The organism is Ascidiimonas meishanensis, assembly GCF_037782385.1.
Classification (GTDB): Bacteria; Bacteroidota; Bacteroidia; order Flavobacteriales; family Flavobacteriaceae; genus Ascidiimonas; species Ascidiimonas meishanensis.
Window position 1 is genome coordinate 346030 of sequence record NZ_JBBEXD010000004.1, and the last position, 57671, is coordinate 403700.

At 33.8% G+C, this 57671-nt stretch carries 49 protein-coding genes (1 of these 49 running past the window's edge); 13 read left to right on the forward strand and 36 right to left on the reverse strand.

Annotated elements, in window-relative coordinates; all coding sequences use genetic code 11:
* The 7 genes from WBG07_RS09160 to ruvC form a co-directional block, all read right to left on the reverse strand.
* A protein-coding gene (locus tag WBG07_RS09160) for an NAD(P)/FAD-dependent oxidoreductase (RefSeq protein ID WP_340200562.1) crosses the window boundary here: on the reverse strand, nucleotides 1-981 show its 5' portion. 267 nt of this gene lie to the left of the window's left edge; only the first 981 of its 1248 coding nucleotides appear in the window; the start codon lies at nucleotides 979-981; the stop codon falls past the left edge of the window.
* Between the two features lie 29 nt (nucleotides 982-1010).
* Complete coding sequence (locus WBG07_RS09165; RefSeq protein WP_340200563.1) at nucleotides 1011-2810, reverse strand: MutS-related protein; 1800 nt, start codon at nucleotides 2808-2810, stop codon at nucleotides 1011-1013.
* Complete coding sequence (locus WBG07_RS09170; RefSeq protein ID WP_340200564.1) at nucleotides 2807-3175, reverse strand: MmcQ/YjbR family DNA-binding protein; 369 nt, start codon at nucleotides 3173-3175, stop codon at nucleotides 2807-2809. The genes WBG07_RS09165 and WBG07_RS09170 overlap by 4 nt, the downstream gene beginning before the upstream one ends.
* A gap of 148 nt (nucleotides 3176-3323) precedes the next feature.
* Nucleotides 3324-3950: a DUF4230 domain-containing protein gene (locus tag WBG07_RS09175; RefSeq protein ID WP_340200565.1), complete on the reverse strand. Its 627-nt coding sequence runs from the start codon at nucleotides 3948-3950 to the stop codon at nucleotides 3324-3326.
* A gap of 19 nt (nucleotides 3951-3969) precedes the next feature.
* Nucleotides 3970-4716 (reverse strand): cyclase family protein, encoded by a 747-nt coding sequence (locus WBG07_RS09180; protein WP_340200566.1) that lies wholly within the window; start codon nucleotides 4714-4716, stop codon nucleotides 3970-3972.
* Between the two features lie 18 nt (nucleotides 4717-4734).
* Nucleotides 4735-5874 carry a radical SAM family heme chaperone HemW gene (hemW, locus tag WBG07_RS09185; RefSeq protein ID WP_340200568.1) on the reverse strand — a complete coding sequence of 380 codons (1140 nt, stop codon included), beginning with the start codon at nucleotides 5872-5874 and terminating at the stop codon, nucleotides 4735-4737.
* On the reverse strand, nucleotides 5871-6428 hold the full coding sequence (gene ruvC, locus WBG07_RS09190) for a crossover junction endodeoxyribonuclease RuvC (RefSeq protein ID WP_340200570.1): 558 nt from the start codon (nucleotides 6426-6428) through the stop codon (nucleotides 5871-5873). Before ruvC ends, hemW begins: the two co-directional genes overlap by 4 nt.
* A gap of 79 nt (nucleotides 6429-6507) precedes the next feature.
* Between ruvC and WBG07_RS09195 the strand changes: the two genes are divergently transcribed.
* Together WBG07_RS09195 and WBG07_RS09200 are read left to right on the forward strand one after the other, a co-directional pair.
* Nucleotides 6508-7482 (forward strand): hypothetical protein, encoded by a 975-nt coding sequence (locus tag WBG07_RS09195; protein ID WP_340200572.1) that lies wholly within the window; start codon nucleotides 6508-6510, stop codon nucleotides 7480-7482.
* The gene (locus WBG07_RS09200; protein WP_340200575.1) at nucleotides 7467-8612 is read left to right on the forward strand and encodes a glycosyltransferase family 2 protein; all 1146 of its coding nucleotides are present in this window, start codon (nucleotides 7467-7469) and stop codon (nucleotides 8610-8612) included. The genes WBG07_RS09195 and WBG07_RS09200 overlap by 16 nt, the downstream gene beginning before the upstream one ends.
* A gap of 10 nt (nucleotides 8613-8622) precedes the next feature.
* Here WBG07_RS09200 and WBG07_RS09205 read toward each other — a convergent pair whose 3' ends face one another.
* From WBG07_RS09205 to WBG07_RS09215, 3 genes are all read right to left on the reverse strand, one after another.
* The gene (locus WBG07_RS09205; protein WP_340200577.1) at nucleotides 8623-9084 is read right to left on the reverse strand and encodes an RES family NAD+ phosphorylase; all 462 of its coding nucleotides are present in this window, start codon (nucleotides 9082-9084) and stop codon (nucleotides 8623-8625) included.
* Nucleotides 9081-9494 (reverse strand): type II RES/Xre toxin-antitoxin system antitoxin, encoded by a 414-nt coding sequence (gene parS / locus WBG07_RS09210; RefSeq protein WP_340200579.1) that lies wholly within the window; start codon nucleotides 9492-9494, stop codon nucleotides 9081-9083. Before parS ends, WBG07_RS09205 begins: the two co-directional genes overlap by 4 nt.
* 72 nt (nucleotides 9495-9566) lie before the next feature.
* A complete protein-coding gene (locus tag WBG07_RS09215; RefSeq protein WP_340200581.1) occupies nucleotides 9567-10046 on the reverse strand; it encodes a hypothetical protein in 480 nt (159 codons plus the stop codon).
* A 180-nt stretch (nucleotides 10047-10226) separates the two neighbouring features.
* Between WBG07_RS09215 and WBG07_RS09220 the strand changes: the two genes are divergently transcribed.
* Nucleotides 10227-10739, forward strand: a complete 513-nt coding sequence (locus WBG07_RS09220; protein WP_340200583.1) for a DUF456 domain-containing protein — start codon at nucleotides 10227-10229, stop codon at nucleotides 10737-10739.
* A 61-nt stretch (nucleotides 10740-10800) separates the two neighbouring features.
* Here the strand turns inward: WBG07_RS09220 and moeB are convergent, their stop codons facing one another.
* The 22 genes from moeB to nirB all read right to left on the reverse strand — a co-directional run bounded on the left by moeB (nucleotide 10801) and on the right by nirB (nucleotide 39266).
* Nucleotides 10801-11973 (reverse strand): molybdopterin-synthase adenylyltransferase MoeB, encoded by a 1173-nt coding sequence (gene moeB, locus WBG07_RS09225; RefSeq protein WP_340200586.1) that lies wholly within the window; start codon nucleotides 11971-11973, stop codon nucleotides 10801-10803.
* Nucleotides 11974-11975: 2 nt separating this feature from the next.
* Nucleotides 11976-13118, reverse strand: a complete 1143-nt coding sequence (locus tag WBG07_RS09230; RefSeq protein WP_340200588.1) for a hypothetical protein — start codon at nucleotides 13116-13118, stop codon at nucleotides 11976-11978.
* Between the two features lie 131 nt (nucleotides 13119-13249).
* A complete protein-coding gene (locus tag WBG07_RS09235; RefSeq protein WP_340200590.1) occupies nucleotides 13250-14392 on the reverse strand; it encodes a hypothetical protein in 1143 nt (380 codons plus the stop codon).
* Between the two features lie 238 nt (nucleotides 14393-14630).
* On the reverse strand, nucleotides 14631-15941 hold the full coding sequence (locus WBG07_RS09240) for a hypothetical protein (protein WP_340200592.1): 1311 nt from the start codon (nucleotides 15939-15941) through the stop codon (nucleotides 14631-14633).
* A 66-nt stretch (nucleotides 15942-16007) separates the two neighbouring features.
* Nucleotides 16008-16778, reverse strand: coding sequence for an outer membrane lipoprotein-sorting protein (locus WBG07_RS09245; protein WP_340200595.1), 771 nt, complete (start codon nucleotides 16776-16778; stop codon nucleotides 16008-16010).
* A 62-nt stretch (nucleotides 16779-16840) separates the two neighbouring features.
* Nucleotides 16841-17302 carry a hypothetical protein gene (locus WBG07_RS09250; protein WP_340200596.1) on the reverse strand — a complete coding sequence of 154 codons (462 nt, stop codon included), beginning with the start codon at nucleotides 17300-17302 and terminating at the stop codon, nucleotides 16841-16843.
* Nucleotides 17303-17318: 16 nt separating this feature from the next.
* Nucleotides 17319-17603: a MoaD/ThiS family protein gene (locus tag WBG07_RS09255; protein WP_340200598.1), complete on the reverse strand. Its 285-nt coding sequence runs from the start codon at nucleotides 17601-17603 to the stop codon at nucleotides 17319-17321.
* A 17-nt stretch (nucleotides 17604-17620) separates the two neighbouring features.
* Entirely contained in the window at nucleotides 17621-18871 is a 1251-nt protein-coding gene (locus tag WBG07_RS09260) for an ABC transporter permease (protein ID WP_340200600.1), read from the reverse strand.
* A 2-nt stretch (nucleotides 18872-18873) separates the two neighbouring features.
* A complete protein-coding gene (locus WBG07_RS09265) occupies nucleotides 18874-19605 on the reverse strand; it encodes an ABC transporter ATP-binding protein (RefSeq protein WP_340200602.1) in 732 nt (243 codons plus the stop codon).
* A 383-nt stretch (nucleotides 19606-19988) separates the two neighbouring features.
* Complete coding sequence (locus tag WBG07_RS09270) at nucleotides 19989-20453, reverse strand: acyl-CoA thioesterase (protein ID WP_340200604.1); 465 nt, start codon at nucleotides 20451-20453, stop codon at nucleotides 19989-19991.
* Between the two features lie 20 nt (nucleotides 20454-20473).
* A complete protein-coding gene (locus WBG07_RS09275; RefSeq protein WP_340200606.1) occupies nucleotides 20474-26026 on the reverse strand; it encodes an SDR family NAD(P)-dependent oxidoreductase in 5553 nt (1850 codons plus the stop codon).
* Nucleotides 26027-26277: 251 nt separating this feature from the next.
* On the reverse strand, nucleotides 26278-27279 hold the full coding sequence (locus WBG07_RS09280; protein WP_340200608.1) for a DUF1702 family protein: 1002 nt from the start codon (nucleotides 27277-27279) through the stop codon (nucleotides 26278-26280).
* 24 nt (nucleotides 27280-27303) lie between these two features.
* On the reverse strand, nucleotides 27304-28278 hold the full coding sequence (locus WBG07_RS09285) for a hypothetical protein (RefSeq protein ID WP_340200610.1): 975 nt from the start codon (nucleotides 28276-28278) through the stop codon (nucleotides 27304-27306).
* A 40-nt stretch (nucleotides 28279-28318) separates the two neighbouring features.
* Nucleotides 28319-30199 carry a CRTAC1 family protein gene (locus WBG07_RS09290; protein ID WP_340200612.1) on the reverse strand — a complete coding sequence of 627 codons (1881 nt, stop codon included), beginning with the start codon at nucleotides 30197-30199 and terminating at the stop codon, nucleotides 28319-28321.
* Between the two features lie 138 nt (nucleotides 30200-30337).
* Nucleotides 30338-31261: a TSUP family transporter gene (locus WBG07_RS09295; RefSeq protein WP_340200614.1), complete on the reverse strand. Its 924-nt coding sequence runs from the start codon at nucleotides 31259-31261 to the stop codon at nucleotides 30338-30340.
* Nucleotides 31262-31365: 104 nt separating this feature from the next.
* On the reverse strand, nucleotides 31366-31914 hold the full coding sequence (locus WBG07_RS09300) for a UpxY family transcription antiterminator (RefSeq protein WP_340200616.1): 549 nt from the start codon (nucleotides 31912-31914) through the stop codon (nucleotides 31366-31368).
* Nucleotides 31915-32946: 1032 nt separating this feature from the next.
* Nucleotides 32947-33309, reverse strand: a complete 363-nt coding sequence (locus tag WBG07_RS09305; protein WP_340200618.1) for a DUF7009 family protein — start codon at nucleotides 33307-33309, stop codon at nucleotides 32947-32949.
* The gene (locus tag WBG07_RS09310) at nucleotides 33299-33892 is read right to left on the reverse strand and encodes a precorrin-2 dehydrogenase/sirohydrochlorin ferrochelatase family protein (RefSeq protein WP_340200620.1); all 594 of its coding nucleotides are present in this window, start codon (nucleotides 33890-33892) and stop codon (nucleotides 33299-33301) included. Before WBG07_RS09310 ends, WBG07_RS09305 begins: the two co-directional genes overlap by 11 nt.
* Nucleotides 33882-35717 (reverse strand): PAS domain-containing sensor histidine kinase, encoded by a 1836-nt coding sequence (locus tag WBG07_RS09315; protein WP_340200622.1) that lies wholly within the window; start codon nucleotides 35715-35717, stop codon nucleotides 33882-33884. Before WBG07_RS09315 ends, WBG07_RS09310 begins: the two co-directional genes overlap by 11 nt.
* 28 nt (nucleotides 35718-35745) lie before the next feature.
* Entirely contained in the window at nucleotides 35746-36339 is a 594-nt protein-coding gene (locus WBG07_RS09320) for a DUF4202 domain-containing protein (protein ID WP_340200623.1), read from the reverse strand.
* Nucleotides 36340-36357: 18 nt separating this feature from the next.
* Nucleotides 36358-36738 (reverse strand): nitrite reductase small subunit NirD, encoded by a 381-nt coding sequence (nirD, locus tag WBG07_RS09325; protein WP_340200626.1) that lies wholly within the window; start codon nucleotides 36736-36738, stop codon nucleotides 36358-36360.
* 26 nt (nucleotides 36739-36764) lie between these two features.
* The gene (gene nirB / locus WBG07_RS09330; RefSeq protein WP_340200629.1) at nucleotides 36765-39266 is read right to left on the reverse strand and encodes a nitrite reductase large subunit NirB; all 2502 of its coding nucleotides are present in this window, start codon (nucleotides 39264-39266) and stop codon (nucleotides 36765-36767) included.
* A gap of 124 nt (nucleotides 39267-39390) precedes the next feature.
* Here nirB and cobA point away from each other — a divergent pair, with 124 nt between their 5' ends.
* The 10 genes from cobA to WBG07_RS09380 all read left to right on the forward strand — a co-directional run bounded on the left by cobA (nucleotide 39391) and on the right by WBG07_RS09380 (nucleotide 53102).
* The gene (gene cobA / locus WBG07_RS09335; protein ID WP_340200631.1) at nucleotides 39391-40167 is read left to right on the forward strand and encodes a uroporphyrinogen-III C-methyltransferase; all 777 of its coding nucleotides are present in this window, start codon (nucleotides 39391-39393) and stop codon (nucleotides 40165-40167) included.
* 524 nt (nucleotides 40168-40691) lie between these two features.
* Nucleotides 40692-41405: a Crp/Fnr family transcriptional regulator gene (locus tag WBG07_RS09340; protein ID WP_340200634.1), complete on the forward strand. Its 714-nt coding sequence runs from the start codon at nucleotides 40692-40694 to the stop codon at nucleotides 41403-41405.
* A gap of 243 nt (nucleotides 41406-41648) precedes the next feature.
* Complete coding sequence (locus tag WBG07_RS09345; protein ID WP_340200636.1) at nucleotides 41649-43037, forward strand: CmpA/NrtA family ABC transporter substrate-binding protein; 1389 nt, start codon at nucleotides 41649-41651, stop codon at nucleotides 43035-43037.
* Between the two features lie 11 nt (nucleotides 43038-43048).
* Nucleotides 43049-44152: an ABC transporter permease gene (locus WBG07_RS09350; protein WP_340200638.1), complete on the forward strand. Its 1104-nt coding sequence runs from the start codon at nucleotides 43049-43051 to the stop codon at nucleotides 44150-44152.
* A 12-nt stretch (nucleotides 44153-44164) separates the two neighbouring features.
* Nucleotides 44165-45004 carry an ABC transporter ATP-binding protein gene (locus tag WBG07_RS09355; protein WP_340200639.1) on the forward strand — a complete coding sequence of 280 codons (840 nt, stop codon included), beginning with the start codon at nucleotides 44165-44167 and terminating at the stop codon, nucleotides 45002-45004.
* 17 nt (nucleotides 45005-45021) lie between these two features.
* Nucleotides 45022-45846, forward strand: a complete 825-nt coding sequence (locus WBG07_RS09360; RefSeq protein ID WP_340200641.1) for an ABC transporter ATP-binding protein — start codon at nucleotides 45022-45024, stop codon at nucleotides 45844-45846.
* A gap of 28 nt (nucleotides 45847-45874) precedes the next feature.
* A complete protein-coding gene (locus WBG07_RS09365) occupies nucleotides 45875-47152 on the forward strand; it encodes an alginate export family protein (RefSeq protein ID WP_340200642.1) in 1278 nt (425 codons plus the stop codon).
* A 119-nt stretch (nucleotides 47153-47271) separates the two neighbouring features.
* Nucleotides 47272-47958, forward strand: a complete 687-nt coding sequence (locus WBG07_RS09370; RefSeq protein ID WP_340200644.1) for a response regulator transcription factor — start codon at nucleotides 47272-47274, stop codon at nucleotides 47956-47958.
* Between the two features lie 162 nt (nucleotides 47959-48120).
* Nucleotides 48121-51657 carry a molybdopterin-dependent oxidoreductase gene (locus tag WBG07_RS09375; protein WP_340200645.1) on the forward strand — a complete coding sequence of 1179 codons (3537 nt, stop codon included), beginning with the start codon at nucleotides 48121-48123 and terminating at the stop codon, nucleotides 51655-51657.
* Nucleotides 51658-51665: 8 nt separating this feature from the next.
* Nucleotides 51666-53102 carry a rubredoxin gene (locus tag WBG07_RS09380; RefSeq protein WP_340200647.1) on the forward strand — a complete coding sequence of 479 codons (1437 nt, stop codon included), beginning with the start codon at nucleotides 51666-51668 and terminating at the stop codon, nucleotides 53100-53102.
* 128 nt (nucleotides 53103-53230) lie between these two features.
* Here the strand turns inward: WBG07_RS09380 and WBG07_RS09385 are convergent, their stop codons facing one another.
* The 4 genes from WBG07_RS09385 to rimK are packed head-to-tail and all read right to left on the reverse strand — an operon-like array spanning nucleotide 53231 to nucleotide 57115.
* Entirely contained in the window at nucleotides 53231-54079 is an 849-nt protein-coding gene (locus tag WBG07_RS09385; protein WP_340200649.1) for a mechanosensitive ion channel family protein, read from the reverse strand.
* A 48-nt stretch (nucleotides 54080-54127) separates the two neighbouring features.
* Nucleotides 54128-55234: a magnesium/cobalt transporter CorA gene (corA, locus tag WBG07_RS09390; RefSeq protein ID WP_340200652.1), complete on the reverse strand. Its 1107-nt coding sequence runs from the start codon at nucleotides 55232-55234 to the stop codon at nucleotides 54128-54130.
* A gap of 50 nt (nucleotides 55235-55284) precedes the next feature.
* The gene (locus tag WBG07_RS09395) at nucleotides 55285-56250 is read right to left on the reverse strand and encodes a succinylglutamate desuccinylase/aspartoacylase family protein (protein ID WP_340200654.1); all 966 of its coding nucleotides are present in this window, start codon (nucleotides 56248-56250) and stop codon (nucleotides 55285-55287) included.
* On the reverse strand, nucleotides 56240-57115 hold the full coding sequence (rimK, locus tag WBG07_RS09400; protein ID WP_340200655.1) for a 30S ribosomal protein S6--L-glutamate ligase: 876 nt from the start codon (nucleotides 57113-57115) through the stop codon (nucleotides 56240-56242). The genes WBG07_RS09395 and rimK overlap by 11 nt, the downstream gene beginning before the upstream one ends.
* Nucleotides 57116-57671 lie beyond the last annotated feature (556 nt).

Genomic DNA, 57671 nt, shown 5'->3' on the forward strand with positions numbered 1-57671 from the left:
AATTGCTTTTACTCTTTCTGGTCTTATAATGGTATTACTGCCGGAAAACTCCATGGTTCCAGCAAACCTAGTAAAACCTATCATAGGAGTTACCGCTACTTTTGATTCCATTAATACTGCCGGATAATTAATACCCAAATCTCTTGAGGAATTTATGCTGTATCCTTTACCAGGCTGTACTGGTATTTTCAATTTTAATTTGTTCCCTAAACTCCCCGTCCAAGATCCAGTTGCCATCACCACCTCATCTGACAGATATTCATTTTTATGAGTAACTATTTTGGTAACGACGTTCTTTTTAATTTCTAAATCAATTACTTCTTCCCCAGACACTATTTTCACATTATTATCCTTAAGATAAGTAATCATCTTAGGCATAAACTCATTAGGAGTAGTATGTGCATCACACTTATACAAAAATCCGCCTTGAATTTCATGATTTACTGTAGGTTCTAGTTGAAGTAATTCCGTCTGATTTAGTATCTGAACATTTAAGCCTTCGTTTTTGGCTATTTTAACTACTTCAAACTCTCTATCTGCTTCTTTTTGAGTTTTATAAAGCATCAATAGGCCCTTTTTATCTAATTGAAAAGTGCCGAGATCTTCAGACATTCTTATTTGATCGTATAAGCTTTTACTCAATAAATTAATTTCCTTGATAATTGGTATCGCTTTTTGTACTTTTTCTTTTGTTGTAGATTGATAAAAATGATAAGCCCATTCAAAAAAAGTGAGATCAAGTCTAGGCTTTATATAAAATGGACTTTCCTTCTTTAGCAGAGAGAGTAGTCCCTTTTTTAGCATTCCAGGAGATGCTAACGAAATGAGATGGCTAGGAGTTATATATCCAGCATTTACATAAGATGCTCCTTCATTTAATGCTGATTTATCAATAACTGTTACGTTGTAACCTTCTTTATTTAGATAGTAGGCAGTACACAGCCCTATAATTCCTCCTCCTAAAATGGTTACGGTTTTCATTTCTACAATTTAGTATTGATTCTGCAATCTCACACAATATTCATTTTTTTGAGTAAAAAAGAAGCATTCATATTTTTACAAACTCCCTTTTTCAAGCGATAGTCAAAATAGAGCTCATCATTGTTTATTTCAGCATCAAAATAGTAATTTTTTACTTGCGATAAGTTTTCTTCAAGCTCGCATAAACTAAGGTCATGAGTGGCTACAATACCGGTAATTTGAGCTTGCACCAGTTTTTCAATAAATTTTTTAGATCCGTTTGCCTTATCTGTACTATTGGTTCCTTTTAGAATCTCATCTAAAATGACAAAGTATTTTTCATTCTGAATTGTTTCTACAATAAATTTTAATCGTTTAAGTTCAGAAAAAAAGTAAGACTCATCATCCGTCAAAGAATCACTGGTGCGCATACTTGTAATGAGTTTTACAGGATGATAACTAAACTCTTCTGCACAAACTGGAAGTCCTGCATTTCCCATGACTACGAGTAAAGAAACGGTTCTTAGAAACGTACTTTTCCCAGCCATATTAGCACCCGTAATAATAAGAAACTGTCCTTTTATAAGTTCAAAGTCATTCTTTACACTTCTACTAGAATCCAGTAATGGATGTGATGCTTGAAGTGCTCTCATCTGTATTTTTTCTTCTGAAATCTTAGGAAAACAATACTTTGGGTGATTAAACACAAAATTTGCTAAAGAATTGTGAGCATCAAAAAAACGAATTAGATCAAACCATTTCTCAACCTCACTACTGTAAGATTTAATCCATTCTTCAATACGTCTAGATTGGTATAAATCCCAGAGCAAAAAACCATTTGCCAATACTCCAAAGAGCATGTTATTTCTTTGATCTAATGAATTCAATGACTTACTAAAATCTTTTAATACAATTGAGGTTTTGAATGCTCCTTTCTGGATAGAAGCTAGTTTGTTGTTTAAAATAACAGACTTAAATTCTTTATTCTCTAGTAATTTCATTAATTGATGATACTGATCAAAGGTACTTTTAAGCTTTGTAGTATGTTCAGACAACTTATTAACTCTTTTAAAAAAACGACCTGAAATACCCAGACCTATAAAAAACCAATACAACAGAAATCGTTCATTTATTAAGTCTGATGCCGAAGCTATTATTAAAGCTATCGACCCCAAAGAGAATAGTATAGAAAACATCTTTGAGCGGACTGGTGTAAATGCTTGATAGCTATTTATCCATTGCACTACCAGATTTGAAGAAATCTCAGCCTTAATCATTGAAGCCATTGCTGCAAACTCCTGCCGCCAATTTGATTCTTTTGAAAGCTCATGCAACGCTTCTTGCCTATTTTTAATGTTTTCAATATCATTGGCCATTAGCAATTCTGCAAGTTTCTCTTTTCCCTCAGCTAAGGAGGTACGATTCAGATATTGAAAAAAAGAACCCTTACCAAAAAGGTCTATATCTTTTGAAAATTCATGTGAAGATTTTAGAAACTCTGATCCGTTTGAAAGTTCTTTAAAATCTCTATTTAAAACTTTTAATTCAATTGTATTTATTTCTATAAGCTTCTGTGTTTTTTCGTAGTAGTATTTTAAATCTATATATTTTGATACTAAAAATAAAAAAAGAATACATCCGGGTATTCCTAGATAAAATAACGATCCTACTCCGCTATAAAGCCAATACATAGCCAAGGCGGTTGCAAGAAAAACCAATAAGCGTAATAGGCTCAAATTTCGCAAACTTCTTTTCTGAATAATCAATTTATTCTGAAGCGTTTTTAAACGGGATTTGTAATAATTAATGGGAGCTTCTATACGTTCTCCTGTATCTTGAGTATAATTCATAAATTTTCTAATTCTCGCTTTAGCTTTAAAGACATCCCTTTTACAACCAAATCATATGAATGATCTATCAACTCCAAAATTAAGTGAGAAGGTATTTCCCCAGATTGGAGGCTAAGTGTATTCCAATGCTTTTTACTCATATGGTATCCTCCTGTAATACTTTCAAAAGAAGCTCTTAATTCCATAGCATAGTCTGGATCACACTTAAGATTGATAGAAGCCTCTCCACTTTCCCAATTTTCTAAAGGTAAGAGAGCAAACATTTTACCAAGTACTTTAAAAACCAGCGTATCCTTATCAAAAGGAAAATCTTCAAATACACCCTTTTTAGCCAAACAGTATTCTCTTATTTCGTCAAGATGCATTCGCTCTAATATTTTAGCCTATAAATTTACATTAATTAAAGAAAAAATGAACTTTATACCTATTGACTTTAGCTACCAATATATTGGTTATGGAATTGCTGAAATTACCTGTATTCGGTATTTTCGAATAAAAAGGAAGTAGTCTCCTTTATTCTTCGCTCAAAATTTTTTTGCTTTTTGGATCTATAGTTAATGCAGAATAGTCTAATTTCCAACCAATGGTTCCCACAATATTTTCCATAAGCAAAATAGCTTCTAAGGCTTCTTTTTTTGCTGTATCCATTAAGCTGCTTTCTGGGATTTTATCTAAAATATGCTTTTTCGCTTCTTTATTGAGTGCCGTTAAATCTTCTGATGCAAATCTATTAAATAAACCATCTTTAATATCATAATACTTCAAATCTGGCTCTATAGTTATCACTTCTGGTTGTGGAAAACTGGTTACTATAATGGTTTTCTTTGCCAGATTTGCATGCATCTCTATTTTTTTCATGTCAAAACCAATATGAGTTTTAGCATTAATAATGATTAAAGCTTTCTTTTTACTAATGAAAAGATTCATGAAATGAACTTTGGTATTTTCGTAATGAAAAATCTCTGCAAATTCTCCTTCTACAGTAATTAATTTACAGACTGTTCTTATTTTTTCAAGAAGAATAACAGATTGCTTCTCTGTAAGTTCTTTGTTTTGCCGTTTTCTGAATAGAGAGAATATCCAATACATAAATATGGCTCCCAGCAATAGACCTAAAAAAGCAATTAACAAATCCTCCATGTGTCAAATATACTAATGTTCAAAGTAATTTATACAATATGGGTTTGCTGGGAGTTGCATCATTTTCAAAAGGTGCTATCTGTAAATTTAGCAGGTACTCTCCATCTTTAATACTATTGGCCACATAGATAAATTCAGTTATTGTTGCATGTGCTCTTATTGTATTATAATAATTCCAAAACGCTTTATGCGCTACTAATTTACCTTCGTCCTTTTCTTTATCCACCGAAGGTAAATCTATTAATAAGTGCACTACACCTATTTCCCGCAGAAAGATGGCGGTTTCTTCTAAAAGATAAGGAGGGTTGGTATTTGAATATTTTCGCGAATGCTTTTCTATCGTATTTGGTAAAGTTCTTATAATCAAAGCTTCAGGCGCTTTAGAAAGCAACGCTTTTTCAACCTGTTTTTTCCCTATTACATAATCGTTTTTTAATTTTTCAGGAGCTATTGTAATTACCTCAGCTAAGAAAAAAAAACGAGTTAGTACTTGATTTACAGGATAGACTTCTTTAGTAATATGACCTACACTTTCTGTATGTGTACCGTGAGCATGCGGATTGAAATTGATGGTATTAAAATTAACAGGAGAACCAGCAGCTACACTCCCAATAAAGTTTCCATCTTCTACTGGCACTATGCTTGGAGGATCCAAATACCATGCACCAACGTTTTTTTCTCCCGATCTTAACGGCAAAGAAATATCTAACGGTTTAGAAAAATCTACCTGATAGCTATTGTTTTTTATTTGAAGTGTTCCTTTCAAACTAATGGCGTCTATTTATTATTTTGATTCTAAATTAAGTAAAAAGAGATCACTTGCGATACCATCGCTTAAAAATTTACCTTTTCTAGAGGTTCTTAGAATATCTTCATCCAGATAAAGATAATTATCTAACAGATACTTTTCTGCCTGTTTTAATAAGTATTCAGTATAAATATCTCCAAATTTTTCATTTACGCGTTTCAGTGAGACACCCCATTGCGTTCGCAATCCCGTCATTATATATTCATTATATTGATCTGTCAATGAAAGTTCTTCTCTTTCAGAAGGAAGTATCCCTTGTATCATTTTGTTTACATAGATACTATTATTAGCAACATTCCAGCTTCTTCCAATGCCATCATAACTATGGGCAGAAGGGCCAATACCTAAATATTTTTTTTGCTGCCAATATGCGGTGTTATTTTTACTGAAAAAGCCTTCTTTTCCAAAATTAGAAAGTTCATAATGCTTAAAATTCTGAGCTTCCAATAACGCTACTAACAAATTAAAATGCTTGTTAGCAACCTCATCATCCACAGGCGCAATCAAACCTTTTGAAATAAATTTTTGAAGTGCCGTATTTGGTTCTACCGTAAGTGCATATGCAGAAATATGTGGAACTGAAAAAGAGAGTGCTTTTTGTATATTCTGAAGCCACCTTTCCTCAGTCATTTGTGGAATTCCGTAAATAAGATCTATGGATATATTGGTGAAATATTTGGTTGTTAACTCCAAACAATGAGCCGCTTCTTTTGCATTATGCGCGCGGTTCATTAACTTTAAATCTTCTTCAAAAAAAGATTGAATTCCAATACTTAATCTATTGACCTCACTTTCTGCAATCTCTTTTATTTTGCCTTCAAAAAGATCATCCGGATTTGCTTCTATGGTAATTTCAGGATTTGAGACTACGTTATAATTCTTATGAATAGCCTCTACTATTTCATTAAGCTCATGAACACTCAGCAAGCTTGGCGTACCCCCACCAAAATAGATGGTTTCTACTTGGTCATTTTGTAATTCATTTTTTCGTAAACTTAATTCTGTATGAATTGCTTGTAAAACCTCGTCTTTCTTTTTTAAGGAAGTAGAGAAATGAAAGTCACAGTAATAACAGGCCTGTTTACAAAACGGAATATGAAGGTAAATACCACTCACTTTTTTATACGCTTTTCATTTTGTTTCACAAAAGCTCCCCAACCCGTATAACTTTTTCCAATTTCTGTTTTCCCTGCATTATAAAAATGACAAACGGCGGCAGCAAGTCCATCTGTAGCATCTAAATTTTTAGGAAGGCTTTTTAAAGATAATAGGCTTTTGAGCATATTTGCCACTTGCTCTTTACTGGCATTTCCATTTCCGGTAATGGCCATTTTTATTTTTTTTGGTGAATACTCCGTAATAGGAATTTCTCTGGATAAGCCTGCTGCCATTGCAACTCCTTGTGCTCTTCCTAATTTGAGCATGCTCTGTACATTTTTCCCGAAAAAAGGTGCTTCTATAGCAATTTCATCAGGACAATGGGTGTCAATTAATTGAATAGTGCGCTCAAAAATTAATTTTAACTTTAAATAATGGTCATCATATTTCTGCAGCTGCAATTCGTTCATTTGCAGAAACTCCATCTTTTTGCCTACTATTTTTATCAATCCAAAACCCATGATCGTAGTTCCTGGATCTATTCCTAAAATAATCTTTTCAGCTTTTACCATGTATTTGTATTCTAACAAATTCAAAAGAAGAAAACAAGAAGCAGTTTAAAATTGATAAAAAATATGGTAATTTGCAGGCATGCCTTCGTCTTCATACAAAACTAAGCATTTCTTATTCCAAGCAGCAAAACTTTTACTGGTAATTGCATGTTTGTATTTTTTATATGAACAGATCTCGCGAAGTAAATCCTTATCCTCTTTAAATTTAAAAAAGTTTTTTTTTGAAGAAGTATTTTCTGTAAACCTAATTGTCATTCTAATACTCTTCTCTTTAGCCAATTGGAGTCTTGAATTCTCCAAATGGAAAGCACTAATTACTCCTATTCAACCTATTTCATACCAACAATCAGCACGCCAAAGCCTTAGCGCTTTTGTATTATCTGCTTTTACCCCAAATAAAATTGGTGAATATGGAGTACGACCTTTATTTTTTGAGAAGTCTTACAGAAAGAAAATAGCCATGCTTACAGCAATACATCATTTTACACAAATGTTGGCTACACTTATTTTTGGACTCCTTGGTTTTTTATTTCTTTTTATCAATTTTCCGAAGTTATATCAATATTCACATCCTTTAATTTTGCTGGCAACGCTGTTTATTATTATTGGTGGTTTTGTTTATTTTAATACTAAAAAACAATGGATTTCTATTCCTTACTTTACAAAAGCAATAATGTTTATTTGTAATTTAAACAAGAGAGCATATGCCAAGAATTTTAGTTTTTCCTTGGCACGCTATCTGATTTTTTCGCATCAATTTTTATTTCTACTGTATCAATTTAATCTTTCCATACCTTATACAGAGGGTATGGCTGCCATTGCTACTGTATATTTATTAAGTTCTATTTTACCTGTTATTTCATTTTTTGATATTTTAATAAAGGGGAGTGTAGCCGTATTTGTTTTTGGGTTCTTTGATTCTTCTGATATAATCATCTTAAAAATAATAGGACTTATGTGGATTTTTAACTATTTGATTCCCATAATTATTGGTATTATTACAGTTATTCAACTAAGATATCCTATTCATAAAGAAGCATGGAAAATATCTTAACTATTGCTGCTTTTGTTATCTGCTTCGCTTATGGATTACTAATTATAGGTTTTATAATTGGTAGCTTTAAATTAAGATCTGATGCATTAGAGGCTTCTGAAACACTTCCGGAAATTTGTTTTTCAATAATTGTTCCCTTTAGAAATGAAATAGAAAATATTCCTATTCTAATAAATAGCCTTATTAAGTTAAACTACAAGCATCAATGGTATGAATTGCTTTTTGTAGATGATGCCTCTAAGGATGGCTCAGCAAATCTTATTCATTCTCTTTTAGATAAATATCCTCAACTAGATTATAAGATTTTAAACAATCATCGTAAAACGAGTTCTCCAAAAAAAGATGCCATTACTACTGCTATTACCACTGCAAAGTATGAGTGGATAGTCACAACAGATGCAGATTGTAGAGTACCCTCCAGATGGTTAGAAAGCTATAATAAAAGTATTCAGAAAAATGACCCAGTTTTCATTGCAGGACCAGTTACTTACTGTATAAGAAATAGATTTCTTGAACAATTTGAGTTACTAGATTTTTTAAGTTTAATGGGGAGTACTATGGGAGGATTTGGCATTGGCTATCCATTTCTGTGTAATGGAGCAAATCTTGCCTATAAAAAGAAGGTTTTTTTTGCGCTAAACGGGTTTTTAAACAATGCACATATTGCCGGAGGAGATGATATTTTTACACTTGAAAAAGTAAAAAAGGCTTACCCAGAGAAATTGGTTTTTTTAAAGCATACAGATGCTATTGTAACAACCTTACCACAAGGGAATTTAAGAGAATTGCTGGCTCAACGGATTCGGTGGGCTGCAAAAGCTTCAGCTTATAAGAATAATTTTGCGATTTTAGTTGGAAGCATTGTGTTTGTAATGAATTTATTTTTAATAGTTTTAGTATTTCTATCGGCATCAAAAACTATTAATTTTAATCTGCTAATATGGGTTTATTTGCTTAAGTTCAATCTCGATTTTTTATTGTTATATCAGTCTGCTAAATTCTTCAAACAGGAGAATGAAATGAAAGCTTATTTCCTAAGTAGTGTTCTATATCCTTTTTTTAATGTGCTGGTTGCTTTTCGGTCTTTTTTTGGTGGTTATAGATGGAAAGGAAGGTATTTTAGAAAATAATAATGAAGATTTATGATTCTTTAAGCCTGCTGTCAAAAGTAAAACGTTCTGTTTTTACTACTTTAATTAGAGTAGCGTCTAAATGCAACGGATTGATAATATAATTTGCCTCTGGTCTTACAATTGCAGAAGGCACTTTAAGCACTGCAGCTTTTGAATCTTTACAAAACTTAGTGAAAATTTCTTGGGTATCATTATTATATGGGAAACTATTCCAATTTGCTGGAAGTTTTTTTTCTTCTATAATTTTTATATCATCGGGTATTTCTATATGTGCAATAATCCGATCATTAGGAAGATCTTCTGTAATATCCAGATGCATTACAACTTCTAAATAGGCTAAAGAAATATTTTGAGAAGTGTATACAGCTCTAGTTCCAATTTTATTCCACCTACCTCCTACTTTTTCGGCACCAATACCAGAAAGTAATTCATGTTTTCTTTTAATTCTGTCTATTCTATAAACAATCATGCAAAAATACCGTAATCTATACGCTCTATTTCATTGAGAACTAATTGTACCCCATAGCTGGTATCAAGCAATGAAAAGGGGGTTGTACCGCCAATAGCAATGTTACATTTATTAAGCCATCTGGTAAACTTTTTTTCATCTCCAAAGACTTCAAAACCTTTTGAATACACTTCTGCTATCTCAAAAAGGCGCTCACTTACTTCTTTATCATAATGGTTTTTCTTTGCTAATGTAGAATATGATGCGGGTACAATTTCTGAAATTTTAGTAATAGGAAGTGCTACTCGCAAACTAAATTTTTTAAGATCTGAGCGACTTACACCACTTCTTGAAGCATGAATAATTTTTAATTTAGTTTGTGGAGAGCTACTATTGCCGTCTACAAAATCTGTAAGTGTAAAAGCTTCCATATAGGTAAAATTACATATGTCACTATGTAAAAATACACAATTTAATTGAGTTTACCATAGATGTCTCTACTTTTATTCTACATGAATAACCACTGGCAACCTAAATCGCATCCCTACAGGTACAGTCTGCGTAGTATTTTTGGAAGCTGCATTCTTTAAAGCTGGGAAAATTTTTGGAAGTTTTTTTAGAGATGTGCTAAAATGATCGTGTAGTGTGGGAATTTCTTGTTGTACTAATCTGCTTTGTTCAATATTCAAAATAGATACTATTCCCTCATGATCTACTTTTAATTCTAAAATTACAGTATCATTAATTTCTCTTTTCACCACAATATTCTCTGCTTCAAAAGCTTTCATAATATGATCTGAAAAAGTAATTTCAAAACAATCCTTTTGAGATTCTTTATTAGCCATCTCATCACAGCTTTCAAATAAAGGAAAACGATCTACCCTATTCCAATTAATTGTATCTATTCTTTCGGAGGCTATTTCATCTGCGGATGGAAAATTTCGCTGTAAAAAAGATTCACAACTCTGTAATGAGAGCAGCAAAACAAAAAGAATTAAAACCTTACATCTTTGCATTTATACAAGATACAATAAACGTTATAAATTTAAATAGACAAAGCTTTTATTCTAAGATTTGGAATGTTGGTAAAGATATTAAAACCAAACAGTAAATAAAGCAGGTGTAACAAACTTTGATTAACTTCGTCTGACTTAATAAAAAAAATGGATTTATTTCTCATTGTTTTGGGCTTTTCCTTCGTTTTTCTTGGTTTGCTAGGTAGTTTTTTGCCTGCCCTGCCTGGCCCACCATTAAGTTGGGTAGGCCTTCTTATGATTCATCTCACTTCTATTATCCCTATAAATTGGTGGTTTCTGGGAATTACATTTATTATTGCCTTAATTATTTTTGTATTAGACTATATAATTCCTGCTATGGGAACCAAACGTTTTGGAGGAAGCAAAGCTGGAATGATAGGCACTTCTATAGGGTTAATTGTTGGTTTTTTTACTCCTATTCCTTTTGGTATTCTAATAGGTGCGTTTTTAGGAGCTTTTATTGGAGAACTTATTAATAAGGCAGATACCGGTGTTGCAATAAAAGCTGCTTTTGGATCTTTTCTAGGTTTTATGACTTCCACTTTCATTAAATTCATTGTTTCCACTATTTACTTTGGGCTTTTCTTTTTCAAAATTTGGGAGTATAGAGACCCTGTGCTTTCTTTATTATCATTCTAAATTTTACATAAAAAAAGCCCTTTAAAAAAGGGCTTCAAAAATAGTTAAAGTGTAATTAGAATTATAAGGCACATGCCGCTTCATAATCGATATATTCTGGATAATGCTCTTTACCTGAGCAACCGCAATATGCACAATTTTCTTTTTTATCGATATCAAACATGTCAAACTCCCAATTTAATGCGTCATACTTAAGGAGTTTACCCACTAATAATTCACCAAAACCGGCTAAAATTTTAATTGCTTCTGTTGCACACATGAGACCTACCATTCCTGGTAAAACTCCTAAAACACCTGCTTCTGCACAAGATGGTGCTAATTCAGGTGGTGGTGGTGATGGGTATACACAACGATAACAAGGACTATTTTCTTTTTCAGAATCTGGCCAAAAAGTAGCTACTTGTCCTTCAAAACGAAACACAGAACCATGTACGTTTGGCAGCCCTAATTTTACACACGCATCATTGATTAGATATCTAGTATTAAAATTATCTGTACCATCTAAAATAATATCGTAATCCTGCATGATACGCTCTACATTTTCCTTTGTAAGCATTTCATCGTAGGTATTAACGGTAATCCCTGAATTTAATGCCTCCAATCTTGCTTTTGCAGAGGCTACTTTTGAGGTACCAACACTTGCCTCCGTATGCAAAATTTGTCTTTGCAAGTTTGTGCTATCCACTATATCATTATCAATAATACCAATAGTTCCTACTCCTGCAGCCGCTAAATACCAGGCAACTGGAGAACCTATACCACCAGCACCTACTATTAAAGCACGGCTTTTAAGTAATTTAAGCTGTCCTTTTTCACCTACTTCAGGAATTAAGAGATGTCTTTTATATCTTTCCTGATCTTTCTCTTTTAAAACTTGAGGAGTTTCAAAAGGCAAACCGCTACGTTTCCATTCGTTAAAGCCTCCTTTAACGGAAAACACCTTGCGATATCCCATTTGTTGCAGACAATCTGCTGCAACAAGTGATCTTCTGCCTGATGCACATATAAGTAAAATAGGATCTTCACTGTCGCCTACAAATTGATCTACCTGCATTTCCAACATTCCTTTAGGCAGCAAAATTGCTTCTTTAGGACATCCACTTTTTGTTTCATCTTTTTCTCTGATATCGATAAGACGAACATCTTTTTGCTGTAATTCATAAGCTTGCGTTACAGAAACTTCTTCTACAGACTCCCGTAATTTGTTTAGATAATTGTTTACTTCTACTAACATAATTAATTGTTTAATCCGGTTGGTTTATGACATGAATAGCATTGATATGCTCTTTTAAAATCTTTTGAATTGATAAATGTTTCTAATGCTGGTTTTTGAATGTTTGTTCTTCCTTCTTTAAGTTGTTCACTATATTGTTTTATTTCCATGAGTTTTTCTTTTCTCATTTCAAAGGTGTAAAGATCATCCCAACTTTGAAGAATATCGCTTCGTTCTGTTTCTATAAAATTACTAGCACCTTCAAGTGTCTCTATATATGTATCTAATTCTTCTATTTCCGCAGTTCTAAATTCTTCTGTAGTTTGAATATACCAATCCATCTTTTTCAGATTCAAATCAAATCGATACAAGGGACCAAAAATCTCCGGATACAATCCGCCCAAAGGTGGTAAAGCCCCTGGAACTAACCTTGCATTTACATTCAAGAGTAATTCATTCATTCTAGGGTTCTTAAACGTATTGAGGCTATCTTTATAATTAGTGAGTGCAACCATAGACATTAAAACATTCCAGTCTGGAAGTAAATCAAAATCTACCAGTTGAACTCCTACATAGTCAATCACCTTATTGTGAATTTCAGGATCATTTGCTAAACCTCTATTTTTAAGTCTTCCTTCTACTTGCTTAATTGATATATAAAACCCAAAAGCTTTGTCATTATATCGATTAATCTGATAGGCTAATTCGCTTACTCTAGCCGCCTCTGCCATCATAGCTTCCAATTCTTTTTGCTCAAAATCTGGGGTGGAAGAAGCCAAACCCGAATAATATCCCGTGTCAGGATTTCCCATAATATCTTTAAAAGTAAGATATTGATCGTTGTGTGCGCCTCCAAGCGCTAACATATAAAATGAATAATACATTCCTGCCAGACGCATGTATTCTAAATCACTTTCACTTGTATATTCATCATTTAGGTATCCTTCTTCAAGATTTTGATATGTATTTGCCAGTTGGCTTCTAAATTCTACAATATTTCCAACTACCTCTGGTGATTCAAAATTTAGATTTTCAAAAAATGCTGGCCGAATTTCACTTAAAAAAAACAGCGGTTCTTGATCTTCTGTTTCGTTCTCGCAGTTTATAAATAGAAAAATGCTTAGTATTATAAACCCTATTCGTTTTAAACGGTTTATTGTTTTCATAATCGAAATAATTTAGTATTAATAAATGTATATCACTAAAAATAGAATACTTACAACCATTTAAAAAGCTACTAGAACTTATCTATTTTTAATCCGATTTGTATGAATAGGGGAATCTAAGTTTTAAAAAATTAATTAATTAATCCGGTTGGTTTATGACATGAATAGCATTGATATGCTTTTTTAAATTCGTTGGAATTAATAAATGTTTCTAATGCTGGTTTTTGAATGTTTGTTCTTCCTTCTTTAAGTTGTGCACTATATTGTTTTACTTCCATAAGTTTTTCTTTTCTCATTTCAAAAGTGTAAAGAGCATCCCAGCTTTTAAGGATCTCACTTCTTTCCTTTTCTATGAAATTAGTAGCACCTTCCAGTGTTTCTATATATGTATCTAACTCTAGTATTTGTTCCATTGTAAATTCTTCTGTAGTCTGAATATACCAATCTATTTTTTTTAGATTCAAATCAAATCGATATAATGGACCCAAAATTTCGGGATATAACCCTCCTAAATCTGGCAATAAACCAGGAACCAATCTAGCATTGACGTTGAAAAGAACATCATTCATTCTCGGGTTTTTAAATGTATTGAGACTATCTGCATAATTTGTAAATGTTACCATAGCCATTAAAACATTCCAGTCTGGAAGTAAATCAAAATTTACCAATTGAACTCCCACATAATCAATTGCTTGATCTTGAGTTTCCGCATCATTAGCCATGCCCCTATTTTTCAATCTTCCTTCCACTTGTTTAATAGATACATGAAAACCATAGGCTTTATCATTATACCCGTTAATCTGATAAGCTAATTTGCTCACTCTGACTGCCTCTGCCATCATTGCTTCCAACTCTTTTTGTTCAAAATCAGGAGTAGAAGAAGATAAACCTGAATAATATCCTATTTCAGGATTACCCATGATGTTTTTAAAAGTTAAGTATTCATCGTTATAATTACCTCCTAATGCTAACAGATAAAAAGAATAATACATTCCTGCCAGACGCATGTATTCTAAATCACTTTCACTTTTATATTCCTGATTCAGATATGCTTCCTCAAGACTTTCATATGTAGTTGCTAATTGCGTTCTAAATGTTACAATATTCCCAACTACTTCTGGTGATTCAAAATTTAGATTTTCAAAAAATGCTGGCCGAATTTCACTTAAAAAAAACAGCGGTTCTTGATCTTCTGTTTCCTGCTCACAGTTTATAAATAAAAAAACACTTAGTACTACAAACACAACTTGTTTTAAACGAATTATTGGTTTCATAATCGAAATGATAATTTAAATATTAATAAAGATGTACATAATTAAAAATGGAACATTAGCAGCCATTTAAGAAAGCTACAGGACCTTATCTATATTTTAGTTTGATTTTGAATAGAACGAATTCAATGGTTAACAAACTACCAAAAGAATTTTTAGATTACTTATCCATACTTCTATGGAGATTTAGCTAAATGTTATATTTCACTATAAAGATGTTAGAACATCATTTCCATAAATATTAAAACTTATAAAGTAATCCTACCATAATTTGATGGTCCAGAAATCTATTAAAATCTGAAGCCCGTTTTCCAAAATTCTTGAGAATAACTGAATGTAATTCTAGCTCTGGTGTTACATTCCATTCTATTAAAGAAGAGAATTGACTGCTATTATCATCTAAAGCATAAAAATATCTAAAATTGAAATTTAATTGATCAAACACATCATTTTGCCCTAACTGAGAAAAAATATAATGTCTTCTTATATAAGGCATCCCAGTATTGATTCCACGCCCAAGATTTCGATCAGAAAGTACTCTTGTAACTCCAAAGTTATAATCTACTGATGAAGCAATTACTTCTTGAAAAAGGTCAAATTCTTCATCATCATATCCTTTTCCATTATAGTAATATTCCAATTGCAGTGTAGGCCCAATTTTAAAGGTATAGGATGCACCTGCTAATGCTGTAAAAAACACTTTTTCATTATCTGGCCCATTTACCATATCATATGCGATAAGACCTGTACTATTGCCCGTTACAGGATAAAATCTATTAGGGTTATATTCTACAGATCCATCTATCCAAGCTACCACAGCCTCACTAACATTTTTTTGTCCATAATACCCAAAATGTACACGCTCATCTTCATCCATAGATAAGATTGCACCCAAATTATCTGAGTCTCCATAATACTCTGCAAAGAGCGCATAACGTCTTTTAAACTCAAAAAATGGTTCTTGAAATATAGGCGTTTGTCCCTCATGGAAATTTACCATTGCTGAGAAAGACCAACTATTCTTTGAGTAATTATACTCTACAAAATCCATAGGCCTAATTTCAAATTTAGGATTTAATCTCCCTGGATCTATGAAAAAGGGATTACTGGGATTAATAAACACAGAAGAACCAATATTTTTCAAGTATCTTCCTGCTATCAAATAAGAAGATTGATTGATATACCATCTTAATTTCAATTCTTGAAAAAAGAATTCTGCCTCAAAATCATCTTCGCCTGATTGATTGCTTGTATTATCTACTATATCTAGGTTTACTCTAGGTTTTATCCAGATTCCAAAATTTTTATTGGTGTATTTAAATTCAGGACGAATATAAAATCCTCCGTCATAACGACTTAGTCTTGCAATACGATTTTCCGGATTTAATGTACCAGCTTCTTCAGCAAATTCTGATTGCCTTGCAAAAGCTAGTAAGTCTAAAGACCATCTTACATTGTCTAGAATTTTTGTGAAAGACGAAGGCTGTTTAACTGTATCTTTACTACTTTGGTAAATTTCATCCTTTTCATTCTCTATGAGTTCTGACGTCAATTGCCCAAAGCTATTTTGTACGAAAAGAAAGACGCTAACTGCTAAGGTAAATTTTAAAACTTTCATCTAGTCAAGTAACCTGTCCTTTTGAAATTTAGAATTATTAAAATTCACAAATTGCGCAGGCTCTATATTTAAAACTGTTTTATCTTCTTTGTTTATTTTGTCAACAATGACTATGTTGGATATATAAGAATATTCCTTTTTTTGAAACACCACTTTATTTTTATAAGAAAATGAAGCTTCTTTTATAAGTTTTTCAGATTTACCAAAATATTTTGCATAAATCCCAAAATTTCCATCTTTGGTGATCCAATATTTTATTTTAGGATAACTAACCAAATTTGTTTTCGCTTCTAGTGTCAAAACCCAACACTCTTTTCCCTCATGTGTACCAGAAATTGATTCTATGATAGCATAATCTTTGTAATAATTTGCTGTAGAAACATCTGCATTTGAAGCTGATCCAGTAAGTCTCTGTCTACTAGAAATGGGCACAGGGCTTCTAAGACCTTTTCTCATAAACCACATACTATTATCTCTTACTAGCAATTTTTGACCTACATATTTTCTAGGTTTGAGAAAAGTGATGAGCACGAATTGATTATCGTCATCTGATGTGGCTTCTACCATTAAGGAAATTTCGTTTTTCAAACTACCCTTTTCTATATTTTGAACATTAAGATCCCACATCACTCCAGGCACTTGCCCCCCTCGATAAAAATCTGCTACTTTAAGTACTTCACTCATATCTGGCGGCGGTACCGGTTTCCAGGATACTAATACTGTAATGAAGAAAATTAGGATAAACGATCTTTCTATAAACTTATTTATCATGATCTATTTTTAAAATTTGTTTTTATGATTGCTTTCTTCTTATGTTTTGACAATGCTAATCGTCATAGCAATCCTATATGACGAAGCCATAATCCTGCCAAAGAAGCGATAATCCCAAACGAAAAAGTACCTACAGCTCTATACATATAAAATTTATAATGCCTGAACGCTTCTTCGTGTGTAGCCAATTGCATTTTAGGCCAGGTAAAAAAAGTTCCATACAACGTAAAACCGGTCATAAACAAGAGACTCACGATTTTTATTACAATAAGAACGGTCTTAAATGTATCTGTTGGCGGTGAAATGATTACGAGTCCAATTCCTGAAAACCATAGAATTCCAATACCAGTATATACACTATAGAAAACACGACGTCCTTGTCCAATTATAAATTGAAAGGGAAACGTTCCTTTTTTAACGCTTGCCCTTGCAGCTGGCCAGTCAATAAATGTTCCCATAAAAACGGATCCTACCCAGACTATTGCTGCAATTACATGCATGTTTATTAATACAATTTTGAACATTTAATTTCTTTATTAATTAGCCCCCTGCTCTTGATAATAATAATGAAATTTGATCTCCATCATTAATGGTAGAGTCCAGACCGTTTAGAGATTCAATATTTTTCTTTCCTATAAAAATATTTATGTACGGGCGTACCTCTCCATCACTTTCAAAAAGTCTTTCGCTAACATTACCATAAGTGGCATCTAATTCATTAACAAGATCTGAGAATGAATTACCCTCAAAATTAAGCTGCTTAACATTGTTGATATATTTGGAAAATTGAGTTGGAAATTTCAATGATACGTTGGTTGTTTTCATAATTATAATTGTTTTGTTTAATTAATTTTGAGTAATGAATCTACTACAGGTTGTCTTGAAATGCGTCTAGATACCGTATAAGAAGATACCAGTGCTGCAATAGAAAAAAGTACTGTAACTAATATTATATTAAATGGTTTAAATATTAAAGTTATAGGCACTGGAGCCGAACCTACAGGAGGTATAAACGAAACGTCAAGAGCCTGCAAAAGTCCAGAAATACCCAGTAAAATAGGAACAGCCACTAAGCAACCTAAAAACGCCATTACCAGTCCTTCAATACAGAAAATAAAAATTACCTTCTTACGTAACATTCCTATAGCTCTCATTGTTCCAATCTCTCTTGTTCTTTCTGAAACTGCCATTTGCATGGTATTTAAAAGAGTAAGTAATACTACTACGCTTATAATCGCCATTAACACTCTGAATATTATACCAAACATTTTAGTTACTCTACCATAAAAAAGCGATAATTCTTCCCAGTCTTTAGCTTCAAGATCATGTCCTTTTGCTTTAAGTGAGGCCAGCAATCTTGTTTTTACTTCGTCTAGCTTCTTATCATCTTTTACCGTTACTACTATTCTCTGCGCTCCATCTGTATCATACAATTCTTGTGCCAAGTTAAAATTCGTCAATACAAATTTGTCGTTTGTAGCTGGGTTACCAGTATTGTATACGTCTATAATATCCGTATCTACTGCATTAGCCATTCCGTCTTTTGTAGTTGTTAATAGGGTAAAATATTCTCCTTTTCCCAGCCCTAAATTTTGAGAAAGTTCAGAACCAATAGCTACTTCTGTTGTAACTTTATTCCCTGTGCTTATAGAGATTGCAGTAGTTGGTTTTGTCCTTCCATCTACTGGCGTATTCATTAGTTTCTCATCATCCTCAGGAATAACTCCTTCTGTAATAAAAATAGTAGATGCCTTACCGTTACTAGCAATACCAAATAAACTTAATCGTGGTGTAGCTAATTCAACTTCTGGATCATTCTTTATTACTTCTAGAATTTCATCAAGTTGTTTCTTGTTCCATAAATATTTTTCAGGTTCCATTTTGTTATTCTCAAAATAACCTTCCTGTGCAAAAGTTAAGTGTCCTAATTTTTCAACAATAATGGCCTGTTGCTTAAGTCTTGAAAATATATTAGTAACAACACCTCCTATGACTCCCAAAGCAGTAAACCCTAAACAAATGGTTAATATTGTTACTACTGAACGATTACCGTGCCGTTTAATATTTCTTAATGCCAGTTGTAAATAATTCATGATTAGTTTTGGTTATTTTTTATTAATCCGTCTTCTATGTTGATAACATAGTTTACGCTGTCTATGACTCTTGGATCATGGGTGGAAAAAATAAAGGTGGTGTTCATTTTTTGATTTAATTCTCTCATGAGTTCTATAATACCCATACCCGTTTTAGTATCCAATGCTGCTGTTGGCTCATCTGCGATTACGATTTCAGGACTTGTGACTAATGCTCTTGCAATAGCAACTCGCTGTCTTTGCCCACCACTTAAATTACCAGGTCTATGGTTTAGATGCCCTCCTAATCCAACTTCATTCAAAATTTCTTTAGCTTTTTGAATACTTTCTTTATTCTTAATCTTTCGCTGTACTTGCAACGCAAAAGCTACATTCTCTGCAGCACTCATTACCGGTATCAAATTATAATTTTGAAAAACAATACCTATTTTTTCATTACGAAATTTGGTAATTTTATTGTCCGAGAAGCTGTGAACATTCACACCATCATACTGTATACTCCCCGCAGAAGGTTTATCTATAAGGGTGGCTAGGTTTAAAAAAGTACTTTTACCACTGCCAGAAGGTCCAGCTATTGCAAGAAATTCTCCTGTATTAATTGAAAGACTAATTCCTCTCAATGCCTTTATTTTTTGACTGCCAAGCGTATATGTCTTTTCTACCTTCTTGAACTCTAAAAGAACCTTCTTTGTACTTGCAAGAACTTCTTTTTCTTCTATTTCTGTTTGAATCATAATTAAGTATCTCTAGTTATTAATCAATTTATTCTGCGACTACATTTCAGTATGTAAGATACTGAAATGCTCTTTTTTCTTTGTTAAATAACGAAGAAAATTAGCTTTCTATCATAATTTTTATCTTATCCACATAGTAAACTAGTTTATTTTATTTTTTATGAAATAATTTACATTTATACCTCTAATTTAATAGGAATATCTGTTACGAATCATCGGTATTCTTTTAGAATAGATTCGTTTTTATCCATAAAAAACATTAAACCAGCCTACCAAAAAAAGAAATTTGATTCTTTTAAAGTGATCAGATTCTTTTCAATTTTCAGAAAAGCAATTGCAGTAATAAATCGAAATTTCAATTAAAGGTAATTTGCTATTTATACCTACACCGTGGCTGCAAGTGCTTTATATTCTTCAAGTGCAGCCAGCATTGAATCTGGAAAATGAACTGGCACCATCATGCCATTTTCTTCACGCATTGCCGCAGTGGCCTGATGTCCTTTGCAAACAAGTGTTAAGCTTCCATTTCCCTCGTCTTTGTAATATTGAAAATTCATCATGAGTCTACTTGAACTTTGTGCTTCTAAAGACATTCTCATAACGACCTTATCAAAAGCAAAGAGTTGAGATACGTATTGGGCACTCAAATCCAATGTTATCAATCCGAGTCCATCATTAATAGCATCTACTACATCTGGGCAATACTCGTGAATAAACATTTCCCGGCATTTACCTTGCCAAACTACGTAGTTGGCAAAGTAAATATTTCCTACCAGATTTGTTTCTTCAAAAGTGGTAATAAAACGGTACTCAAAATAAGCGCCTTCCGGCGTTTTGATCATAGGCATAGTAAAAAATATTTTAATTGTTATTTATCCGCTACCGCAGAAAGTTGAGCTATTTCTAAAACATAAGTATCCTTGAGTCCAGAAATATGCAATTGCGAATTGTGATATATTGCTTCGTGCATACTATGGTTTTCCATAGCGCTTGAAGCCTCTCTTTTAAGAATAATAGAAAATCCATTCAAATCAAAAGTACCTAGATGGGTATCTCCAGATGCATTCTCAACAAGATCTTCGCATTGTTTTTTGGTGAACTTAATAGATTTGTCTCCTGTCAAAGTAAATAATTGATATTCTATGTACGGAGCCAATAAATTAAGATCCCATTCACCAGAGAAGGCAGTACCAGAAACTTTAGTAAGCACTAACTCCTTCCAGTATTGTTTGATTTCTCCTTTTTCGTTAAAAATGTATACATTAATAACTGTTTCATTCTCAACTTCTCTAAGTTCAACAGTATGAATGAATAATGGTCCTTCAACTTTTGCCGAATTAATTTTGATACTGCTTGCACTTGTGGGTAGTAAATTAAATCCAGGTCTACACGCTTGATGACAGTGAATAGCAGCATCATTCAAACCAGGATCTCCTAACGATAGTATCGCTGGCAAATAATTACCAAACCATTCATCCTTTAAAGAAGAGTTGGCAGCTGCCAAAGAACTTAAAGCATCTATTTTCTTAAATCCATTTATTCTTCTAAAAGGACCATGATGAAAAAGAAGATCATCGTAGAACTTGGTTCCTACTTCCAAAGACAACGAAGCCTCATCATTCGCAAAAGTAGCATCTATAGTAGCATCTATTGAACTATTAATTAACAGCTCTGCTTCAAAGCAACTTACTTCAAAGTTTGAATCTTCACTTTGAACTATTGCTTTAAATGCTGTATCTGAAGTTCTAGTGACTATAAACCGAACGATATTTGTATCATTCTCAGGTACAAATATTGATTTGTTTATTTGAAGATTTTCAAAATTCACACACTCTCCTTTAATACCTGTTAGCGCTTCCAATAGTTGCGCCATTCCTTCTAGTATCATGACTGTTGGGAATACATACTGACCTTGGAAAACATGATTCTTAAGATAGATATCATCATTTAGATTAATATGAACTTCAGAAATTATTTCAACACCAGGAACATAATTCTTCACTTTGGAAACAAATCTTCCTAGTGGTAATTTTTCCTTTTTATAAATAAGTGTTGGAATGTTTCCAAATCTTCCGGAAACCACTAATCTTTTTTCATTAAAATCTGGATCACTTATGGTTGCTTTTAATATTTCTAATCCATTCTTCACAGGAATAGGCCATACTCCTTGCTGTTTAAGACTATCAATACTATTAAGAGATACGCCCATACCTGTTTCATCCCAAACAGACCATTCTAGCGTGAAGCATTTGCAATGATCATTTTCTGCTCCGGTAGCTTCTATCAATCTTGCCAATTGATCATTTGCCCAGGCATAATCTGCATTACCCTGCATTCCACTTTCTGCAATTATAGAACCATACCCAATCAAGTATTTTAAATCTGTAAGGTTTATAGCATTAAGCACATTTTTTAATCCCCCTACCTTCACACTCTCTGTGCGTTTAAAATCTTCTGAAGTTAATAATTCTAGTCTTTTTGGATTGTTTAAACCAGCTCCATGCATTAACATGGTAATCTTACCAAGATCTTTAATTGTCTTATCTATAGTCTTCTTAACAGCGGTTTCATCACAAACATCTGTACTGTAATATTTAAAGTTTATGTTCTCTATTTCTAAAAGCCTAAGATTTTCAGCTAGCATTTCATCTTTTTCAGGTTTAGATCTACCCAAAATTGCAATGCTTGCTCCAGTAATATTAGAAAGCTCTCTTACAGATTCAAAAGTGATTCCTTTTCCTCCCCCAGTTGCCAATATAACATCCGATTCGGAAAGCGCTTCTTTTAAATTTTTGGATTTAGGGAGGTAGAGCTCATATTCAGACTCAAACCTATTACCCAATGAATCATAAATGATTTCTTTATAACTTGAAATAGATTTGATCTCATTTAGTAAGTGATCAACAGTTGATTCAAGGTTTTCATGTAACTGAAGATATCTCGCGGCTACATCTGGTTGTTCTTGATGGAATGATCTGAACACAGGTCTCAAATCTCCTGTTCCTTTTTCTTCTGAAATTTCAACTAACATAGCAAACCTTCCATTTCTTATAGTGTCAGATTTAAGCCAATCAACAAAAGTGTCTAGAACTTCTGCTGCCTGAGAAGATTTATAAACAAAGACGTTTCCAGAGCCTGCTTTTATTTCATTAGTATTAACTGAATGCTCAAAAGATTTTTCAAGCCCCGTATTTCCAAAAAATTTAATATCTCCTTCACCGTTATCAATAGTAATATTGAGAGGTTTACTTGCAGAGTTTATCCTTTTAAAACCATTTGTCCAATTTGGTAAAGATTCAAAGTCTACTGTATCTTTTGCTTTTTCTGTTGAACCTCCAGACTCTCCATCAAAAATTAAAGCACTAATTTCTTGAATGGTTCCATCTGCATTGGCTTTAATAGACGCCGCAGAAAATACTTTATGACTTTTATTGAATTGTTTGGTTGCAATAGAAATAATCTCTGTAATTGCTAATGAATTAAGGTGCAATTGAGACATAATTCTATCGTCTGCATTAATAGCTTCCAACGGCAACTCTGTCTTTACACTAATCAAATTTTTGAGTTGTTCTGTAACTCCATCTACATTTGAAATTGTTCTTAAATCCTGTTCCTCTTCTACTACGGTTTGATTAGCTTCTTCAACTGTAGGTGCAGCTTCAATAATTGATCTTATGATAGTGCTTTTGTGATCTGTTTTTTCACAAGGATTTTCTAGCACGTCCAACTTCCATTCTTCTACATCTATTTCTCTAAAAAATCTACTACCATTAAGCTCTTCAAAAGCTACATCACTACCCGAGATATAGGCTATGGATAGTACGTTTAAAAAGTCTCTTAATGAATCTGCTCCAAAATTGAGTGATATCACTTCCAAATCGTCATAATCTCTAAGCGATTTTGACAGTGCCTTACCTGGGCCTAATTCAATAAGCACTTTTGCTTTCTTAGTTAATTCATCTATTGCCTGCGTAAATTTTACAGGCTGTTCTATCTGACGATAAAGATGTTCTTTAAAATTTACTTTTTTACTTACTGCATTACCAAAAACTGTTGAGAAAACATTTTTATTTATTGTGTTGTAATCAAACTTATCTAATTGTTTCTTGAACTCTAATGCGGCATTTTTCATTAGAGGCGTATGAAAGGCATGAGAAACTTTTAATTTTACGTTATGAATGTCTTTATCAAAAGCCAATTCTTGTACTGCATTAATCTCGTTTTCTTTACCTCCAACTACAAAGCTATTTTTTCCGTTATAACCAGTTATGTTTACATTATAGTTATAGATTAAATTTTCTACTGTACGAAGATCACAATGCAGTGCTAGCATTGCTCCTCCTGACTCCCCATGAGCAGACATTGCTTCTCCTCTTGACCTCGCCAATTCTCCAGCGGTTTTATCGTCATAAACTCCTGCCCAGCTTAACGCTGCGATTTCACCAAGACTATGTCCAACAGCGCCTACAGCATTAATTCCATAATAATCTAAAAGCTCTACAGATTGTAAAGATCTTTGTACTATAGCAGGTTGTGCAACTGATGTGTCAGCTACTTCACCTTCATAATTAAATTCTTCCGTTTTTGTCTCAAGTATATCTTTACATATATTATCAAAAGCACCTAAATTTTGATATATAGGAGCTCCTTGACCAGGAAATAAAAATCCTATTGGTTTGGTTTCTCCTTCGCTATCAAAAAATATTCCTTTTTCCGTTTCAATAAAACGCTTTTTATCTTCATCTACGACTTCTTTTAGTAGATTTAGATTATCTAACAATTCATCTGGAGTTGATGCAACTATAGAACAATTCCATTTTCCATGTTTAGCATGATGTTGGGAAATTGTGGCTGATAAATCAATGAATTCTGCTCTTGAAATATCTTTCGCCAGTTCTTGTAATCTATCAATCTTTTTAAGGAACATCTCTTTACTAAGAGCACTTATTGGAAAAACTTCGCAATCCCTAACAGATTCTGAATATTTTTTGATTTTCTTGTTGATTTTACAATGCTTCTTAGTGGTAGCAGCTTCTTCTAAAGTAAGATGTACATTAATGCCACCAAACCCCATAGAAGATACTGATGCTCTCATTGCCTCTTCCTTGTTATAAGCTATTGGCTGTTTTGCCAGCTGTAAAATATCGCTATTATTTTCAAGTACATCATGAAGCCCAGAAGGTTTTAAAGAAGCTGGTATAACTCTTGATTTAAGAGAAAGACATACCTTAATCAATCCCGCAACCCCAGCAGCAGCCTTTGTATGCCCTATAAGATGTTTTACGGAACCTAAAATTGCTGGATTTCCTGCCTTGTTATTTTTTTTAAGGGCACCTGCTAAAGCTTTTAATTCTACTTCATCTCCGAGTGCGGTTCCAGTACCATGACCTTCAAACATTGCAATAGAACCAATATCGTAGCCTGCGCGTTGATAAGCTCTCTCAAATGCCATTTGTTGGGTTTCTGGTTTAGGTCTTGTAACTCCCCCGTTTCCATCTGAAGAAATACCCCAACCTCGTATTACACCATATATATTAACACCTCTTTCAATAGCTTCTTCTTCATTCATTAAAACGACTACTCCACATCCTTCTCCAGGCCAAAATCCAGAAGATTTTTTACTGTAGACTTCCATTTCAGTAGCAGCCAAAGCTCCATTTCTCGCAAACCCAATAACCTCAAAGGGATCTATACTTAAATCAATACCCCCAACTAAGGCAACATCTAACTCATTATTAACAATAGAATTACATCCATTTACAAATGCTAATAAAGAAGATGAACATGCGCCATCTACAGTAAAACCGCCTCCGTTAAAATCAAAATAATTACAAATTCTTCCGGCAATAGTATTACTCAAACCACCTGCCAGTGTGTCGGCTGTTGGCTTAGGGAAAGGTTCTTTATAAACTTTCTCGGTACCTGTCAAAATCTTAGTGATTTCATCCCTACTATAATTCATTGCCCCTAACGTAGATTCTAAGACCTTAAAAACATAAGGCCATCTTAATCTCATAATATTAGCCCTTGTGAATTCTCCATTCAGAGAATTTCCTAAGATAACCCCTGTTCTTTCTTTATTAAGGCCTTCGCCGTTTTCAAAACCAGCATCTTTTAATGCGCCATAAGCTACGTCTAAAGCTAACCAATGCGCCATATCTGTTTGCTCAAAAGTTGATTTAGAAACCTTGTATTTTATTCTGTCAAAATTATAGCCTTGTAAGACGGAAGCCTTTTTTGAATAGGTATAATCTATATTAGATTTATCTTCAGAAAAGTAGTAGTCAAGATTCAATCTCTTGTCGGGCATTCTTCTGAACTGTTGACGCAAAGAGAGTATATTTTCCCAGTATTGCTCCGGATTGTTTGCTCCCGGATACCGGCAATCCAAGCCTACGATGGCTATTCCTTTATTAGTCATAATGATTTTTTATTAAGTTGGTTAATGTATCTCCAAAAATTGGAGAATTACAGTGCTTGCTTCTACGTGTAAAAGCTTGAAGTTTAAATACTACTCTTATCCTTTTAGCTTGTCTACATCATTGAAAAAGTAGTTACTACTCAAATAGCTAACCACACAATTTTAGTTTTTAATGAATTGTATTTGAGTGAGTTTATTGAAATAAGATGTCTGCTAGGTTGCCATTACTATACCATTGCTCTGGCCAAGTCTTATCTTACCACCTCTTGAAGATGATGTGAATTTACATTGGCCGTCTCATGATTTTCACGAACCCATTCCCGGATGTTTTCCATGAATACCAGAAGTGAATGTTTTCCGTTTATATATCTTTTCCCATTTAGATTTTCTTTGGTGATGGCAGCAAAAAGATTACACTCTTTAACACTTCTTCCGGTAAGAATTCGTTCTGTAGAATCTGATGCATGTGGATTTCCAGCTATATCTCTTGTATGGCAAGCCAATATAGAGCCTTCTCCTAGCATATGACTTAGGCTACCTGCCAATTGTTGCAACTCTTTAATCTTAAGTTCAGAAACACCACCTGCGTAGGTTGCTGCTAATCCAACCCCAGACCAAATTGCTCCTTGTCTTTCTTTCGGGAAGTTGGATATTGTTTTAGCGATACTAGACGGTACGCCTCCATTATAAAACCAAAGTGCTCTACCTATACCATTATCATAACATTCAATATAGAATGGATCCTTTTTTACACTTTTAGGCATATACATATTTTTTAAGGTCTTTTTAGGTTTAAAATACGCATAATAAAAACCTAAGCCATTTAAAATAAGTAACCCACTAGTAGGGTCTGCTTTTTCTGCAAACTTTTCAAATGGAAGATTGAAAAATACACCGCTAGCGATACCAGCACCTATATAGGACATGTATTCATGATTTTTTCCTTTTCCTTTTATAAATCTCCAGAATCTATCTCTATTAAAAGGAGAGAATACATCTAATGTGTATAACCCCATTCCAATTCCTTCATTAAAAAAACCAACTAATTCTTTCTTGATCGTTTCTGTATTAGTTGTTAAGTCATCAGATAGTCCAGTTTCCAGTGCAGTATTATATCCACTCACTACTGTTTTGGCTACCAATTCAAGTCTTGCTTGTGCTGGTGAATCTTTTTCAAAACCTCTAAGCTTAAAATTTGCTTCAGATAGCGGTAATGCAAAAAGCATTCTTCTAATTATATTTAGCTTGCTCATTATTTTTTATTTTTTAAATTCATTTTAACGTTCTACCAATTCTGGTTGTGTAATTACAGGTTCTTTATAATCTACTACACTCATATCTGGAATCAACTCTGTCTGAAGTATAGGATTTAAAATATCTTCTTCTTGTTTCTTAGAAGTAATGTCTAATATCCAGAAATAAATACCTCTTGCGGTACAAACTGAAGCTAGCGCAAAGAACAATCCAAAAACAACATGCAATGCCATTAAGGCTCCATAAGCAAAGGCTACTGCTAAACCAAAATAAATTTGATTCTTAAACTTCATTGGAGTTGTAGATGGATCACTTACCATATAAAATGTAAATAATAAGAAAGCTACTCCTGTCATAGGGCCTATTGCTGCTATGGTAGCTGTATCCATAAGGTTTGTTCTCACAATTGCCTGAAGAAGAAAACCGCCTAACCAAGCAAATATCAAAGGCATCTTTTTGGTATATTTTGCATTTAGAAAAGATCCTAGAGTAACAAAAATCACTACCAAAATCCAATCACCTATACCGGAAACACTTTCTGTAAACTGATAAGGTGGTGCAGAGCCAACCCAAGGAAAAGCGAGAAATGTTAATGCAATTCCGGTGTTAGAAGGATTCAAAAAATGCTTAGATCTTCCCTTCATATTAACTCTAAATATAGTTTTAGAAAGCAACGCTGCTGCTACTCCAAAAACTACTGGCATCAAATTAACATTTGCAAAAATCAACATGGATACTGCCAGGGAACTAATGTGTGCTGGAAGCAAAAAAGTGAAGAAACCTACTGTGCCCCCCGTCATAAATGCTGGCTTTCTCTTATCTACAAAAGCCTTTACCGATTCAATCGTTAATTCTACACTATAACCTGTAATAAGTGCTATAATAGCATGGGCATAAGATTGCTCAAATCCTAAATAGAAATGACCTGCAATATTTAAAGCGGTGATAGCCGCTGCAAACCTAAGAAGTGCGGGTATCCTTTTATCTGTTTTTTTCATTGTTTGTAAGTTTTAGTATTAATTGGTTTGTTTATTTAATTTATAAAGGAAGTATGATATCATGCCATCCTGGTTTAAGACTTAATTCTTCTTCTTGTAAATCTCCATTTCCATCTCTCCAAGAAAGTGTCACCTTTATATCTTCTAGTTTAGAATGTTTACCCAAACCAAAATGAATATCACTGCTACTTCCTCCTGCGTGTCCATTACCCCCATCTACAAAGGCTATTTGTTTGGTTCCATCTTTAAGTGTTAATTTGGCAAATGCTCCTAGCGCATATCTTCCAGGAATTTTTGAGTCTACCAAAACTTTTGAAGTAGCTTCTTTATCTATTGGGAATCTTATAGAAAGACCTAGAAATGAATTAGGATTTACTCCTGTATTTTTATAAAGCTTAGAATCTTCCCACTGATTGGCCGATACAAAGTCTAGTTTTCCATCGTGGTCAATATCCGAAATTGCAATTCCTCTTGTGATTTGTGCATCGTCTAGTCCCAGATTCGCAGCAAGATCATAATATTTTCCAGTGGAATGTTTTACAAAGAATGGAATATGTGAATCCCCTGAAACGTCATCGCCTGGCACTAATTTTGGCCAAAATTTTACATTTGTTAAAACCTCATCATTTGAAGTGGCTAATTCCTGTAATTCTGGCCATCTATCAACATCACCTTTTACAAAACCTGTTCCTTGAATAGCCTCTTTAACACCGTCATTATTGAAATCAATTAGTTTTGCTTCCCAAGCCCAAGAACTTCTTGAAAGACCTAAGACTTCACTTTTGTTCTCAAATGGTGCGATTCCTTTATTTATAACATCTGTTTCACCAGTATTTACAAAAACAAAGTGACTTTCATGCAATGCCCAATCATCTGCAATATTACTTACATATATATCCATTAAACCGTCTCCATTGATGTCTCCAAAATCAACTCCCATTCCTTTAAAACTATCTAAACCTATTACGTTTGATCTTGTGGTAGTAAAGCCTTTTCTTCCTTTCAATTCCGTAAATTTCAAGTTTCCTGGAGTAGATTGATTCAATAGAAGTTTATCCGGCCCAAAATCGTTAGCCACATAAATTTCTGGTAAAAGATCATTATTAATATCTCCTGCTGCTACTGCAAGTGTCCAATCATAAGGATAAGGCAAGTCATCAGACCAAGTAGTATCTTCTTTAAATACTACTTTTCCATTTTTGAGTCCAGACCAAAGGAAAATTCTATTGCGTCCTCCGTTATCTCCACGAGACATTGAATGTTGCATGATCTGATCTGTGTCTGTAGCATCAGCCTCTAAAAGTTTAGACTCATCTGGAAAATAATTTCCTATCAAAATATCAGGATATCCATCTCCATCAAGGTCTGCAATAGTAGCTGTTGTTGTATTCCATTTTTCACCTTCAATAAGTTCTGCTTCTTCAAAACCATTTTCTTTTTGATAGAAAATAACAGGCGTTCTTCCTAAATAGTACACCAAGAAGTCCATTTTCCCATCGGCATTAAAATCATTTGTTAAAACACCCGTAGCAGCCATAGTTTTGGTGTTAAATGGGAGTTGTGAAACTTCCAGCTCAAAAGGCATAAACCTATTTCCAGTACCTGTTGCCGGAGATACAAAAACCTTATCAAATCTTGGATCCACATGTACAATATCATTGGGTAAGTTATCTCCATCAAAGTCAGTAATTGCAACCGCTGCGCCTACTGAAGATATCCATGTAGATATATCTTTGTATTGTGGATGTACGTCTCTTACTACTTTTGAAGTAAGCCCTTTGGGATAATACAATATACTTCTTTCAAAAGCGAACTCTTTGGCAAGTTCTTCACGTTCAGTCAAACTAATGTCTGATGGAATTGTGAATGCATAGATAATAATTAGAATAAGAATCGATACAATTCTTGGTGCCTGTTTCATGATTAATAGTTTAAAAAAGTTAGTGTTTGTTCTAATATCAATTAGGTTTGATATTTTTTTATCTAGAATACTTGGCTACATAAATTTTTACGAGCCTTTTTATCAAATTTTAATACTTAATTTATAGATAGGAATTGGTCAAGATGTTGTTGCCAATTTAACTTTTGATTTTCTGGTATTTTTAGAGAGTCTCCAAAAGAAAATAAATCCTGTCAAGATTACACATATGCTCATGAGAATTTGAAAACCATTAGGTTTAATAATAAACAAAGCACCTATAAACTGAATTAGAATAATTGAGTATAGTAATGTAGAAATAAATTTTCTGGATACTTTACTAATCAAAAATGCACCTAGAGGAGCAAATATGATGACTACTGGTATAGAAACCATCCAATATTCAAATGCAATTACTTGAAAGTCTTTCATTATAAAAGCATGAAGAAAAAATCCAGCAATAGTATTAATGGTCATTAAAACCACCGAAGTTGGTGTTGCTACTTTTTCGCTTAATCCAAAGAAAAGAGTCAGTAAACAAAATGTGAAAATATCTATTCCGTTTCCAAAGATTGATGTAATCATACCTCCAATTACTCCAAAAAGTATAAGTTTAAAGACATCATTTCCTGTCAAATCACCTATATTTTCAATAACGACCCGATTTTTTACAGAATTGGTTAAAAACAATGCAAAACCAAAACTTAACCAAAGAGAAACAAAGAGCAGTTTAGTAAGACCCGCCTGTAGCAAATCTACAATAAAGTAAGCTCCAACTATTAATCCAATTATTCCACCAATACTAGCATATATTATTGCTTTTACTTCTATTTTAATACGAAGACCTATAATCATAAGACTTGCAGCAGTCATACCAATACTTTGAATAGCGTAAGAAAAATTTCTGGCTACTCCTGGTGAAACATCCATTAAAAGAGTAAATACAGGATATGCAATAGCTCCACCACCTTCTGAACTTGCCCCCGCGATAAAAGAACCAATAACCATCGTTAAGGTAATAGCCCAATGTTTAATAAATAGCCCAAATCCTTGATTTACAATCATATAAAACAACCAAGACAACATTACTATCGAAAAAAAAGACAAAAAAATGCCGGGTAATTTTTTTAAAAATACCATATTACTTACTCAATAAATTAAATGAAATACTAGATTGATAAGCTCTTAGAGCTTGAGACTGGAACTTTAATTGTGTCTAGTTGATCTGGGGGTAATGTAGCTAAAATATTCTGTCCAATAGAATTAAGTCGGACAAGTACTTTACGTTCATTGTTAACTCTAACCACTTCGCATCTGAGTCCTTTTAGAGATCCGTCTGAAACGACGCAGCGGTCTCCTGGAACAAAATATTGATTTGCTGTTTTAATATTATAAATATTATTGCAGTCTGTTAAAAGACGTATTTGGTCAATTTCTTCATTTCTAGCTCTAACATACTCATTATTAAAACTTAAAAATGTGCATACACCAGAATCATTTTGTGCTACGTAGAAATCCTTTTGTGTATTTAAATAAGCAAAAACATAAGATTTGAACAAAGGTTCAAAAACTACCTTCTTTCTATCACTCCACTGATGAACAGATTTTAATAAGGGTAAAAAAGATTGAATCTCTTTTTCTTGGAGCGATTTATCTACCCTCTTCTCCATTCTTGACTTAACATAAAGAACATACCAACCTTTTTTGAAACTTTTCATAGGACAAAATTTAAATTTGAAACAAACTCTTATGACAATCTTACTTGTTATAGGGGAGTCTTTGAAACGTAAAAAGGGGGAATTTCTTACTTAAATATGGCTTCGCTTCCTCGAGTCACATAACTCGAAATCTGATTTATTAAGATGTAATCAATCGCCAAATGTTGAAGCGAAAACCTGATAACGAATTACCTGATAAATTTTCTTAATTCCAAATGATATTTACGGGTGTTTTCCCCTTTTTAAAAAATTCACTGTTTTTACTTTTAGAAGAAAAAGCATTTAAATAACTGTTAATCAGTAATTTAAATACCTTAAAATGAATTTCATAAAATGATGTTAAAATGAGTTTTGTTAACATATTTTTAACATTTAAAATTTGGAAGATATTTTTTTGTTCAAATTTTCGTGAAATATCGGTAAACAACTTATTGTGTATTGTAGAGACTAAGTTCCATAACGTTAAACAAAAAATAGTCAAAATCTTAGATTTCCTAGCATTTTACTAAGCTGTAGTCCAATCTTTCACTACATAACAGAAAAAAGTAATCCTGTAAGAATAAAAATTTGTAAAGAAATAGTTCTAATAATTGTTAATTCCTGTTTTTAAAATCGTAAATTCTTAAAGTATGAAAGATTTTTTGACCAAAATTTTAAAAATTAATTTAAATAAAAAAAGCCCTCCAAATCCCTTAAGGTTCGGGAGGAAAGCTTTTCATTGGTTTAACTACTAAACCTAAGATGAATTTAATTCATCTTACAACACAACTTCTTATTAAGAATGAAACTTTTATAAGTCTCTATTTCAACATCTCATATTTAAATATAACAATACCTTGTATATTTCTTTTGACTTTTTCTATTGCACGAATCCAATAGTAATCTTTAAATCTTATATGATTTAAAATTGCAAACAAATATACTTATATTTTGATAGTAACGATGATTCTTCAGAAAATAAAGAAATTTGGTAAAATACCATCATGACTACCATTTTATATGCCATGTATTCAATACACAACCCTAAATAGATTATAATTTTGGATTTGGATAATTGTCTGATTGATCTTCTATAGTGCTATCTAAACACGTAAAGTCTTTTTCTACTAGTAGTGATAAAGCGTTATTATCATTCCAATCTACTTCATTACTAAATCCTACTCTATTACTAGTAGCCCAAATTGTGCTTTGGGAAGAAGGAAAGTAAATAGTAATTATATCATTTATGAAATCTGCATACAATTCAGAAATACTATCTTTTGCTTTTAGGCGGTAGGTAAAAACTTTGTTACCAAAATAGGTATGTTCTTCATAAATTCCGGTTTTAGCAAAAGTTTCCACTTCTGTTTTTGTAAGTCTAAAGCGAACCGAATTACCTTTAATTCTAATCTTCATGATCATCCTTTTTATTAACTAGCCCTTTTGTAAACTCATTTAACGTTTCTACTTTCTCCTCAAAATCACCTTTAATAGTTTTTCGGTATTCATTTAAATTTTTCACTAGATCATCAATATTTTCTGGTATTACATCCTCAAAAAACTGACGTAGTCTCTTAGCGGTTGTAGGAGACTTACCGTTTGTTGAAATAGCAACTTTTACATTTCCTTTGGTTACAATACCTCCCATATAAAAATCACAAAATGGTGGATTATCTGCTACATTTACTAAAATAGAACGTTTACGGCAATCGTGATATACTTTCTCATTTACCTTAGGCAGATCTGTAGTAGCCACGACAATGTGTTTATTCTTAAGATATTTTCTTCTGTAACGTCCTTTATACATTTTTACGCCATGCCTTTGAGCTAGTTCTATAGTCCCTTCTCTATACATAGGCGAAATCATCTCTACATTGGCATTAGGACTTGATTTTAGCAGAAAGGTAAGCTTTTCCTCTGCAACATTCCCTCCGCCTACAATCAATACCTGAAGATTATTTACCTTTAAAAAAACTGGATATAACTCATTACGCTCCATTTAATACTGCTTTTTTAAGATTATAATTTATAGTCACTCTTGTGCCGTTATTGGGTATGGAATTAATAAATAAACGCCCATTTATGTAACTAATACGTTCTTTCATAAAGAAAAACCCCATTCCTCCATCACTATCATTTTTAGGGCCTCTACTTAATATAGAAGAATCAAATCCTATTCCGTCGTCATCAATAACTACACTTAGTATATCATCTTTATAATTCACTGTGACCAAAATATAATTTGCTTGGGCATATTTAACGGCATTATTAACAGCTTCTTGTGTCACTCTGTAAATATTTGTTTCAGCTAAAGAATTAAATCTAATGCTTTCTTCAGATTTGTTTTCAAATAATATATTTTTTCCCGTTAATTTACTCAGTTCCTGAGTCATTTTTTGTAAAGCAGGGAAAACCCCATGATCTTTTAACTCTGGTGGTGTTAAATTAAAAGTAGCAGTACGAACTCCTTTTATTAAATCAGAAGTAAGTGATTTTAAAAATGCCAATTTTTCTTCAGATTTTTCTTTGTTATCTAAGTTAACAGATTCTATATTAAATTTCAAGGCAGTTAACATCTGGCCAATTCCATCATGAATATCCTTGGCTATTCTTTTTCTCTCTTCTTCTTGTCCTTCAACAATTTGACTTGCCTGCAATTGTTTCTGGCGAATGCTCTCCTCATAGTTTTGTTTGGTGAGTTCTTCTATTTTTAACTGATTTCTTTTTCGTTGTGTTATATCTGAGCATAAAATTAAAATACTTTGTTCCAGACCTGACTGATGCATTGGAATAATAGACATATCCAACCACAAATCAATACCGCTTCTAGTCTTTACTTTTATTTCTTCTGTTCTAATATTTTTTCGTTTGCTCGTTAGAATTTCACGTAAATATTGCTGTTGACCTTCATCTTCTGTCAAAATCTCGGATAAGGGTATATTTAGGTTAGTACTGGTTTTTTCTAAAAGATTTAAAAACTTCCTGCTCATAAAAACTACTGTTCCGTCATTTCTAGTACTCGCAAACAGCGCAGCATTGTCAATCACAAAATTTAACTCTTGTAATTGTTGTAGCGATTTTTCTTTTTCTAAAAATAATTGTTTTGCCGCCCTCGCACTATTTTCTGAATCTTTTTGGCTCTGTATAAGATTAGATATGGTTTGACGAATTTGAAGTGAGAGTGGCCTAAATATAAATACTATCTCCAGTAACAAAATTAAAAGTGAAAATGAAAATAATAAAATCTCTTTAAGTTTTAATTGCTCTAGTTGCCTTTTGCTTAATGTATCATACTTATTGACAATGGCATCCATCTTACTTAAAAAAACAGGTTCATTTAAAAGCAATAAGTCTATATTTTTTGAGATTAAAGAACTGTCTTGAACACCATTTAATATTTGTTCTGTGGCATTTACCATAAGCTTATGGCGAATGTCAAGTTCATTGAAAAGTGTTAAGATCTCAGGATTTTTCTCTACTGGTAATCCCATACTATCATTGCCTTTTACAAGACCTTCATGTGATACTTTCCATAAACGTAACGTACTTTTTAAATCTTCCAGTACTCTTAATTGTCTAATTTTATCCCAATCCTGTATTCTCAAAAGAAGTGCTTCTTTGACTAATTTCTGACTAAGTGCACGTTGTCTACCTGCGACATTGATTACACGGGAATCATTTAACTGTGAATTAAGGTGCTGTTGAATTAAAATTTGAGCAATAGTGATCGTCATTGCAATAGCTAAAATGGCTAAAATATACCATTTCTGAATTCTTAGAAAGGTAGCTGCATCTAACTTGATTTTTTTTGTAGAATTCTGCATACCATTATCTTCTTATTCTTTGAAAAATTTATTGGCTAATCGCAATGCTTACTAACTCCTTTGCATGATTAGAAAAAGCTATATTAAGTGCTGCTTGATGACCTTTATCTGACATTTTGATCCATGTTTTACGCAAAATATCTATCACTTTCTCATCATTGTGTTTTTGAGTAAATGGCTCTAAATAATATTGAAGAAAAACTAAACAAATAACATCTTCTAGGGTTTGGGTTTCTTTGCTTTTCTTTAGTTGTTTTTTTAAGAGAAGAAATTGAACTTGCGCTATTATATCTTCATCATATCCCACTTTTTGGAGAATTTCTTTGGCCTTTTCTGAGTGAAATTTTTTAAGCTCTTGTCGCCATCTCAGATACCCCGTTCGGTTCATCTCATAAGAATCTCTTGCTATTTGCCATCTACAAATATGCTGGCACCTTGCGGTAAGCTGCAAAGCTTCTGAAGCGTCTGGCTCAAAACTATTAAGTGTTTCTGTCATTCTAATAGCATACAATACTTCTTTTGCATACTTTTTCCCTTTTACCAGCTCTGTATTTGGATCTTTACTATTTGCTTCATCAAAAAGTCGAAAAGCTTCTTTCAATAAATGATTTCTGGTGGACATTGCTATTGTGTGCTGATTTTATTCTATAAAGCCAAGATACACAAAGTTGTCCATAATTTTTATAGGATAGGTAGCAATTGCATCTAAACTGCCATTTAAATTTTCACCTGTTTTTAGAGAAAACGTGTTTTTATGCAATGGGCACGCTACTTTAGGTTGTTCTCCTTCCTCTCCTATCATTCCTCTAGAGAGTACCATTTCCATTTTATGTGGGCATAAATTTTGACAGGCGTACCATTCTCCCTTGCGCGTAAAGTTAAAAACAGCTATCTGCTTATCTTTATATTTAACGCATGCGCCTCCATTTTTTGGGAATTTTGACACTGGTGCCGCCTTAAACCAAACTTTAACTGCCTCTGGAGAGATTGCCTGATACGTATTTAAATCTGAAAGTGCCATTAAATTAGTTTTTATTGATTAGTTAGTTACGACCAAACCTTTGGCATTTTTTGTTCACGAAGTGCTACAAATTCAATGTTTTCATCTAGATCATCCGAATTCACAAAATGAGTATACCGCTCTCTTATTTCTGGAGTTTCTACTGCCTCTTTCCATTCACATTGATAGGTGTCTCTATAAGACTTCATTTCTCTATCTAGCTCATCGGCTATTCCAAGAGAATCATTAATCACTACATTTTTTAAATAGGTAATTCCTCCTTCTAGTTTTTCCAACCAAGCCGCAGTTCTAACCAAGGGTGCTGCAGTTTTGATATAATACATTAAAAAACGATCTACGTATTTAATAGCAGTCTCTTTATCTACTTTTTCCACCAATAATTCTGCATGTTTTGGATTGGCTCCTCCATTACCACAGACATAAACATTCCAACCTCCTTCTACGGCAATAAAACCAAAATCTTTACAACGTGCTTCTGCACATTCACGTATACATCCAGAAACCCCCCCCTTCATTTTATGAGGCGATCTTATCCCCTTATATCTATTTTCAATTTCAATAGCAAAGCTTACACTTTCATCCATTCCATATCTACACCAGGTAGAGCCAACACAACTTTTAACTGTTCTAAGCGATTTGCCATAAGCATGTCCGCTTTCAAAACCTTCTTTAATTAATTCTTCCCAAATCAATGGTAATTCATGCAGCTGTGCTCCAAACATATCAATTCGTTGGCCTCCGGTTATTTTAGTATACAGATCATACTTCATACCTATTCTTCCTAATGCCATTAATTGTTTGGGAGTAATTTCTCCACCGGCAACTCTTGGGACAACAGAATAAGTCCCGTTACGTTGAATATTGGCCAAATATCTATCATTAGAATCCTGAATAGTTTCTTGCACATTTGCTGTTTCATTATAAACACTAGCAAAAATTGCTGCCACTACTGGTTTGCAAACTTCACAGCCATGACCAGATCCAACCGTATCTAAAAGTTCATCATATTCTTGAATATTTCTTAGCTTCACGATATCATAAAGTTCCTGACGGGAGTAATCAAAATGCTCGCAAATACGAATCTTAACAGTCTTTCCCAAAGATTTCAAACTTTCTACCACCAAATCAGAAACCATAGGTTTACAACCTCCGCAGCCGGTTGTTGCTTTGGTAGCTTTTGCTATTTCCTTAACAGTTTCATTACCTTCATCAATAACAGCACAGCAAATGGCTCCTTTTGTAACAGATTCACATGAACATACAACGGCCTCATCTGGCAAATCCATCGCATTGCCTAAAACGGCACTTTCTCCATTTCTAGAACCTAGAATTAAATCCTCAGGGTTCTCTGGAAGGCTCATCTTGTTTTGATATAATTGTAAAAGCATATTGTAATCATCAGCATCGCCAACAAGTATACCGCCAAGGAGTAACTTACCGTCCTTGGAAATATTTATACGTTTATATAAGCCTTTTAATTTATTTTCAAAAACAATTGCGTGTCCTTCTTCTTCTGAAGTAAATGGATTTCCAAAACTAGCAACGTCTACTCCTATTAATTTTAATTTGGTAGACATATCTATAGCATCCTTCATCTTAGTTTCCTTCCCAAGTATTTGGTCTACTGCAACCTGAGCCATTTCATATCCCGGAGCCACCAGTCCATATATCATTTCCTTGTACAAAGCTACTTCACCTATAGCAAGTATAGATGAATCTGAAGTTTTCATGGCATTATCTACTACAACTCCTCCCCTTACACCTACCTCTAGCCTACAAGCCCTTGCAAGTTCATCACGTGGTCTTATCCCAGCAGATATGATTAACATATCTACATTTAAAGGAGCTCCTTCCGAAAATTCCATTCCCTCAATACTGCCATTACCAATTATTTTCTTGGTAACCTTGTTGAGATGAACATGAATTCCCAACTCTTTTATCTTACTTTCTAAAACTTTACTTCCATCGTCATCTAATTGTCTTGGCATTAAACGAGGGGCAAACTCAACCACATGTGGCTCCAGCCCTAAGTCTTTAACTGCTTTAGCAGCTTCTAATCCCAATAATCCTCCTCCTAATACCGCAGCTTTACCACCCTTTACGGTGTCTGCAAACTTCATGGTTTTTTCAAGGTCTTCAATTGTTCTATATACAAAAACACCTTGTTTTTCAACACCCTTTATAGGAGGAACAAAAGGAGCAGAACCCGTAGCTAAAACCAAGTAATCATAAGCATATGTTTTATTACTACTCGTAATAACTGTTTTACTAGCTCTTTGAATACCTACCACCTTCTCATTTACATACAATGTAATTCCATTGGATTTATACCAATCAAGAGGTGCCAACATCAACTTTTCTGCGTCTCCTTCTTCAAAATACTCACTTAAATGTACACGATCATATGCCGCTCTAGGTTCTTCTCCAAAAACAATCAAATTAAAATCTTTTGATTTTTCTGAAGCTACAAACTTTTCACAAAATTTATAACCTACCATTCCGTTACCTACTACTAATATATTTTTCATTGGGTTCTTCTTTAAGTAAGACTTTACAATATTACGTATTATTACGTAATTTATATGTACGTATATCAGAATAATTACGTATTATTGTTGATGATTTAACAAAAGTTTTACCTAAATAATCAAAATGAAGCAATCCATAAAACAACCAAAAGTAACCTTGGTAGGTGCGGGACCTGGCAGTAAAGATCTCATTACAATAAGAGGTTTAAAGGCTATTCAGCAAGCAGATGCAATTTTATACGATGCTTTAATAGATAGCGACTTATTACTCGAAGCTGCAAGTGACATACCCAAGCTATACGTAGGAAAAAGATGTGAAAAACACTCGCGATCTCAAGAAGAAATCAACACTTCCCTTGTAGAATATGCTTTGTCTTATGGTCATGTAGTGCGTTTAAAAGGAGGAGATCCTTTTGTTTTTGGAAGAGCCTCAGAAGAAATTGATTATGTAGAATCTTTTGGAATACCAGTAACCGTAGTTCCTGGTGTATCTAGTGCCATTGCTGTGCCCTCAAGCCAAGGCATACCTCTTACAAAAAGGGGAACCGCATCTAGTTTTTGGGTAATGACAGCCACTAAAAAAGATGGCTTTTTTTCGGAGGATCTAAAAATGGCTGCAAAATCTTCAGCCACCTTAGTAATTTTAATGGGCATGCGGAAAATAGTTGAAATAGCCAAGGTAATAAAAAACTTTCGTGGCGGACTCACTCCCATGGCAATAATCCAAAATGGGACCTTGAAAACTGAATCCTGCATCACCGGAACCTTAAATAACGTACAAAGCATCTATAATAGAATAGATATTTCTCTTCCCGGAATTATCGTTATTGGTACAGTTGTAGCAGAACACCCCACTTTTTTTGAAGAAGAAGTACAAAGAGTTCTACATTCTACTCTTTAATCTCGAAAGTACTACCTAAAATTCCTAATTTAAGGGATATAAACCCCTATCTATAAGCTTCCTCCCCTTAGTGTATTTAGTTTTTCACAATACACCACACCTATTTTATCAATCTTTATTTTTCACAAAGAAAAAATTCCTATTATCATAAAAATACTTAGTTATTAAGGATTTTTATGATATTACGTATAGATACTTAATTATAAATGTATTTTTGTAGTATCATCTGAATATAAAGACTAGTATTATGCAAACTATTCATTTCAAAGCTTACGATTATAAGAGTATTTCTTCCAAAATATTCCCGATAAACGCTGTTTCTTGTTTTGGATCGTTCAAAATAATCCCTTTCAAACCTCATTTATTAAAGGATTTAAAATTAACCTATAATCAAAAATAGTAGTCCCCTTTTATGAACAAAGTCTGTATTGAATCTCTTGGTACTGTCACTGTTATAATTAAATATTTACGATTTGAAAAATTTTAATACATATGAGTCACAGATAAGAAATCAGTCAAAAACTATGATTTCTACCATAGTCTCTTGTAAATTATGTTCAAATGAATTATGTCTGATTAAGAAAAATATAGATTCCCCTATAATTTCAAGGTTCACAAAATTAAAGAATGATATTCGTTGTAAAAAAGGGCAACAATTTATACTGGAAGGAGCGCCAGTAAACGGTCTTTTTTTTATTTTAAAAGGCACTGTAAAGGTATTTAGAACTGGGATAAATGGCAGAGAACAAATTGTGAGATTTGCTAAAAAAGGAGAAATAATTGGTCACCGGGGCTTTGGAGCTACAGAACAATACCCAATTGGTGCCATTGCACTTGAAAATAGCGTTCTATGCTATTTTTCAAAAACTGAACTTCAGGAAGCACTTAAAAGTGACTCCTCCTTTGCATACGATTTCATGCTTTTTTATGCCAATGAGCTAGATAGGAGTGAGGCAAAAGTTAAATCACTTTCACAAATGACGGTTCGAGAAAGAGTGATTGACACCCTTCTCTATATTTACAGAAAATTTGGACAGCGCAATGGTTTTTTAGACTTACCGCTTAGTAGAAAAGAATATGCAGATTATGCAGGAACTACAGAAGAACAAGTCATCCGCATTTTCTCAATGCTTAAAAAAGAGAAAATTATTCTAACCAATGGCAAGAAAATTGGAATTCCAGACGCTAGTAGCTTAAAAAAAGAAATAGCTGAACACAACTTCTACCTAGACAGCTAATGCCACCTACCCACTTTCTTGAGTAAACATACGTAGTTTTACTCGATTAAACTTAAAAGCTTTAAATATATATAAAATACTAATAAACAGTTAATTATATAAATAACCTGTTTTTTTATCATATTTTTTTATGTCTTAAAAACAGGCAATAACATGAATTATACACATACAATAATCAAATTAATGCCTTTACATTTGTTATCAATAAGTATTAATACGTAGAATAATTAATAAAATAAGAGTATGAAAACAAGTATGACAAAAATCTTCGGTTTTCTTTTGATGACAATCACACTTATAGGTTGTGGTGAAAAAACAGAGAAAAAAGCAACCGATTTGGTAAAAGTAACGCCTGAAAGCACTTCACTAGAAATTGAGAAACCTCAGTTAACATTTGGTTTTATTAAACTAACTGATATGGCTCCTTTGGCTATTGCTAAAGAAAAAGGTTTCTTTGAAGATGAAGGTTTATTTGTATCTGTAGAAGCACAATCTAACTGGAAAAATGTTTTAGACCGTGTGATTGATGGTCAATTAGATGGATCTCATATGCTAGCAGGGCAACCTATTGCAGCAGGAGCAGGATTTGGAAGACAAGCAGAATTGGTTACTCCGTTTTCAATGGATTTAAATGGAAATGGAATTACGGTTTCCAATGATGTTTGGTCCAAAATGAAACAATACATACCAAAAGATTCTGATGGGAAACCAATACACCCTATTAAAGCAGACGCTTTAAAACCAGTTATTACCGATTATAAAAATAGCGGGAAGCCATTTAAAATGGGAATGGTTTTTCCAGTATCAACACATAACTATGAAATAAGATATTGGCTGGCTGCTGCAGGCATCCATCCAGGAATGTACACTGCAAGTAATGTACAAGGACAAATTGATGCAGAAGTTCTCTTATCAGTAACTCCGCCACCACAGATGCCAGCTACGTTAGAAGCTGGAACTATTTATGGATACTGTGTAGGAGAACCATGGAATCAACAAGCCGTCTTTAAAGGTATTGGAGTACCAGTTACTACCAATTATGATATTTGGAAAAACAATCCTGAAAAGGTTTTCGTGATGACCAAGAAATTTATCGAAGATAACCCAAACACAGCCGTTGCGGTTACTAAAGCTTTAATCAGAGCAGGAAAATGGTTAGACGAGCCTGAAAACAGACCAGAAGCAGTAAAGATTTTATCTATGTCACAATATGTAGGCGCAGATGAAACAGTACTAGCAAACTCAATGACGGGAACTTTTGAATTTGAAAAAGGAGATAAAAGATCCATGCCAGATTTCAATGTATTCTATAAATACAACGCAACGTATCCATTCTATTCTGATGGCATTTGGTTCCTTACTCAAATGAGAAGATGGGGACAAATTCCTGAGTCTAAACCTGCATCTTGGTATTCTGAAACAATTAAAGACATCTACCGCCCAGATATTTGGAAAAAAGCAGCAGAATTACTTGTTCAAGAAGGACATATTCCATCATCTGATATTCCTAAAACCGATGGTTACAAACCAACAACATCTGAATTTATAGATGGTAAAACATATGATGCTAAAGACCCTCTTGGCTATATCAATAGTTTTAAAATTGGTAACAAAGAAAATTCTTCACTTTAAAATTAGAAAACATGAAACAGAGTGTAACCGTCAAAGAAGCGCCTGTAAAATGGAATATCGCAACAAAATTTATTTTGTCTAAACTAAGAATGAAGACACCAAAATTTGATTTAAAAACTGCTTTAAAGAAGCTCTTGATTCCTGTAGTCTCTATTACAGCATTCATTGGTATTTGGCATTTAAGTGCCGATCTTTTAAGGCAGCGAGAAATTGATTTTAGAGTAGAAAAAACGATGCAAGATCAAGGTCTAGCGGCTTCAGAAGCATTAAAATCTTGTTTTGCAAGCAATGGAACCAGCTGCCAGACTAATACCCTGCCGTCTCCTGCGCAAGTATGGGCATCGGTACAAACATTAATTGATGATCATTATGTCATTAAGCAAGATAAATTAGATTTTATTAATAAAACAGCAGCGGTAAATGCAAAACGAATGGATAAGGGACAAACCGCTATTGTTTATACTGGTAGACCTTCTTTTATAGATATTGTACTTACTAGCTTAAAAACTGTTTTTGCTGGTTTTCTATTAGCGCTTTTTATTGCAGTTCCTTTTGGTATTGTAATTGGTCTTAGCGAAACACTTAGAAATGCAATTAACTGGTTTATTCAAGTATTTAAACCCGTATCACCAGTAGTTTGGTATTTATTGGTGTTTATGATTGTAAAAACCCTACTTATAGGGACTAGCTCAGACAATTCCTTTGTTATTTCCTTTATAAGTGTGGGTCTGTGTTCTATGTGGGCTACCTTAGTGAATACTGCCATGGGGGTATCATCTGTAGACAAAGATTATATCAACGTAGCAAAAGTCCTTAAGCTTAGGCCTCTTCAAAAAGTATTTAAGGTAATTCTACCTTCTTCCCTTCCATTAATTTTCACAGGGCTGCGTATTACATTATCTGTTGCATGGATGGTACTTATAGCGATAGAACTTTTGGCACAAAGCCCTGGTCTAGGACTATTTGTATGGGAAGAGTTTCAGAACGGTGCAAATGACTCTAATTCAAAAATTATTGTAGCCATGTTTGTTATTGGAATTATAGGGTTTTTATTAGATAGAATCATGCTCACTATACAAAACGCGGTTTCCTTCAATAAAAACGCAACCGCCTAAAACAAAACTCCTATGGCATACTTAGAATTAAATAACATTTACAAAAACTATGGAGAGGGTGACAATCTCACTGAAGTATTATCAAATATTAATCTTTCCATAGAAGAAGGAGAATTTGTAGCAATCGTAGGGTTTACAGGCAGTGGTAAAACCACCTTAGTGAATTTAATTAATGGCTTGCTACAACCCACAAGTGGAGAAGTGCTTTTTAAAGGAGAACCAGTTAAAGGCACCAGTCATGAACGTGGTGTTATCTTTCAAAATTACTCATTGTTACCATGGCTAACAGTAGGTCAAAATATAGCTATGGCGGTGCGGGAAGCATTTCCCAAGGAAAACAGTAAAACCATAAAGCAGAGAGTAGCAGAGTATGTAGAAATGGTTCATTTAACACCTGCAATGAACAAACGTCCAAAAGAATTGTCTGGAGGAATGCGGCAACGAGTAGCGGTAGCAAGAGCATTAGCAATGGATCCAGAGATGATTATTATGGACGAACCTTTGGGAGCCTTAGATGCTTTAACTCGTGGAAATCTTCAAGATGAAATACTCAATATTTGGAATAAAGATAAAAGAACTGCCCTCTTAATAACCAATGATGTTGATGAAGGAATTTACATGGCAGACAGAATTATACCGCTTCGTCCCGGCCCCAAAGCAACCTTAGGTCCAGAGTTTAAAATCAATATTGATAGACCGCGTGATAAAACAGCATTAAACGACAACCCTGATTTTAAGAAAACAAGAAATGCAATTATTGAATACCTCATGGATATCGGGGAAGAACGTAAATCTGTTTCTAAAAAAGTCTATCAACTACCTGATTTAAGACCAAAAGACTTTGTAGCCTAATCTTTAAACCAAAAAGTATGAGTATAGAAACCTTAGAAAAAACTGTGATTGAAGAAAATGCAATTGCATCTTCATCAAACGTAATGCTGGATTTAAAGAATCTCAAAAAGGTATACCCAACTCCAAAAGGAGATTACGTAGTACTGGAACATTTGAACCTTCAGATAATGAATGAAGAGTTTGTAACCATTATTGGGCATTCCGGATGCGGCAAAACAACCATGCTGTCCATGATTGCAGGACTCAATCCTATCTCCGAAGGAAACATATCGGTACTAGGAAACCCAATAAAAGGACCTGGCCCCGATAGAGGGGTTATTTTTCAGGCACCCAGCTTAATGCCGTGGATGACCGCCTTGCAAAATGTACTTTTAGGAGTAAATCGCGTATTCCCGCATGCCTCTAAAAAACAAAGGAAAGATATCGCCAAATATTATCTGCACAAAGTAGGTCTTGATGGAGCCTTTAATAAAAAGGCAAATGAACTCTCTCAAGGGATGCAACAACGTGTTGGAATAGCCAGAGCTTTTGCCATCAAACCCAAAGTACTATTACTGGATGAGCCTTTTGGGATGTTAGATTCTCTTACCCGAGGAGAATTACAGGATATTCTTATTGAAATTTGGAATAAAGAAAAAATTACCGCAGTAATGATTACGCACGATGTAGATGAAGCCATTTTCTTAGCAGATCGTGTTGTAATGATGACTAGCGGACCTCGAGCCAAAATAGGAGATATCCTAGAAATAGATTTTGAAAGACCTCGTACTCGAAAATCGGTATTAGAACATGACGATTATTACCATTACAGAAAACATCTCATTGATTTCCTAGAACATTAAATAATTACCAATTCTAAAAATAAAGATTATGAATAAGAATTACATACTGATTGTTTTAACCCTTTTTTGGATGACAACAGCAACCTCCCAATTTGTATTAGATGGGCAGTTTAGACCAAGAGCAGAATACCGTAATGGCTTTGGAACTCTAATAGAAGATGGAACCGACCCCGGTTTTTCTGTCGCAACAAGAGCGCGTTTAAACGCTGGATACAGTTCAGAAACTTACAAATTTTATTTAAGTATACAAGATGTAATGGTTTGGGGTGAAAACAGGCAGATTTTGCCAAATGATCAAAACAACTCATTTGCTGTTTTTGAAGCGTGGGCACAACTTAATTTTGGATCCGGATGGTCAACAAAATTAGGTAGACAAGTACTGTCTTATGATGACCAAAGAATTCTTGGTGGTTTAGATTGGGCGCAGCAAGGTCGTAACCATGATGCCGCATTGATAAAATATTCTAAAGACAAATTTATCCTTGATTTTGCATTTGCTTTTAACCAAGATTTCCCTAATGTCGGAGGATTTCAATCTGAAGGAAACACTTTTAACACCACTGGTTTATTCACGTATAAAACCATGCAAATGATTTATGCAAAACAAAAGTGGACGAATTTTACTGGAAGCCTACTATTATTAAATAATGGTTTCCAAAATTTTGATGGCGCAGGTGATGGAGATGGAGTGAGCAATCTACAAACCTTAGGAACTCATTTGGTTTATGACAAAGGTAATTTTAATGCAGCATTAAATGCCTTTATACAAACAGGAGAACGCCAAGGAGAATTAGATGTAAAAGGCGCTTATCTATTAGGGTTGGATCTAACTTACAAAGCAACTAGCAAAGTAAAACTCACCGCAGGAGTAGAAGTGATAAGCGGTAATGACGGTGGTGCAAATGAAACGGGGGCTTTTTTCCCACTTTATGGAACCAACCATAAATTCAATGGTTATATGGATTATTTCTACGTAGGTAATCACGCTAACTCTGTAGGGTTAGTAGATTTCCATTTGGGAGCAAACTTTGACCTTGGAAATAAATCGAGCTTGATGGCCAAAGTGCTAAATTTTAGCGGAGAGCAGGATTTACCAAGTGGAGAGAATGCTTTAGGAACCGAAGTTGATTTGGTATTCACAAAAGGATTTAAAGGTTTTGCACTCAAAATAGGGTATTCTCACCTATTCCCGGCAGATGGTATGTATGAATTAAAAGGAGTTGCAGAAAATGTAGCTGCTGACACTCAAAATTGGGCCTGGGCAATGTTAATTATCAAGCCTAAGTTTTTAAATACCAGTAAATAAGAGCGTATATTTCAATAGTTTAAAGTTAGCTCTACTTGAAACAAAAAATTGGTTAAAACTCTAAAATTTAAAGGTGATCACCTCTTGCAGTAGTCTAATAATGTATTAATTTTGTTTGAATGGAACAACACACTATAAACGATACCATTCAAATTGTTTTAGCAGATGATCATGCTTTAGTGCGTGATGGTATCAGAGCTTTACTAGAAGAAGAGACAGATTTAGAGGTGATAGGAGAAGTGAGCAATGGGAAAGAAGCAATAGCCTTGGTGTTGGAAAAACAGCCCGACATTTTAATTATTGATATAAGAATGCCAGAAATGGATGGTATTCAAACCGTTGAAAATTTAAATAAGAATAAAACTGATGTTAAGTGTATTATTCTATCCATGCATGATTCTGAAGAATATATTTTAAACTCAGTTAAAGCAGGTGCATCAGGTTATTTACTAAAAGATACTGATAAAACTGAATTCATTAAAGCCATACATGTGGTGAGTGAAGGAGGAAAATATTTTAGTGGAGACATTTCAAATGTGTTAGTAAATAACCTGTTAAGCCAAGAGAAACAAACCAAAGTAGAAGAAGTAACTGAAAAGAGTAAATCAAATCCTTTTGATTTGACAAACAAAGAATTACAAGTTATTAAATTGATACTTGCGGGCTATACTAACAAAGAAATCTCCGAAAAACTTGAAAAGAGTAAACGCACTATTGAGACACATCGTTTTAATTTAATGCGTAAGATGCAGGTGAAAAATTTAATTGAACTTTCAAAAAAAGCAAGTGGTTTAGACCTTAATTAGGGAATATAGACTGCCCCGCTATTTTAATCTCATAAATTCTCCCTGAATTAATTATCAGTCTGATAATTATAAGCCTTAGTATTATTAAATCTTTACCCCATTTTAAAGGGTATTTTTTTAATTTACTCTTGTAATTAAATAATGTAAAGAACTTCTTTGGTAATGCATAAAAACAAAAGTTTTAATACCATTTGTTCATATTGTGGTGTTGGATGTGGAATAACGGTAACAAAGGATAATCTTGGCACACTGGTGGTTACAGGAGATGAGAAATACCCTGTCAATAAGGGAATGCTATGTTCAAAAGGTAAAAATTTAAACTACGTAGCACAAGATATAAGTGATAGAATTTTGTATCCAGAAATGCGATGGAGTCGCAATCATCCCTTGCAACGTATTACCTGGGACATTGCTTTTAAAAGAGCCGCTTCTGTATTTCAAAGCATCATTGATAAATTTGGGCCTGATAGTGTAGGCTTTTATGTTTCTGGTCAATGTCTTACAGAAGAATACTATTTAGCTAATAAAATCACCAAAGGATTCATTGGAACCAACAATATAGATACCAACTCGCGCTTATGTATGAGTTCCGCAGTTGTTGGATATAAAAAAACCTTAGGGGAAGATGCTGTCCCCATTGCTTATGAAGATATTGAATTGGCAGATTGCTTTTTGATAGCAGGTGCAAATCCAGCATGGTGTCATCCAATTTTATTTAGAAGACTGGAAAAACACAAAGAAGAAAATCCAGATGTAAAGATTATAGTTGTAGACCCAAGAAAGACCCAAACATGTGCTTTGGCAGATGTCCATTTGCAGATTTTACCCGGTACTGATGTTATTCTTTTCAATGCAATAGCCAGATGGCTTATTGAAAGAAAAAAAATTGATCATACTTTCATTAAAAAGCACACCTCAAATTTTGAAGCTTGCAAACAAAGTGCTTTTCAACTTACGCTAAGTCAGGCGGCAACTAAATGCGGAATTACCAAAGACGAAATCAAACAAACAGCAAGACTAATTGGCAACGCTCATAAATTTATTAGCATGTGGACTATGGGGTTAAACCAAAGTGTTATTGGCGTAGATAAAAACCTCTCTTTACTTAATATTTCACTACTTACCGGGCAGATCGGAAAGCCTGGATGTGGCCCATTTTCATTAACAGGTCAACCCAATGCAATGGGAGGAAGAGAAGTTGGGGGAATGGCTAGTCTTTTAGCTGCTCACAGAGATTTAAACGACCCGAAACACCGTAAAGAAGTGCAAGAGTTTTGGGGAGGAAAACCTATTAGTAAAAATGCGGGCTTTACTGCAACCGAAATGTTTGATGCACTTGAAAATGGTAAATTAAAAGCTATTTGGATAATTTGTACCAATCCGGTAGTGAGTATGCCCAACGCTCGTAAAATTGAAAAAGCACTAAAAAAAGCTAGTTTTGTAATTGTTCAAGATATTTCTCATAACTCGGAGACCACTAAATACGCAGACCTATTATTGCCAGCAGCTGGATGGCTGGAAAAAGAGGGAACCATGACTAATTCAGAGCGAAGAATAAGTTACCTACCTAAAGTAATGGACGCACCGGGAGAAGCCATGCCAGATGTTGAAATACTATGGCGTTTTGCTCAAGAAATGGGCTTTAGGGGGTTTGATTATAATTCTACGAGTGAAGTTTATGATGAATATTGCCTAATGACCAAGGATACCAATATTGATATTTCTGGACTCTCCTATGATCGTCTGAAAAAAGAAGGGAGTTTTCAATGGCCTGTTCCCCACAAAACGCACCAAGGAACATCCCGGCTTTTTGAAGATCAGCAATACTATACCGCAGACAAAAAGGCGCATTTTAATGCACCCAGAAAATTATACAATCAATCTGAAGAAACAAGTCTTGAATATCCGCTAATTCTAAATACAGGGAGAGTGCGAGATCAATGGCATACCAGAACTAAGACAGGAAAAGTAAAACGATTGCTTACTCATATTCCATCTCCCTACTTAGAAATGAATAAGGTAGATGCGTTTTTGCTAGGAATAAATGACAATGATATTGCAGTCATAAAAAGTCGTAGGGGAAGTGTCCGGGTAAAGGTTAAAATAAACTTTGATATTAGAGAAAAAGTGGTCTTTTTACCAATGCACTGGGGTAAAATATTGAATAGCGATTTTAGTAGAGCGAATAACCTAACGAACGATTTGGTAGACCCTATCTCTAAAGAACCCGATTTTAAATACTGTGCTGTACGTGTAGAAAAATATCAAAAACCAAAACAGAAAATCATAGTGGTGGGTGCGGGTGCAGCAGCCTATAGATTTGTAGTATCATACAGAGAGAAAAACGAAATAGATGAACTGCATGTATTCTCCAAAGAACCCTATCCGTTTTATAATAGAGTATTACTCCCAGAATATGTAAATGAAGAACTTCCATGGGAAGCTTTACAAAAGTTAAAACAGGGGGAGTTAAACAAACTAGACGTTACTTTATATGCCGGAAATGGAATTGCAGCTATAGATGCTGAAAAGAAAATTGTAAAAGATGATACTGGTAAAGAGCATGCATACGACCTATTGGTGATGGCAACTGGCAGTAGCGCATTTGTACCAACAGAAGTTAGAATGGATTTACCGGGCAGATTCACCATGAGAGAACGTAATCATGCTGATAAATTAAAGCGTTATTTACAAGAAACAGGCTTGCCACCATCACAACAACATGTAGTAATTGTTGGAGGTGGTCTCTTAGGCTTAGAACTCGCAGCATCACTTAAAAAAATCAATATTAATATAAGTATTATTCAGCGTGCACCCAGATTAATGGAAAGACAACTAGACCCTGTTGCTAGTAGGTTACTTGCGGAAGACGTGGCAGAGAGAGGTATTCAGGTGTACTTTGATAATGAAGTCAGCACCGTTTTTGAAGAACCAGAAAGTAACCAAACCATTCAAGTAACTTTAAAAACTGGCCGAACCATTACCTGTAACGCCATTGTTTATGCTATAGGAACAAGACCTAATATAGCCCTTGCCAAACAAGCAAATATTGAAACCCGAAGAGGAGTTGTAGTCAATTCTTATTTACAAAGTAGCAACCCAGAGATTTTTGCACTTGGTGAAATTGCCGAATTTCAAAATTCACTCTTTGGAATTACTTCTGCTGCAGAACAACAAGCAACTATTGCAGCAAACTATATTTTAGGAGACCTGAGCAGTATCTATACGGGCTCTGTTTTAATGAATATTCTCAAGTTTGAAAACTTAGATCTTTGTAGTATAGGAATGGTAAACACACCTTCAAAAGACGACTCTTATGAGGAGATTATTTTAATGGATGTGCGAAAACGCTTTTATAAAAAATGCATTGTAAAAGACGATACCCTTAAGGGAGCCATTTTAATGGGTGACAAAAATGAATTTGCAGAATTTAAGCGCCTGATCGAAGAAGAAATAGAGCTCTCAGAAAAACGGGATGAACTCTTACGTGGAGTCTCTAATTCAGAACCCATGAAAGGAAACCTTATTTGCTCATGCAGTCAGGTAGGAGAAGGCAATATTAAAGATGCTATTTCAAGAGGCTGTACTGATTTTGGCAAATTATGCTCAGAAACTGGAGCGGGACTCGGATGCGGTAGTTGCAAACCAGAGGTGAAAGCCGTTTTAGATCAAGAACTTAAAGCCGTAACTACGTATTAGGGAAAATTATGAACGACGATTTATATAGAATTTTATTCAAAGGAGGCATCACTTCTCCAGGTGAATTGAAAGATAGTATTGTTATTTTGGAAGAACTTGGATTGACAGAAATTCATCTCGGATCAAGACAGGATATTTTATTCAAACTAAACGCCGAAGATCCTAAAGTTTCAGAATACATTTCAAAAGTAAATACGCATTTAATAAGCGACAGAAGCTACCAAAATATAGTTTCATCTTATGTTTCTGCAGATATTTTTGATATGACCTATTGGCTTAAGGGTTCTACATACCTGTATATATTAGAACGTTTTGATTATCTCCCAAAACTCAAAATCAATATCACAGATCCCAAACAAAGATTGGTCCCAATCTTTAATGGAAATCTAAATTTTATTGCCTCCGATCAAGAAGATTATTGGTACCTACATATAGATCTTCCAAACTGGAAAAAAGCAGCTTACTACCCTGTTTTGGTCTATAGTTGGGATATTGTTAGCCTGTCAAAAAAAATTGAAGAGGTTTTTGAAGAAGTAGAAGACATAGAGTCCCTGTTTTTTATCTTAAATAAAAAATTAGATACCAACAATAGAAGTATTAACAAACCTTTGGAGGTTCCCTACCTCACCTTTCCTTATTACGAAGGAGTCAATAGAATGGGATTAGATCAATATTGGTTAGGACTTTATTGGAGAAACAACAGGTATGATCTTAAATTTTTAAAAGATTTTTGCGGATTTTGCTTAGACAATAGCATTGGTAAAATTTCTATTACCCCTTGGAAATCTCTGATTGTAAAAGGAATCAAACAAAACAGTAGAATTGACCTGGAACGCTTTTTAGGGCAATGGGGTATTAATGTGAGGCATTCTCAATTAGAGATGAACTGGCATCTACCAGTAGATGATATGGAAGCATTAGAGTTAAAGAAACTCTTGGTAAGAAATTTTGATCAAAATGATATTAGCACTTACGGGCTCACCATTGCAATAAGCAATGATGTAGGCAAGAGATCACACTTCTCCTCCATAATTATTGAAAAAAACACCCCTTCAAATATTCTAAAAGATTTTGAGGTAAGGCCAACTTTTAATGTTCTTCATTTTGAAAACTTTGATCCCAACACCAACCAATATATTTCTTTTGCGCAAGATGTAGACAAAATAGAATTACCAGGCTTGCTTATGGAGCTTTGTAAAAAATATTTTGATCAATTAGGTAAGGTTACAAAAAAAGAAATTAAAAAATTAAAGACTCAGGAAGACCTAAATGAAGTCTATCAATGTGATGCCTGCATGACCATTTACGATGAAAGAATAGGTGATCCACTTAATCAAATTAAAGCAGGAGTCCCTTTTGAAAAACTTCCAGAAACCTACAGTTGTCCCGTTTGCGCAGCTAATAAATCTGCATTTAAAAGTACGTTGCTACAGTTGCATTCCTAAATAGTTTTAAGAAATAACAATACACTCCTAATAAGGTTAAATCACCAAAAAACAGAATCAGATTCGTTTATTTATGGATATCTTTATTGCCTATCCATTTTGAAATATTAAATGAAGTTACATTTGTCCTATTTGAATAATTCAGTAGCATTTGATTTCAAGTGTAAATCCATTTGAGGAAAAGGTATTGCAATATTATTTTTAGCAAATTTTTTATTGATAATTCTACGGATATCACTTTTTATTTTTTCTATCCCGAATATATCTTCACTATAAAACAAAACCTGAAAATCTAATGATGAATTTCCAAAATCCATCAATCGCGCTTCCGTGAATTTCGGGTTAGAGATTTTTGGATGCTCAAGGGCACTTTCTTCTAAAATTTTTATCACTAAGTCCACATCACTACCATAGGCAACACCCACATTAATTTTAAAACGCGTCATCTCCGCTTGATGACTCCAATTAATTACTTTGTTATTTGTAATTAATGAATTAGGAATTATAACAGAAATATCATCTCTATTTAAAGCTTTAGATGTACGCAATCCAATACTTTGAATTTTTACTATATCGCCATCTATTTCTAAGATGTCATGCATTCTTATAGATTTTTCTGACAGTAATATTATACCAGACAAGACATCGTTAAATGTTTGCTGTAACCCCAATCCTACGCCAACAAGTAGAGCAGCTGACCCAGCTATCAATACAGTTACGTTAATACCAATAGTTTCTAAAACCAAGCTAACTGCAATGACCCATATTACGTATTTAATGATTTGAAATAACGCATAAATATTACCTCTATCAAGCTTATTAAACTGACTTTTACGAAAAAGTGTTTTCTTGATTAACCATAATACCAATTTGGTAACTAGAAAAATGAATAGAATAGTTAACAATGTATAAACCCGTATTACATTCTCTCCTAATATAATTAACTCAAATTCCAGAAATTCCCTTAATGTTTCCATTTGTTCTTTTTAAATGCTTTTTTGTAAATAGTTAGATTATTCAAGGTATTAAAGCCACTTTCGTTTTCTAAAATAGATAAGCATTGCAATCGCAATGAATATCATTACTCCCAACATTATAAAATAGCTGTATTCAAATTTTAGTTCAGGAAGCACCTCAAAGTTAGTCCCATAAATACCCGCAATAAAAGTTAAAGGAATAAAAATAACCGAGAAAATGGTTAGAAACTTCATTACATCATTCAATTTACTGCTAATGGTGGTGTGATAAATATTCAACTGATCTGAAAGAATTTCTCGATAGGTTTCTGATGAATCTATTGCCTGACTAATGTTGTCCAAAAGTTCTTTAAAATGAATTTGCGTGCTTTCATTAATCAATTCTGATTCCATCTTAGATAAAGTCAAGATCATTTCTTTCGCAGGATTAATATTTTTTCTCAAAAAATTCATTTCTCTTTTGTACGTGTAAATTTCATCTATAACGCTTTTCCTTGGTTCCTGTAACAAGGTTTCTTCTAAGGTTTCTATTTTCTCTCCTAGAACACCTATAATATAGATATAATTGTCTACCACTATATCTATTAAAGCAAAGGCCAGATAATCTGTGCCACCAGTTCTAATTCGTTTTTTACCATTTCTAACCCGCTCCCTCACAGGTTCAAAGACATCTCCTCTTTTTTCTTGAAATGATAGCAGAACAGACTTCGTCAAGACAATACTTAGATTTTCAACGGAGATACGTTCTGTATCTTCATCTTGTTGAAGCATTTTAATTGAAAGTAAAATACAGTTACTGAATTCTTGTGCTTTAGGCCTTGTATGTACATCCATAACATCGGCAAGTACTAGCTTATCAAAATTAAATACTTCAGCTATATCTTCAATTATTTTTGCATCATGAAGACCGTCAATATTGAACCAGGTAACCGTAGGTTTTTTTTGATGATTTACAATGACCTCCACTTTATCGATACTATTTTCCTCTAAGTTTTCTTCATCATAATCAACTATCCTAAGAAGAACCTTATCCATTTTTTGGATACCCTTAAAGGAGATATCATCTGGTGAAAGACCAATATCTTCTTTTCTTTTTTTTACAAATCTTGCCATACTAATAGGTTCTGTTAAAATACTTTTTACCTTAATTTTCATATCAAATCATTTAAGAATACTGCTCTTAGACTAGAGGTAACTCATAAAATCTAATCTTTTGAAATATGAAGAATCCCATCACCTTGATTGACTATTGGGGAATGATTAACACATATCACATATCCTGAAAACACGGCCTTTATATTTTTTTCAAACGAACCAAAAGGATCAGAGATACTGCCTAAAACATCTCCAATGTTTACCTTACTTCCTAATCTAACGATAGGGTGAAACATACCTGAATATTTAGCCCTTACCCAAGCAGATTTATTGATGATTTTAGAGGTGATCATCTTATTCTTCATTAATTTTAACTCTTCTTCAAAATTCCTTATACCTAGATGCTGCATTACCCTCATGGTTCCTGCCACTCCAACTTGGGTTACTTTTTTGTTTATATGCAAGGACTTTCCTCCTTCAAATAACAATGCTTTTTTATTGAGTTTATGAAGACTTTCCCTAAAAGATTTATCCCTGTGCCCTGTCTCAATGATAAATTGAGGTTGGAATACTTTTGCTAACTCTAAACCCTCTTTGTCTCCTTCATTAATTCGTACCTGAGGGATATTAAAACGTCCATCTCCTCCGGTATGAAAATCAATACAATAATCTACTGAAGGGGCAATTTCTTTAATAATATGATATGCAAACCTACTCGCCAATGAACCGCGCGGGCTTCCAGGAAATACCCTATTTAAATCCCTGCCATCTGGAAATTGTCTTTTTTGATTTAAAAACCCAAATACATTCACTACTGGAATACAAATGACCGTCCCAAATTCAGGTTTGTTGTATTTTTTGGAAATTAATTGTCTGACAATTTCGATACCATTTATTTCATTGCCATGAATTCCCGCTGTCATCAATAATACCGGACCCTCTTTTTTACCCCTTTCTACAATGACGGGTACTTGAATTTTTGTCTGTGTATGTAATTTAGCAATATCTAAATTGAGCTGTACTCCTTTTCCATTAGGAATTATATGACCTAAGATTTTTAATTTATTATTCTGCATTCCGTTCTACATATTTAATAATCTGACCAGCAATATCCTTTCCAGTAGCAGTTTCAATACCTTCAAGTCCTGGGGATGAATTAACTTCTAAGATTAATGGTCCACGAGCAGATTGTAAAAGATCAACTCCAGCTATCCCAAGACCCATAGCTTTTGCTGCCTTTATGGCTGCATTTTCCTCTTCATCTGAAAGCTCTACAATATTCGCAGAACCTCCTCTATGAAGATTTGAACGAAACTCACCTTCTTTACCTTGACGCTTCATGGCTCCTACCACAACACCATCAACAACAAATGCCCTAAGATCTGCCCCTTTAGCTTCTTTAATAAATTCTTGTACAATGACTCGAGCCTGCAATCCATTGAAAGCTTCTAGTATAGATTCTGCAGAATTCTGATTATCTGCAAGAACAACACCAAGCCCCTGTGTGCCTTCTAATAGTTTAATTACCACTGGTGCACCACCTGCTTTTTCAATAATAGCACCTACATTTCTAGAGTAATTGCTAAAAACCGTCTTTGGCAGCCCAAGACCTGCTCTAGACAAAATCTGAAGACTTCTTAATTTGTCACGAGAACGCACCAACGCTTGTGATTCGATAGCGGAAAATACTTTCATCATTTCAAACTGACGGACCACGGCAGTCCCATAAAAAGTAATGGAGGCTCCAATACGCGGAATAACTCCATTTACACCCTCTATTTCTTTTCCTTGATAAATAAGACCAGGTTTCCTTTTCTCGATAATAAGGTCACATTTAGAATGGTTTATAATTTGCATTTCATGACCTTTTTCTGTCCCAGCCTGAATAAGACGTTTGGTAGAATACAAATTTGGATTTTGTGATAGAATAACAATTTTCATTTAGATAGTATTTATTTTTAGCTACAATAGTTCTTTAAAACTAAGCGGGAAGACTTCCCGAAATAATAATTTTTAAGATACGTACAATTTTTTGCAATGAATCATTCTTGAAAGTGAGAAAAATTAATATTATTAATGTGAATCCTATTTATGAAAAAAAAGTTAAAAATATTAATAAACCTAAGTTCGATGTAAAAAGAACTACTTTTTCTATAGATGTTTTTCTTTTCCGCAGTGTAGCAGGTCTTTTCCGTTAAAAATTTTTGAAACCCCGATCGTTCGGGGGAGAAATGTAAATTCATGAACTCCTTTACAGAAAATAGAACTTAGTGAACTAAAATTTAGGAAAATGAATGCGGTTTTAGCCTTTTCGGCTAAAAACACCTCTGGAAATCGAAGATTCATGAATTCCTTAACGGAAAATAGAAATGACATGAACTAAAAGTGCACCCGACTTCCTTCGGAATTCTTTTGTTTTCCCCACGCCGCCTGGCTGCTTCACTAAAAACAGCTACTAGCTATTTTCTTTACGTTCGCCCCTGTGCGAGCACAGAAA

Bases quoted from the DNA above. Each gene is read 5' to 3' on its own strand.
- WBG07_RS09200 (WP_340200575.1), top strand. From the start codon at position 7,467: ATGGAAAATATCTTAACTATTGCTGCTTTTGTTATCTGCTTCGCTTAT.
- WBG07_RS09365 (WP_340200642.1), top strand. From the start codon at position 45,875: ATGAATAAGAATTACATACTGATTGTTTTAACCCTTTTTTGGATGACA.
- WBG07_RS09195 (WP_340200572.1), top strand. From the start codon at position 6,508: ATGCCTTCGTCTTCATACAAAACTAAGCATTTCTTATTCCAAGCAGCA.
- WBG07_RS09340 (WP_340200634.1), top strand. From the start codon at position 40,692: ATGATTTCTACCATAGTCTCTTGTAAATTATGTTCAAATGAATTATGT.
- WBG07_RS09345 (WP_340200636.1), top strand. From the start codon at position 41,649: ATGAAAACAAGTATGACAAAAATCTTCGGTTTTCTTTTGATGACAATC.
- WBG07_RS09220 (WP_340200583.1), top strand. From the start codon at position 10,227: ATGGATTTATTTCTCATTGTTTTGGGCTTTTCCTTCGTTTTTCTTGGT.
- ruvC (WP_340200570.1), bottom strand. From the start codon at position 6,428: ATGGTAAAAGCTGAAAAGATTATTTTAGGAATAGATCCAGGAACTACG.
- WBG07_RS09245 (WP_340200595.1), bottom strand. From the start codon at position 16,778: ATGATAAATAAGTTTATAGAAAGATCGTTTATCCTAATTTTCTTCATT.
- WBG07_RS09165 (WP_340200563.1), bottom strand. From the start codon at position 2,810: ATGAATTATACTCAAGATACAGGAGAACGTATAGAAGCTCCCATTAAT.
- WBG07_RS09315 (WP_340200622.1), bottom strand. From the start codon at position 35,717: ATGCAGAATTCTACAAAAAAAATCAAGTTAGATGCAGCTACCTTTCTA.
- WBG07_RS09355 (WP_340200639.1), top strand. From the start codon at position 44,165: ATGGCATACTTAGAATTAAATAACATTTACAAAAACTATGGAGAGGGT.
- nirB (WP_340200629.1), bottom strand. From the start codon at position 39,266: ATGAAAAATATATTAGTAGTAGGTAACGGAATGGTAGGTTATAAATTT.
- WBG07_RS09260 (WP_340200600.1), bottom strand. From the start codon at position 18,871: ATGAATTATTTACAACTGGCATTAAGAAATATTAAACGGCACGGTAAT.
- WBG07_RS09375 (WP_340200645.1), top strand. From the start codon at position 48,121: ATGCATAAAAACAAAAGTTTTAATACCATTTGTTCATATTGTGGTGTT.
- nirD (WP_340200626.1), bottom strand. From the start codon at position 36,738: ATGGCACTTTCAGATTTAAATACGTATCAGGCAATCTCTCCAGAGGCA.
- rimK (WP_340200655.1), bottom strand. From the start codon at position 57,115: ATGAAAATTGTTATTCTATCACAAAATCCAAATTTGTATTCTACCAAA.
- WBG07_RS09175 (WP_340200565.1), bottom strand. From the start codon at position 3,950: ATGGAGGATTTGTTAATTGCTTTTTTAGGTCTATTGCTGGGAGCCATA.
- WBG07_RS09280 (WP_340200608.1), bottom strand. From the start codon at position 27,279: ATGAGCAAGCTAAATATAATTAGAAGAATGCTTTTTGCATTACCGCTA.
- cobA (WP_340200631.1), top strand. From the start codon at position 39,391: ATGAAGCAATCCATAAAACAACCAAAAGTAACCTTGGTAGGTGCGGGA.
- WBG07_RS09270 (WP_340200604.1), bottom strand. From the start codon at position 20,453: ATGCCTATGATCAAAACGCCGGAAGGCGCTTATTTTGAGTACCGTTTT.
- WBG07_RS09230 (WP_340200588.1), bottom strand. From the start codon at position 13,118: ATGAAAACAATAAACCGTTTAAAACGAATAGGGTTTATAATACTAAGC.
- WBG07_RS09285 (WP_340200610.1), bottom strand. From the start codon at position 28,278: ATGAAAAAAACAGATAAAAGGATACCCGCACTTCTTAGGTTTGCAGCG.
- WBG07_RS09290 (WP_340200612.1), bottom strand. From the start codon at position 30,199: ATGAAACAGGCACCAAGAATTGTATCGATTCTTATTCTAATTATTATC.
- WBG07_RS09295 (WP_340200614.1), bottom strand. From the start codon at position 31,261: ATGATTGTAAATCAAGGATTTGGGCTATTTATTAAACATTGGGCTATT.
- WBG07_RS09350 (WP_340200638.1), top strand. From the start codon at position 43,049: ATGAAACAGAGTGTAACCGTCAAAGAAGCGCCTGTAAAATGGAATATC.
- WBG07_RS09275 (WP_340200606.1), bottom strand. From the start codon at position 26,026: ATGACTAATAAAGGAATAGCCATCGTAGGCTTGGATTGCCGGTATCCG.
- WBG07_RS09305 (WP_340200618.1), bottom strand. From the start codon at position 33,309: ATGAAGATTAGAATTAAAGGTAATTCGGTTCGCTTTAGACTTACAAAA.
- WBG07_RS09385 (WP_340200649.1), bottom strand. From the start codon at position 54,079: ATGGAAACATTAAGGGAATTTCTGGAATTTGAGTTAATTATATTAGGA.
- WBG07_RS09255 (WP_340200598.1), bottom strand. From the start codon at position 17,603: ATGAAAACAACCAACGTATCATTGAAATTTCCAACTCAATTTTCCAAA.
- corA (WP_340200652.1), bottom strand. From the start codon at position 55,234: ATGAAAATTAAGGTAAAAAGTATTTTAACAGAACCTATTAGTATGGCA.
- WBG07_RS09360 (WP_340200641.1), top strand. From the start codon at position 45,022: ATGAGTATAGAAACCTTAGAAAAAACTGTGATTGAAGAAAATGCAATT.
- WBG07_RS09300 (WP_340200616.1), bottom strand. From the start codon at position 31,914: ATGAAAAGTTTCAAAAAAGGTTGGTATGTTCTTTATGTTAAGTCAAGA.
- WBG07_RS09320 (WP_340200623.1), bottom strand. From the start codon at position 36,339: ATGTCCACCAGAAATCATTTATTGAAAGAAGCTTTTCGACTTTTTGAT.
- WBG07_RS09205 (WP_340200577.1), bottom strand. From the start codon at position 9,084: ATGATTGTTTATAGAATAGACAGAATTAAAAGAAAACATGAATTACTT.
- moeB (WP_340200586.1), bottom strand. From the start codon at position 11,973: ATGTTAGTAGAAGTAAACAATTATCTAAACAAATTACGGGAGTCTGTA.
- WBG07_RS09370 (WP_340200644.1), top strand. From the start codon at position 47,272: ATGGAACAACACACTATAAACGATACCATTCAAATTGTTTTAGCAGAT.
- WBG07_RS09235 (WP_340200590.1), bottom strand. From the start codon at position 14,392: ATGAAACCAATAATTCGTTTAAAACAAGTTGTGTTTGTAGTACTAAGT.
- WBG07_RS09310 (WP_340200620.1), bottom strand. From the start codon at position 33,892: ATGGAGCGTAATGAGTTATATCCAGTTTTTTTAAAGGTAAATAATCTT.
- WBG07_RS09265 (WP_340200602.1), bottom strand. From the start codon at position 19,605: ATGATTCAAACAGAAATAGAAGAAAAAGAAGTTCTTGCAAGTACAAAG.
- WBG07_RS09250 (WP_340200596.1), bottom strand. From the start codon at position 17,302: ATGTTCAAAATTGTATTAATAAACATGCATGTAATTGCAGCAATAGTC.
- WBG07_RS09380 (WP_340200647.1), top strand. From the start codon at position 51,666: ATGAACGACGATTTATATAGAATTTTATTCAAAGGAGGCATCACTTCT.
- WBG07_RS09170 (WP_340200564.1), bottom strand. From the start codon at position 3,175: ATGCATCTTGACGAAATAAGAGAATACTGTTTGGCTAAAAAGGGTGTA.
- WBG07_RS09395 (WP_340200654.1), bottom strand. From the start codon at position 56,250: ATGCAGAATAATAAATTAAAAATCTTAGGTCATATAATTCCTAATGGA.
- parS (WP_340200579.1), bottom strand. From the start codon at position 9,494: ATGGAAGCTTTTACACTTACAGATTTTGTAGACGGCAATAGTAGCTCT.